A 57671-nucleotide genomic window follows, 5' to 3' on the forward strand; every position below is an offset into this window, starting at 1 on the left:
CAGCGGCGGAAGACCGATGTGTCCACCCCGTTGGTCACCGGCTCGGTGGACAGACCCGGGAGCAGGCCGTCGGCGACATCTGCGATCTCGACGCTGGTGGCGAAGGTATGGTCGGACGCGCGCAGGAGGGTGCGCAGGCCCGGCCGCCAATGCGTTTTCGCCGCCAGCCGAAGGAAGTGGGAGGTGTGCAGGGTGGTAATCACCGGTCGCGCGCGGAGCCGGCCGGCAATCCATGCCGGCGGGATGGAGGCGATGGCCTGCGCGTGCACCACGTCGACCTCCGCGCTCGCCCGGGTGGTGCGTGGTGTCGAGCACATCGAGTGCAGGAACCACCCTCCCGGGTTGCGCGCCGGCAGCCATGTTCTCCGGACGTGGATGTCCCCCATGAACTGCTCGCGCGGAAGATTGGGACGGGACCGCGAGGTGACCACATCCACGCGGTGTCCGCGGGCCACAAGCCCCCGGCACAGGTTGAAGACGTGGCTCTCCAGTCCGCCCACTTCCGGCGGGAAGTAGATGCAGTGCATCAGGATGTTCATGGCGCTTCCGGAAGCCAGTCGCGCGTCCGGCGCGGCACTCCGGTGAGCCGCTGCGCCACGATGTCGGCGATGCGCTCCGCCGCGTCGCCGTCGCCGTAGGGGTTGGCGAAACCGCCCTCCCGGTCCCCTTCCCCGTTTCCGCCGGCCAGCGCGGCCAGGGCCTCGGCGACGATGCGGGCGCGGTCGGTTCCCACCAGCCTGGCAACCCCCGCGGCCACACCTTCCGGGCGCTCCGTCACCTCCCGCAGCACGAGGACCGGCGTGCCGAAGGTGGGCGCCTCCTCCTGGATTCCCCCGGAGTCGGTGAGCACGAGGCTCGCCCGCTTGAGCGCACGCAGGAGATCCGGGTACGCCAGCGGGTCTGTCAGGTGAACCCGGGGATGGTCGGCCAGATGCTCGCGCGCCGGGCGGACGACCTGCGGATTCGGGTGCACGGGATAGATGACCTGGACATCCGGACATCGGTCCGCAATCTCGCGGACGGCTCGGAAGACCCGACACAGAGGTTCGCCGAACGACTCGCGCCGATGGGCCGTGAGCAGCACGAGTGGGCCACCTCCCGCCAGAAGTTCGGCCAGCACCCGGTCTTCGATTTCGGCTTCGCGGTGAGCCAGCCGCAGAAGAGCGTCGACCACGGTATTGCCCGTGACGTGAATCGAAGCTTCGGAGATCCCTTCATCCAGCAGGTTTTGCCGCGCCAGCGCGGTGGGCGCGAAGTGAAGTTCGGCGAGCGTGTCCGTCATCTGCCGGAACAGCTCCTCGGGATACGGAGCCCACCGATTGCGGCTGCGCAATCCGGCCTCGACGTGCCCCACCTGGATGCGTTCGAAGAATCCCACCAGCGAACCGAAGAAGACGCTGGCCGTGTCGCCCTGCACCAGCATCATGGCCGGCGCGAACTCGCGGATCATGTCCCTCAGCCCTTCCATGCAGCCCCGCCCGACGTCGTAGAGGGTCTGGCCGGACTTCATGATGTCCAGGTCGAAGTCGGGGATGATGGAGAAAGCTTCGAGCGCCTGGTCGACCATGTCGGTGTGCTGGCCGGTCAGGGCGACTGCGCTCTCCACCAGGTCGGCACGACTGCGCAGCGCCTCTGCCACCGGGGCCATCTTGATCGCCTCCGGCCGGGTGCCGATGACCACCAGGACGCGCGGACGCGTCATCCCCGGGGCCGGCTGCCGCGGAGGAGGATGGCATCGGCGCGGTCGACGCGGGGCGATCCGCTCACAGGCGCTTGCGCATGCGCGCCGGGAGGATGCCGAGCTGGTCGCGGTACTTGGCCACCGTCCGGCGCGCGATGCGGACGCCGTCGGCGCGCAGGAGCTTGACGAGTGCCATGTCGGTGAGGGGCTTGCGAACGTCCTCCCCGGAGATGAGTGCCTCCATCTTCGCCTTGACTCCGCGAGCGGAAATGTCGGTGCCGCTGGTGGTTGAGAGCCCGCTCGAAAAGAAGTACTTGAGGCTGAAGACGCCGCGCGGCGTCTGGACGAACTTCTCGTTGGTCACGCGCGACACGGTCGATTCGTGCATCTCGATGTGGTCGGCCACCTCACGCAAGGTGAGCGGCCGCAGATGCTGAACCCCGTTTTCGAAGAAACCGCGCTGACGCTCGACGATGTACTGCATCACCTTGAGCATCGTCTGGCGCCGCTGTTCGATGGCCTGGATCATCCAGCTGGCGGAATTCAGCTTGTCCTTGATGAACGTCTTGTTCTCTCCCTGGAACAGGCGCTTGTCGCGGGCGACTTCCTGGTACGAGCGCGCCAGCCTCAGCTGGGGCATGCTGGTGTCGTTGGCGAACACCATGTACTCGCCGGAGATCTTCTCCACGATCAGGTCCGGGACGATGTAGTGCTCGGGTTCGGGCGAGTACCTGAGTCCCGGCTTCGGGTCCAGGCGGGCGAGCCGATCGGCGGCATCCTGGACCAACCGGGGCGCTACTCCGAGAGCGCGGGCGATGTTGGCCCAGCGGTGACTCAGGAGGTCGTCGAAGTGCTCGTCGACCATGACCCCGATGAGTTCATTCTCCTCCCTCGATTCGCGCAGCTGGATGAGGAGGCATTCGCGCAGATCGCGCGCGCCCACACCCGGCGGATCCATGTCCTGCACGATTTCGAGCATCGCCTCCACTTCCCCCACGTCGAAGGGCGCAAGCATCGCGGCCAGCTCCTCCGGAGACTCGTCCTCGGCGGCTTCGAGGGCGAGGTCGCGCACGTCTTCGAGCCAGCCGTTGAGGTCGTCGGTGATGGTTTCCAGCGGACAGCGCAGGAGGCCGTCGTCATCGATGTTGCCGATGATCTCCTGCGCGATCCTCTGCTCGCGGCCGGAGAGCGTCAGCAGCTGAGTCTGGTTCTCGAGATGATCGCGGAGGTCGGGAGCCTTGGACGGCGTGGGGAAGTCGAAGTCACGGGCTTCGTACTGGGCGCGGCGTCCGCCGGCGTCGAATCCGTCGAGCAGGATCGACTCCCAGTCGACCTCGTCCCCGTCCTCGTCCACGCCATCCTGGTCGAGTTCCACTTCCTGCTCGGTGTCGCCCTCTACCACCTCCAGGAACGGGTTTTCCGTCATCTCCTGCTTCAGACGCTGCTGGAGGTCGAGCAGCGGAAGATGAAGCAACTCCATTGCCTGGTACAGGCGCGGGTTGATCTTCATCTCCTGCCTGAGCTCCGGGCTCTGGATGAGCCGCGCGCCGAGTCCGCTCATGCCGCCACGGGGGGATTGAAGCGCTTGCGCATGCGGTCGGTCAGGACGGGGCCGAGGTAGATCTCGGCGACTTCGTCGTTCCAGACCAGTTCGGAGACCGTGCCGACGACTCGTATGCGGCCCTCGTGCATGATGTAGGCGCGGTCGACGATCTCGAGCGTCTGTTCCACGCTGTGGTCCGTGATGATGACCCCGATGCCGCGGTGCCTCAACCCGGCCACGATCTGCTGGATGTCGTTGACGGCGATGGGATCGATTCCGGCGAAGGGCTCGTCGAGGAGCATGAACTTGGGACGCTGGACGAGCGCGCGCGTGATCTCCAGACGACGCCGTTCCCCGCCGGAGAGCGAAAACGCCTTCGAGTGGCGAAGGTGGCCGATGGAGAGCTCCGACAGCAACTCGTCGAGGCGCTGCTTGCGCTCCGCCCTCGGCAGCGGCAGCGTCTCAAGGATCGCCATTACGTTCTGTTCTACGGTCAGGCGCCGGAAGACCGAAGGCTCCTGGGCGAGATAGCCGACCCCGAGGCGCGCGCGCCTGTACATGGGAATGCCGGTCAGCATCCGGTCGTCCAGCCGCACCTGCCCGGCCTGGGGCGAAATCAGCCCGACCATCATGTAGAAGGTCGTGGTCTTGCCGGCGCCGTTCGGCCCTAGCAGCCCGACGATCTCGCCCTGCTCCACCGCGATGTCGACATCGTTCACCACCTTGCGGCCGCCGTAGCTCTTGGTCAGCCCGGTCGCGACCAGCCGGCTGGCAGGCGGCGAGGCGCCGTTGTCCGGGGACTCGCTGGCCAGGACGCCGAACTTGTGCTGCAGCACCACCGCCATCGCCTCGATATTCTCGACCAGCGGGTCGCGGTCGACGGATATCTCTTCCCACAGCTCGGCGTCGAGGGTCAGCCGTTCCCAGCCGTCTTCGCGGGGATCACGGCCGGCGATGCCGACCGCCTCCAGCCGCCCGATCACCTGTTCCTCCAGGTAGCCGCCGAGTTCGCCGCCGCGCTCGCGCCAGGATGCCTGCAGGTGGAGTTCGAGTTCCTCGTACTCGCGGCGCACCGACGACACCCAGTCGTCCCGGCCGACGGATCCCGAATCGTCCGCGCCCCGGATGAGTTCCAGAACCGCCACCGCCACCGAGACATCGTGCGGCTCGAGTTCCTGCATGAGCTCCAGAAAGCGTTCCAGCGTCATTTCATCTCCGTGTGGCAGGGGGTGCCGCGGTCGTGTCGGCCGTCGCGGTGGTGTCGGCGGGCGGGGGGGCGAGGGGCTCAAGCTGCACGCCCTGTGCGTTGCCTTCCACGATGACCGAGGTCACTTCGCCGTCCTGCATGAAGATAGTGATCAGGTCTCCCCGGACGTAGTGAAGGGCGAGCCGGATGTCCGGCTCCGGCTGCGCGGCCGCTTCTTCTCCCCCGGCCTCTCCCGTGGGTTCCCGCGCGCCGGGGTCTTCCTCCGTTGCGGCTTCCTGCGCGGGGTCCCCGGAGACTTCCTCCTCGGCGACAGCTTCCTCGGCGGCTTGCTCCTCCCCTTCCCCCGCGACCTGCTCGCCGGCCTCGGCCCCCGCCGCGTCCGGCTGCGGGGGCTCGCCTTCCCCGCCGCCCTCGGAGGGGATCAAGCGGTAGAGGCTGGCCGCTTGGCCGCGAGCCACCAGACGATCGAGCTGGTAGCCCCCGGACGACTCGTCCGTGGCCGGTTGGGCGCCGGCTGCAGCCGACGTGTCGGCGCCGACGGGCTGGAAGACCGCGGTAATGGTGTCGCCCGACACCCAGTCCGAGCGCGCGATCTCCGGCGTGTCTTCGGTGTTGAGCGAATCGCGCGCGAGCGACTCGCCGCGCGCGTCGCCTACGGCGACCACTCGCTCCAGCACCTCGTCGGGGGCCAGAACGTGGATGGAATCCCCTTCCAGTTCGAACGTCTCGGCCACGGCACGGGGCCGGGCGGGCGGAAGCACGGCAGCCGAGTCCGCGGTCTCGCCCGAAGCGTCACGCGGAGCGTCCGCGTCTCCGGGGACCGACTCGTCGGTGAGCGGAATGGCTTCGCCAAGCACCACTTCGGTGGGCTCGGCTTGGACGTCGCCGGCGGCCTGCTCTTCCGACGCAGCAGCGGTGGCCGCTGCCGAGTCCCCCGACGGGCCTTCGACTTCCTCCGGCAGCCCGGGCGGCTCCGGTTCCGGCGGCCGTTCGTTCATCGCCACGATGCGGTCGAGCACGCCGTCCACCATCAACACCCGGATTTCGGGCGCGGTCAGGTCGATCTCGCTACCGGAGAGTGCGGCGTCACCGCGCGCCGCGACCTGGTTGCCGTTCATGTCCAGGTCCACCGCGTCACCGCTCAGCACGTATTCGGCGCCGTACCCGAAAACGCGCGGCGCCGTCCCCCGCAGAAAGAGCTTGCCGGTGGTTTCCCGGTATTCGATGGAATCGGCGAGGGCGCGAAACTCATCGTTGTAGAGCTCCGCGTTGCCGGTGGCCAGCATGTAGTCCGCGCCGCTCAGGTAGATGCGCTCGGCATCGATGTCGTAGGGGACGGGCGTGGTGTCGGGGGGTGATGGTTCCGGTTCCGGAGCCATTTCCCCGCCGGTCCCGGCGGCGTCAGCCGGATCGTTCTCCGTCGCTGCGGAATCCGGCGGGGCTTCGGGCGAGTCCGCGGCCTCGGTCGAATCGCTTTCCGCTGCGGCGGAGTCCGGCGGGGGTTCGGTCGAATCCGCCGCGCCCGCCTGCGGCGTTACCAGGATCACCGCGTGCGCGCGCCGCCCGTCCAGGCCGAGGATGGTCATCTCCCCGTCCTCGCGCCGGGAGCTGGAGCCGACCAGCACGGTACTGTCGCCTTCGAAGGTGGCGCCCGAGGCCCCGTCGATGATGTGGACGTTGCCGACTCCGATCAGCCGGCCCTCGGAGGCGAAGTGGTCGGCGCGGTCGGCGGTCATGGACGCCGCCGAGTCGCTGTACTCGAAGTTGCCGATGAAGCGGGTGTAGCCCGAGACGTCATCGAGCACGGCGCTGTCGGCGCGGATGATGACGCCTCCCTCGCAGCCGAACACGGGGTCGGAGATGAAGTTGAAGAAGCCGTCCCCCGTCACCTGCACGGTGGAGGAGCGGGACTGGAGCAGGTCGCAGCTGCCCTGAGCCGCAACGCCCGTCGCCAGGCACAGGGCCGAGCCTGCGATCAGGGCCGCCAGAACCGGGGACGGGCGCAATTCAGGGCCCTCCGCCGCTCCGCGTTCGCTGGTTCTGGATGAAGATGCTCTCGAAGTTGGCGTCGGACAGGAACGCGGATCCCTCGACCACCCGGCCTCCCTCGGTCATCGTCATGACCGTGGCCGAGTCGCTCCAGATGCGGTCCCGCTGGGGCTCGTAGTGGATCTCCGCGCTCTCGATGCGCCGGTCCGCCATTACGAGAACGGCGTCGCCGCGCGCGACCATGTGCTGGGTGTCCTCGTTCATCAGTCCGGTCCGCGAGGTCACGCGCGCGCGCTCCTCTCCGCCTTCGTCGTACATGATCAGGTTCAACGTGCGGAGCGCCACGGATGTCGAGTCCTGCCAGATATAGGCGGTGTCGGCCTGGATGCGGGCCTCGCGAATGCCGTCGACCGTCACATGGGTCACGATGTCGAAAAGGACCTGGTCGGCCTGGAGCGCGCGCAGCTCTTCCGGAAGCGACGTCGTCGCCACCTGCTCCTCGCATCCCGCGGCCGCCATCGCCGCGAACGCCAGCAGTACCGCCATCTTCCTGTTTTTCAACATCATAGGACTCCCGATCTCATCAGGTCGTGAAGGTGCACGACGCCGCTCAGCCTGTCTTTTCCGTCTACCACGGGCAATGCCATGACCCCGTGCTGCTCCATCTCCCGGGCGGACGCCGAGGCCAGGGTTCCTAGGCGTGCCAGCCTGGGCTCGGGGCTCATGATGGCGCGGATCGGAATATGCAGAAAGTCCGGTTCGCGCTCCATGAGGCGCGTGAGATCGCCGGCGGTCACGACGCCCACGACCCGGTCCTGTCCGTCCACGATGGGCACGGTGCCGCGCATGTGTGCAAGCGGCACGATGCAGTCGCGTACGAGTGCGTCCTGAAGGAGGGACGGGTACCCTTCCCCGACCATCACGTCGTCGACCAGAAGGGTGAGCGTGCGCCCGAGCGCGCCCCCCGGGTGCAGGCGGGCGAAGTCCGCGGGCTCGAATCCCCGCCGCCGCAGAAGGACGATCGCCAGCGCGTCGCCCATGGCCATGGCGGCGGTGGTGGAGGTGGTGGGCGCCAGGTCCAGGGGGCAGGCCTCCTCGGCCACCGAGCAGTCGAGGAGCGCGGTCGCATGCCGGGCCAGCGGCGAGCGCGGACTGCCGGTTATCAGCACGATGGGCACTCCGAAGCGCAGCAGGTACGCGGCGAGCTCGGCGAGTTCGCCGGTATCGCCGCTCTTCGAAACCAGGATCGCGACGTCCTCGCGCGAGACGATGCCCAGGTCCCCGTGAAGCCCCTCCACCGGGTGGAGGAAGAAGGCGGGGGTGCCTGTGGACGTGAGTGTAGCCGCAATCTTGCGCCCGACGATGCCGCTCTTGCCGATCCCCGAGACGATGACCCGGCCGGAAGCGGCCAGCACGACTTCGGCCGCCTCGACGAAGGGGTGGTCGATGCGGTTGGCGAGATGGAGGAGCGCGCCGCCCTCCGCGCGAAGCACCCGGGCAGCTTCGGCCATGGCAGCGGCGGTCGCGCCGCCGTCCCTCCCTGGCAACGACGGCGCACGCGTATGGCTCCCGCCGGCGTCAGCCTCTCCGGCCGCGCGCGTCTTCGGCGGGGACGTCATCGCTCCTGGCATCGCAGTAACCCTGGACCACGTTTTCCCATTCACCGCGCGCGATCAGCAGGGCGCGCACGAATTCACGAACCGCTCCCCTGCCCCCCTGCGCGCGCGTCTGCCAGATCGCGTCCCGCACCAGCTCCGGTGTGGCGTTCCCGACCGCCACCGGCAGTCCGACACGCCGAAAGACGGGAAGGTCGGGCAGGTCGTCGCCAAGCATGGCGACTTCGTCCCATGAAACCCCGTTGCGGGCAAGCAAGTTTCGTACCACGGGCATCTTCATGGCGCCGGGCACCTGATGACACTCCTCGATGCCGAGTTCCCGGGCGCGCAGCGCAGTCGCCGCCGATACTCGGCCCGACACCAGCGCCACCTGCATCCCGGTTCCGATCAGGAGCTTGATCGCCAGGCCGTCCTGTATGTCGAAGCGCTTGAACTCCACGGCCGACCCGTCCGGCATTTCGCCCACGTAGACACCGGAGTCGGTGAGCACCCCGTCCACGTCGAAGATGACGAGTCGGACCCGGCGCGCAGCCTCGTCGGGGAATCTCCCGTCCGGCGTGTTCATGAAAGCGCCCGCCGGATGGCGAGAACATCCTCCAGGAGCGGTGCGAGCGCCGTGAGCTCGAGCATGTTGGAGGAATCCGAAGGAGCGGTGGCGGGAGCCGGATGCACCTCGAGGAACAGCCCGTCGCAACCGGCGGCGACGGCCGCCCGCACCAGGCAGCCGATGAACTCGGGGTTTCCGCCCGTGCCTCCGCCGGCCTGTCCCTGGCGCTGCACGGAGTGGGTGCCGTCGAACACCACCGGAGTGCCGCACGCGCTTCGCACCCGGGCGAAGGAGCGCATGTCGACGATCTGGTCGCCATATCCGAAGAACGTGCCCCGCTCGGTCACGGCCACCTCCCCGGCCCCGGCGGCGCGCGCCTTGTGCACGGCGTGCGCCATCTGCTCTGGAGACATCCACTGTCCCTTCTTGATGTTGATCGCCGCGCCGGTGCGGCCCGCGGCCGTGAGCAGGTCCGTCTGCCGGCAGAGGAAGGCAGGGATCTGGACTACATCCGCCACCTCGGCGGCGGGCCCCGCCTGTGCGGGCTCATGGATGTCGGTGAGCACCGGGAGGCCGCAGTGTGCCTTTACGCGGTCCAGCGCCCGCAGGCCCTCCTCAAGCCCCGGTCCCCTCGCCGAAGCCAGCTGCGAGCGGTTGGCCTTGTCGAACGAGGACTTGAAGAACACCGGAAGACGGTGCCGGGCGGAGAGGGACGCCAGGGTTTCGCCGACCGCGAGGTTCACGTCGTCGCCCTCGAGCACGCAGGGTCCGGCGATGAGGAAGAAGTTCTCAAACACCGCTGGCGTCCTTCAGCGGGCCACGCTCCCGATCACCCCGCTTTCGGGCACGGGGGCGATGCCCGCGTGGCGGATGGCCGCCTCGACGAACGAGGCGAAGAGCGGGTGGGCGTGCGTCGGGCGGCTCAGGAATTCCGGGTGGAACTGGCAGCCGACGAACCAGGGATGCCCGGGGAGCTCGATCATCTCGACCAGGGTGCGGTCGGGAGAGAGTCCCGTGAACGCCAGCCCCTCCCGGGAGAGCAGATCCCGGTAGGCGTTGTTCACCTCGTAGCGGTGCCGGTGCCGTTCCTGGACGAGCGGCTGGCCGTAGATCCGTTCCACCTGGGATCCCGGGAGCAGCCGGCACGGCCATTGCCCCAGCCGCATGGTGCCCCCCTTGCGGGTGACGTTGGCCTGGGAGTCCATAAGACAGATGACCGGATGCGGCGTCGAGCGGTCGAACTCGAATGAGTTGGCGTCGTCGAGCCCGCACACGTTGCGGGAGAACTCGATGACTGCGCACTGGAGTCCGAGGCAGATGCCGAAGTACGGCATACGGTTCTTGCGCGCCCAGCGGATGGCGTTCAGCATGCCCTGCACGCCCCGTTCTCCGAAACCGCCGGGAACCAGAACCCCGTCGTAGTCCTCGAGCTCCCGGGGATCGTGGTCGCCTTCGTAGCGTTCGCTGGAGATCCAGTCCAGCTCCACGCCGACGTCATGTTCGACTCCGCCGTGAATGAGCGCCTGCTCGATCGACTTGTACGAGTCGACGAGCTCGGTGTACTTGCCCACGATGGCGATGCGGACCTTGCCGCGGGAGGGCCGCTTGATGCGTTCCACCACGCCCCGCCACCGCTTGAGATCGGTGGTGGGAGCCTGGAGTTCGAGCCGCTCAAGAACCACTTCGTCCAGACGCTGACGGTGCAGCTCCAGGGGCACCTCGTAGATGGTTTCCTGGTCGTGGGCTTCCACCACGGCGTCCGGATGCACGTTGGTGAAGAGCGCGATCTTGCGGCGAATGCCTTCATCCAGCGAGCGCTCGGTGCGGCACATCACGATGTCCGGGGGAATGCCGATCTGCATGAGTTCGCGCACCGAGTGCTGAGTCGGTTTGGTTTTCAGCTCGCCGGCCGCCGCCAGGAACGGCACCAGGGTGAGGTGGATCACCGCGACGTACGGGCGGCCCATCTCCAGGCGGAACTGCCGGATGGCCTCCAGGAAGGGCAGGCTCTCGATGTCGCCGACCGTCCCTCCGATTTCGGTGATGATGACGTCGTTCTCGGCCGCCAGGCGGCGGATGGCGTCCTTGATCTCGTCTGTGATGTGCGGGATGACCTGCACGGTCGAGCCCAGGTAGTCGCCCCGGCGCTCCTTGTTGATCACGGACTGGTAGATGCCGCCCGTGGTGACGTTGTTAGCCTGCGACAGCGACTCGTCGATGAAGCGCTCGTAGTGGCCCAAGTCCAGGTCGGTCTCCGCGCCGTCGTCGGTCACGAACACCTCCCCGTGCTGGAATGGGGACAGGGTGCCGGGATCGACGTTGATGTAGGGGTCGAATTTCTGGATGGTCACCCTGAAGCCGCGGGCCTTCAGGATGTGTCCGAGGGACGCGGCGGCGATGCCCTTCCCCAGCGATGACACCACACCTCCGGTGACGAAGACGTAGCGTGTCCGGTCCGTCTGATTCTCGCTCATGTTCCGCTCACCAGGCTGGATGAATGCTGCTCCATTTCCCGCAGTCTCCTTTCGGTGTAGAGCACGTCGGTCGGCGTGTCGACGCCGGGGTGCGCGACCCCGACCACCGCCACGCCGATGCGGATGCCGGACTCGAGCGGGCGCAGCTGCTCGAGCTTTTCGAGGCGCTCGAGGACGGTCGGTGCCATCGCCACCCACCGCTCGAGGGCATCGCGCGCGCAGGCATAGATGCCGATATGGCGCAGATAGGGTTCGCGCAGAAGGTCGCCCGCATCCGGCTTCGCGGCCCGCTTGTAGGGTATCGCGGCGCGCGAAAAGTAGAGCGCCCGGCCCGTGGCGGCGCGCGCAACCTTCACCACGGAAGGATCCTTCCACGCTTCCAGGTGCTCCACCGGGGTCGCGCAGGTCCCGATCTCCCATCCTCCGCCGCGAACCAGCTCGACGGCCGCCGCCAGGTGGCGTTCCTCGAGCAGCGGCTCGTCCCCCTGGATGTTTGCGATCACCGGGTAGTCCCGGTAGCGCCTGCGCGCCGCCACCTCGGCGATGCGGTCGGTGCCTGAGGGATGGTCGGACGAGGTCATCTCCACCGGGGCGCCCAGGTCGCGGCAGACGCGCGCCACCCGGTCGGAGTCGGTCGCCACGACGGCGTGGTCAAGCACCTGCATGGACCGGACCCTGCGCCAGACCCACTCGATGAGGGGTCGGCCGAGGATGGGGAAGAGGGGTTTGTTGGGGAGTCGTGTAGAGGCGAGCCGGGCGGGAACGATACCCAGGACGCGAGCTTTCATGCGCACTCGGTCATGCTTGAGGGACGGCCTCCACGTTCACGTCGGTTCCATCCGGTTCGCCGGGAGTCGCTCGTTCAACGCCCGGTCCCTCCGCCAACAGGATGCAAGATAGCGCGCGGGACGGGTTAACTCCAGAAGAGAGAAGCCGGCGAGGTTGCGCCCCACGATGTCTTGATGACATCTACTGTGATCTACTGGTGACTTCTTCGGGAATCCCCACCGGGGTCGAGAATCAGGTCTCCGCTGCGGCGCGCCGGTCTGAAGGCGACCTTGCCGCGATTCGGCGAGCAACCATACTTCGACTGAGAGCAATCGATCGGTCAGACCACACCCGGACGGCCGGAGCCGGCGCCGCAGGTGCGACAATGCGAACGACCCCTCGGGAAGCGAAGCAGGCGAGAGCCGACCGGCCACCAAACCTGCGTGTGCGTTTCAGCGGGCTGGTGACCGCGGCCTCCGTCGCTCTCCTAACCGCTTGCGGACCCGATGCGCGCTCTTCCGACGCCACCCCTGACGCGGTCGTCGAAGCCATCGGCGACACTACCGTCGTCCGCACACTGTCTGGCAGCGTGTGGGGCGCGGAGGCTTCACTGGTGCCGGAGATCACGATCGGTCTGCTCGACGGTCCCGAGGAGTATCTCTTCGGCCGCATCTGGTCGCTCGCCGTGAACGATGACGGGACGGTGTACGTCCTGGACCGGCTGGAGCAGCATGTGCGCGTCTTCGACTCGCTCGGGGTCCATCTCGAAACGCTGGGACGCCGGGGTGAGGGTCCCGGCGAGTTCACCAGCCCCGAAGCCATAGCCGTACTGCCCGATGGACGGCTTGCCGTGCGCGACCCCGAGAATCAGCGCGTCACGGTATTCGGCCCCGGCCCGGGCGAGACGGCCGAATGGGGGTACACTGGCGGCGCCGGTACGCGGTCACCGCTGTACACTGATGCACGCGGCCGTACCTTTCTGCTCGCCAGCACCCCGGCCCGCGAGCGCGGGTTTGTCATGCAGATCATCGTTCTGAGCCCCGACGGGACGCCTCTCGACACGCTTCCGGAACCGTCCAGCGACTACCAACCCCCCCTTGTGAGGGCTGAAGCTCCCGGGATCCTGGTGAGCTATGGCGTCCCCTTCACTCCCCGGTATCACTGGACCGTTCACCCGAGCGGCCACTTCCTCACGGGTCTCTCCTCCGACTACCGAATCGACCTCGCCCGGGATGACGGCGTACTCCGCATCGAGCGCAGGCGGGATCCGGTCCCTGCGTCGACCGCGGAGCGGGCTTACCAGCGCGAACGCGTCGTCGGGAGCATACGCAGGTCCCTCCCCGGCTGGGACTGGGACGGTCCGGCGATTCCGAGCGGGAAACCGTTCTTCCAGGAGCTGCTGGCCGGCCGGGACGGGCGCATCTGGGTGCGGCTGTGGACCGAAGGACGACCGGTGGACAACGTGGATCACGATCCCGACGATCCCGGCTCGCTGCCGGTGATCTGGGAGGAAGAGACCCGGTACGATGTCTTTGAGCCGGACGGGACCTATCTGGGCGTCGTGGTGGCGCCGGACGAATTTGCCACTTTCCCGGCCCCGGTATTCGACGGCGACCGTGTGTGGGCCGTAACGGCGGACGAGCTGGGAGTGGAACGGGTGGTCCGCTACCGGATCTCACACGGAGCGCCCTGAACCAGGCCCACAGCCAACTGGGCCATCGCATTGCCCGAGACAGGCCCCGGCCTACCTTTGTTGCGTCCCATTGGTAGCCCCTCCTTTGGAGTTTCTCCATGACTGTCAGGCATCCCACCCGTGCGTTCGCCCGCGCGTTCATCCTGTCCCTCCTGGCAGCCGGCGTCGCGGCCCGCGGGCTCGCCGCCCAACTGACCGCTCCCGGCGAGCTTCCGGACGAGTTCTTCGCCGACGCCGACTTCCGCCACGTGGGCCCGGTGGGCAACCGGGTGAGCGCGGTGGTGGGCGAACCCGGCAACCGCAACGTCTACTACCTCGGGGCCGCGTCGGGAGGCGTTTTCAAGAGCGAGGACGGCGGGCACACCTGGCGTCCCGTCTTCGACGACCAGCCGGCGCAGTCGATCGGCGCGCTGGCAGTCGCGCCCTCCGACGCCAACGTGGTGTGGGCGGGGACGGGCGAGTCGTTCATCCGCTCCAACGTCTCCATCGGCAACGGCGTGTACCGCTCCACCGACGCGGGCCGCACCTGGCGGCACATGGGGCTCGACGAGACGGGAAGGATCGGGCGCATCGTCATCCATCCCGACGATCCGGACATGGTGTACGTTGCGGCGGCCGGCCACCTCTACGGCCCGCAGCAGGAGCGGGGGCTGTTCCGCACCACCGACGGCGGGGAGAACTGGGAGCGGGTGCTCTTCTCCGGCGAGAACTCCGGCGCGATCGACGTGGTGATGGATCCCACCAACCCGCGCATCCTCTTCGCCGCGACCTGGCAGATGCAGATCTGGACCTGGGGGCGCGAGAGCGGAGGCCCGGAAAGCGGCCTCTGGACCAGCCGCGACGGGGGCGACACCTGGACCCGGCTCGAGGGCGCCGGGCTGCCCCGCGGCACCATGGGCCGGATCGGCCTCGCCATGACCGCGGCGGACCCGGACCGCGTCTACGCGCTCATCGAAACCAACTCCAACCGGGAGTACGAGGAGCTGGAGGAGCACGAAGGCACGCTCTGGCGGTCCGACGACGGCGGGCGCTCCTGGACGATGGTGAACGCCGACCACGCGCTGGCGCAGCGGCCCCTCTACTACTCGCGCATGGCGGTCGCGCCGGACGATCCCGACGAGGTTCACTTCATGTCCACGGTGCACACGCGCTCGCTGGACGGGGGCGTGTCCTTCGAGGTCATCTCCGGGGGCGACAACCACGACATGTGGATCGACCCGCGCGACCCGGCGCGCATGATCATCGGCAACGACCAGGGGGTGCGCATCTCCACCAACCGGGGGCGCAACTGGTACCGGCCGCTCCTGCCCATCGCCCAGATGTACCACGTCCACACCGACACCCGGGTCCCCTACAACCTGTACGGCAACCGCCAGGACGGGCCCTCGACGGGCGGGCCCTCCAACACCCTCACCGGGGGCGCGATTCCGGTGGGGGCGTGGCGCTCCGTTGGCGGCTGCGAGGTCGGGTTCGCCATCCCCGACACGGTGACCAACGATGTCGTCTGGTCGGGGTGCTACGAGGGCATCCTCGAGCGGCACCAGCTCTCCACCGGGATCACCCGCACAGTAAGCGTGTGGCCCGACAACCCCGAAGGCTGGGCGGCCGCCGACGTGCGCTACCGCTTTCAGTGGACCTTTCCCGTCCACATCTCGCCGCACGACAACAACGTGGTCTACGCGGGCAGCCAGCACGTGCACCGCACCACCGACGGGGGGCACAGCTGGAGCGTGATCAGCCCCGACCTCACGCGCGCCGACACCACCCGCATGCAGAAGACGGGCGGGCTCACCACCGAGGACGTGAGCCCCACCTACGCCTCGGTGCTCTTCGCCCTCGCCGAATCCCCCATCGAGGCCGGCACCATCTGGGCGGGCTCGAACGATGGCCTCGTGCACGTGACGCGCGACGGCGGCGAGAGCTGGATCGAGGTGGCCGGCAACATCTCCGGGCTCCCCGAGTGGGGCACGGTGAGCAACATCGAGCCCTCCCGCTACAGCCCGGCGGCGGCGTACATCACCGTCGACTTCCACCAACTGGGCGGCACCGATCCCTTCGTCTACAAGACGGAGGACTACGGGGCGTCCTGGCGCTCGCTCGCCGGCGACATCCCGCGTAGCGTGTTCAGCTACGCCCACGTCGTGCGCGAGGACCCGGTGCGTCCCGGCCTGCTCTACCTCGGCACCGAAAACTCGCTCTACGTCTCCTTCGACGACGGGGTGACCTGGAGCTCGCTGCAGGGCGATCTGCCGCATGCGCCCGTGCACTGGCTGGAGATCCAGCCGCACTTCAACGACCTGGTGGTCGGCACCTACGGGCGGGGATTCTGGATCCTGGACGACATCACGCCGCTTCAGCAGTTGAGCGCGGAGACGGTGGCGGACGGCGTGCATCTGTTCGCACCGCGTCCGGCGTACCGCTTCCTCCCCCGGGAGGCGCGCAACGCCCAGCCGGACGACCCGGCCGCCGGGGAGAACCCCGACTACGGGGCCTCGATCAACTTCCATCTGGGCGAGGATCTGGCCGGACCCGTCACCATCGAGGTGGAGACGATGGACGGAGCGCCGGTCCGCACCCTGTCCGGCAGCTTCGGCCCCGGAATGAACCGTGCGATGTGGGATCTCCGCTACACGGCCTCTGCGACTCCGCGGCTCCGCACCCCGCCGCTCGAGCACTCGCATCGCGGCGTGGGCCAGGAGGGGTGGCGGCCTCCGCCGGACGGCGGCCCGGTTCGGCCCCTTGCCATCCCCGGACGCTACCGGGTGCGTCTTACCGCAGGCGCCGAAGAGCGCACCGCCGAGTTCGAGATCCTGCAGGATCCGGCCTCCATGGCGTCCGCCGAGGACATGCGCGCGCAGCTGGCCCTTCAGCTGGAACTGCGTGAGATGAGCGATTCGACGGCCGAGCTCATCAACCGCATCGAATGGACCCGCCGGGGGTTGGCGGACCTGGAGGAACGGGTGCGCGGGAATCCGCTCTACGCGGAGATCGCGGAAGTGGGAGAGGAGCTCGCGCTGGCGCTCATCGAGCTCGAAATGGAGCTCTTCGACCTGAGGCTTACGGGCGGTTCGGCCCGGCAGGACACCATCCGCTGGCCCCGCCGGCTTTGGGCGAAGATCGCGAGCCTCGCGGGGTATTCGGCCGGCTCGGACGACCCGCCCACGGAGTCGATGAGCGAGGTCGGAGGGATCTACCGGCTCCAGTTGGAGGAGTATCTGAGACGCTGGGCGGAGCTGGCCGCGGACGACATCACCGACTTCAACCGCCTTCTCGCGGAGCGGGGGCTGCCGCCGATCATCTCCTAGAGGCGCAGGAAGTTCTCCAGCAGCCGCGGGCCCGCGTCGGAGAAGTAGGACTCCGGGTGGAACTGAACCCCCCAGACGGGCATCGTCCGGTGGCGCATGGCCTGGATTTCGTCGTCCTCGCCGGGGAGATCGGTCCAGGCCACGGGTTCGAGTTCGGGGGGGAGCGCCGCGGGATCCGTGACCAGGGAGTGATAGCGGGCCACGGTCATCGGCGAGGGAAGCCCCTGGAAGACCCCGAGACCATTGTGGCGGATGGGTGCGGTCTTGCCGTGCATGACGCGCCGGGCCCGGACGGTCGCGCCCCCGAACGCCTCGCCGATGGCCTGGTGTCCCAGGCAGACCCCCAGAATCGGTGTGCTCGGACCCAGGGCCCGCACCAGCTTGGTGCTGATACCCGCTTCCCCCGGCGTGCAGGGTCCGGGAGAGATGACGACGCGTTCGGGAGCCTGCCGCTCGATCTCCTGGACGGTGCGCTCGTCGTTGCGCACGACCTCGGTTCGGGCACCCAGGGCCTCCAGCATCTGGACCAGGTTCCAGGTGAAGGAGTCGTAGTTGTCGAGAACCAGGATCATCGGGCGCGGAGGTTCGGTAGGATGAAGTCGGGTGGCGGGGCGCACGCCCGCGATGCACGCATTGTGCCCCGGCGGCTTCCAGGTGCCGGGAATGTGCCGCGCCGGAGGGCATTCGCCAAGCCCCGTCTTCCCGCCCCCGGATAACGTCGACTCCTGCCGGAGTGTCGCGCCGGTGTACACACGCTGCCTGGTCTGCCAGGCCCCCTTCCCCGAGAACGACACGCTCGAGCACCTGCCGCGCGGGCGACGCGTGGCCTTCGATGCGGAGCGAGGTCGTCTCTGGATTGTGTGCCTCCGCTGCAAACGATGGTCGCTGGTGCCGCTGATCGACCGCTGGGAGGCGCTCGAGGAGCTGGAGAAAGTTTCGGTCGACCAGGGGCGCCTGCTGTCCCGCACCGACAACATCGCCCTCCTCGCCGCCGGTCCGCTCGAGATCGTGCGCGTCGGACGCTGCGAGCGCCGGGAGGAGGCCTGGTGGCGCTACGGGCGCGAACTACGGGCGCGCAGGAAGCGGTTCAAGCAGGTGTCGCTCGCGGGCACGGCGGTGGGAGCCGCCGCCGTCGGTGGCTGGCTGACCGGCGGCATCGGCCTGCTGGGCGCGTGGGTGCTCTGGGAGCACGCGCCGCGGTGGACGACCCGGAGCGCCCGATGGCTGCGCTTCGGCGCGGCGGCGTGGCGGGGCCGGCGCGAGTGCGGCCGCTGCGGATACGTCATGCGGGTGCTCTCCTACGACGCACGCGCGGGGCTGATGATCCGTCCCACCGAGGGCGACGCGCCTCTGGTGGTGTCGCGCGCCTGTCCGGTCTGCGGGGCTGCCCCGGATGCCGACGAGGGCCTGCGCCTGACGGGCCCGGACGCGGAGCGCACCCTGCGCAGGGTCCTCGCCTATCATCACTTCGAGGGAGCCTCCGAGAGGCGGATCGCCTCCGCAACCCGCCTGATCGAGGAGGTCGGGGGCACCGGCGGCCTCTCCCGGGTGCTCGTCAAGAAGGGCGCGCGCCTCGGGAATCTGCCGCGCACGGGCACCATCGCCCTGGAGATCGCGGCCGGCGAGGACGCCGAGCGACGGCTGCTGGAGCTCGAGCTGGCCAGCTTGGAGGCGCACTGGAAGCGGGAGGAGGAACTCGCCGCCATCATCGACGGCGAGCTGACGCCGGTGCCTCTGCTGGAGACGCTGCGCCGGAAGGTCGCCGGGCTGTGAGGGGCGCGGCCCTTGGACCTGATGCCTAGTAGTCCACCGGCCTCAGGTACGATTCCCCGATCGCCGTGGACGAAAGCACCGCCACCGTTGGCAGCTCACGCTTCCAGTGGGTCGCGTTAAGGCGGCTCCAGACGATGTCAACCTGCGATTCATCGAAGCCCCGCCGCACCAGGTCGGCGGGCGAGTAGCCCCGCAGGAACCAGTGCAGGATGGGGTCGGCGTCGTGGTAGGAGATGCCCAGCTCGTCGTGATCGTGGATGCCCTGCACCAGATCGGCGCTGGCCGGCTTCTCGACGATTTCGGAGGGAACGCCGAGATGGCGCGCGAGCGCCCACACTTGGGTCTTGAACAGGTCGCCGAGCGGGTTGACCGGGGGCGAGTCGTCGGCGTGCCAGGTGTAGTAGCCGAACAGCCGTTCGCTCTTGTTGCCGGTGCCGAGAGGGAGCGCCCTCAGCAGCGCCGACTGGTCGAAGATGGTGAGGGCGCGGAAGCGGGCGGCGAGGTTGCCGCGGCGGAGCGGGCTTATGTCCGGCTCGTGGCGCGCGATGTAGCCGTCCACCGAAGCCGTGATGTCCAGGGTGCGGCCCACGGCACCGGTCGCCTCCAGCACCATCGCCGCGTGCTCCAGGCTTTCCGGTGACGAGGTGGCGTAGGGCAGCCGCAGCCCGGTGACGTTCTCCGGACCGAGCGCACGCACGGCCAGGCAGAGCGACACGGCGGAATCGACGCCTCCCGACACGCCGATCACGACCTTCTCGAAGCCGCGCCGGCGCACGATCTCTTCGCGGATGAACTCCACAAGGGCGCGTTCGATGAGCTCGAGGTTGAGGTCGAGCATCGAGGCGTCGCCGGGAATCGGACCGTGGGTCGCGGCGGCTCGGTGGCTCCGTACCCCAACTGCGCCGCCTCCTGTCCCGGAATCCTCCTCTTCTGGCGCCGCGGCCGCTGCTTCCCTGCCCCGCCCGCGGCCGGCGCGCGCCAGTGCGTGGCGCAGGTTCGGCAACTGCTGTTCGAGATCGGAGAGCAGCGGCGACTCGAAGCGGTGCCGGTCGATCGCCGTGCGGTCGAGGACGGCGGTCACCACGCCCTCCTCGAACAGCGGAGCGCGTGCCAGAGTGGTGCCGTCGGGCGCGATCGCCACCGAGCCGCCCGCGAACAGCTTGCCGCCCTCCGAGCCCACCAGCTGGCTGACCAGGACGAAGACGCCGTGTTCCATCGCCGGTCCCTCGAGGATCGGGTCCCAGCGCCGGATGCTGGCGGGACGGTCGCTTCCGGCGACGAATCCACGCGCCGGCGAGGCGCCGGGCACCAGGATGACCTCCGCGTCGTCGAGGGCCAGCACGGCCGGGGCCAGCGAGTGCCAGATGTCTTCGCAGATCAACATCCCCATTCGGCCCAGGGGCGTGTCGAAGGCGCGCAGTTCGCGCCCCGGCTTCACGAAACGGGCCTCGTCGAAGAGCCCGTAGGTCGGCAGGAACATCTTGCGGTGGACGTGCAGCGGCAGGTAGCGGCCACCGCTCGCGGAAAAATAGACGACGCTGTTGTAGATCCGGCGGCGGTGCCGCTCGTAGAAGCCGACGACCAGGTCCGGCGCCCCATCCGGCGCCCGGCCCAGCATGTCCGCCACCTCGTCCGCGCCGAAGGCGAGTTCCGCGACCGCCCCCTGCAGGAAGTACCCGGTCAGGCAGGTCTCCGGAAAGACGAGGAGGTCGTGGTCGCTCGCCGCTTCGGCCACCAGCGAGCCGATCCTGTCGAGATTCGCGCGCACGTCTCCCTTGCGCGGCTTCATCTGGACCAGTCCCGCAACGAGCGGGGACGAATGTCTCGGGCTCATGAGCGGCACGTCGTCAGGGCGATGGGTTCCGTTCGCGGTGCGGCAAGCGGGATGCCTCCCGACAAGGTATGATATCCGTGCCGTCCGCCAAACGCCGCAACGGTTGCCGGGTGGTCCATCCGGGTGCACGATAACTGGTCGCGTGACGCCAATGGGGTTTGAACCGGCTCCGGGAACGAGTCCGTGACCTCCGGGGTCTACCCTGCAGCCATCGACATCTCCTCCGACGAGTCGCCATGAGCCGCACGAGATTCATCCTTGCAGCGTTCCTGCTCTTTCTGCCGGTCCGGGCCTCGGACCTCGCGGGTCAGGATACGGGATCGACCGGCCAGCCCGATGCGGAAGCGTCGGCAACGCTGGACGGCCAGCACTTCCTGCGCGCCTTCGAGGTCATCAAGCGCTACAGCTGGAGCACTCCCTCGGACTCGACGCTCTGGAGGGGAGCTCTCGACGGGTTGCTGGGGGCGGCGGCCCTGCTGGAGCGGCGCGCCGACGCGGCCGACTCGATCGCGGATTCGGATCCGATCCCTCCGGAGACGGAAGTCCCGTCGAGCCAGGGCACGGTGGACGACCAGCGGTTCCTCAGCAACTTCGACAGCATCCGCCGGTCCGGTCTGGACGAACCCGACGATCCGATGTTGTGGAGCGGCGCGGTCGGGGGGCTGATCACGGCTTTGAACGACCCCTATGGCCAGGTGCTCAGCCCGCGCCGGGTGGACGCATTTCAGGAAGCCACCACCGGCAACTACGCGGGCATCGGGGTAGCGATCCAGTTGCTGAACGACCAGATCACGGTCACCGCGGTCTTCCGCGGGTTTCCGGCGGAGCGGGTGGGAATCCAGGTGGGCGACGTGATCGTGGGCGTGGACGGCGAGAGCGCCGCAGAGTGGACTACCGGCGAAGCCTCGCAGCGCATTCGCGGCACCCCCGGCACCAGGGTCACCGTGTCGGTTGAGCGCGACGGGTTTTCCGCTCCCATTCCCCACGAGATCGAACGCGACAACATTCACGTCTCGTCGGTCCATGCCGGATACGTGGAAGAGGGCATAGGCTACATCGAGCTGGACCGGGTGGCTCGCGGTTCCACCGCGGAGATGGACTCCGCCTTCGCTCTGCTCGCGGACGCCAGCGGGATCATACTGGATCTGCGCCGCAATCCGGGGGGCTACCTGGACGAATCCCTCACCCTGACCGACCTCTTCCTCGACCGCGGCAAGCGCGTGGTCAGCACCCGCGGCCGCAACCCGCGCCGCGGGCCCGGCGAGCACGAGGATGCGGCGTACACCCGGGACGGGGCGAGCCTCGGAGACAAGCCGCTGGTGGTGCTGGTCGACGGCTTTACCGCCTCGGCCGGGGAGATCCTTTCCGGAGCCCTGCAGGACCACGACCGCGCGCTGGTGTTGGGCGAGCGCACCTTCGGAAAGGGGGTGGTGCAGTCCGTCGTACCGCTCCCGGAGGGCTGGCAGCTGCAGCTGACCACCGGGGAGTGGTACACTCCGCTGGGCCGGTCGCTGCACCGTCAGCGGGACGCACACGGGACGCCGCTGCCCGAGGACTCCACCGCCTTTCCGGTCTTCACCACCGAAGGGGGGCGCGAACTGAGGGGCGGCGGCGGGGTCTTTCCGGATCTGGAGATCGACGGCGACACGCTGCTGGCCGTCGAGCGCCAGCTTCTGGAGGAAGCAGCGGCTGCCGAATTCCCCCTTGGGCTCAGACTGGCCGAGATCGGGTTCGATCGCGCGCAGGCCGTCGGCAATGACGGCGCCGAGGCGACGATCACCGAGGAGAGGCTTGAGGCGTTCATCGCCGAACTGCGCGAGGCGGGTGTCCCCGACGCCACCCTCGACGATCCGGCGGCCCGGCGCTACCTGCTCTGGCGGCTCGAGATCAACCTGTCTCAACGCATGGCAGACGACGGGCGCCTGTTGCGGTTCCGCATCCAGCGCGATCCTGTCCTGGCGGAAGCCGCCCGGCTCCTGCGCGAGGCCGACGACCAGGCGGAACTTTTCAGGCTCACGGGCAGCGGAAGCTAGCGGGCTTCGCCTCCGCTCGGCATCTCCGCCGGGGCCCTCCGCCGGGCTCGCTCTGATGAGTCATCCCCTGGGGTGGTGGGTCCGGTGCATCTCGTGCACGTATTCCCGGTCCACGTGCGTGTAGATCTCGGTGGTGGCGATGTCGACGTGGCCGAGCAGTTCCTGTACCGCGGCCAGGTCCGCGCCTCCCTCCAGCAGATGGGTCGCGCAGCTGTGTCGGAGCGTGTGCGGGGACACGGGTCTTTCGATCCCCGCACGGTCGCGCGCCTTGCGCACGACGGTCCACACCGCCATGCGGGTGAGCGGGCGGCCTCTGGCGCTGAGGAAGAACATCCCTTCGCCCCTGCCCCGCTCCAGCTCCGGCCGCACATCCCGCAGATAGCGCATCAGCGCGCGCCGGGCGGCGCGGCCGAAGGGCACCATGCGCTCCTTCGCGCCCTTCCCGTACACCAGGCAGGTGCGATCCTCGAGGTCGACGCCCTGCAGGGGAAGCCCCGTCAGCTCGGAGACGCGCATGCCGGTCGCGTACAGCAGCTCCAGGACGGCCCGGTTGCGCCAGCACAGCGGATCGGATAGATCCGGCGCCTCCAGCAGGCGTTCGGCCTCCCGCATGCTCAGCACTCCGGGGAGAGTTCTCCAGACGCGCGGTGACTCGATCTGCTCGGTAGGATCCGTCTCTATGACCTCTTCTTCCAGAAGGAAGGCGAAGTACGCCCGCATCGACGACAGGGCGCGCCGGATGGAGGTCGGCGCCAGTCCCCTGTCCTTGAGCGAGTACACATAGTCCCGGAGTTCGACGCGGGTGACGTCATCCGGGCGCACGATGCCCCGATCCGACAGGTACCCGATAAGCCGCGCGACATCGCGCCCGTAGGCTTCCATGGTCCTCGCCGAGAGCCCCCGCTCGAAGGCCAGGTAGTCCGCGAAGAGCTCCTCCCTGAAGGTCCTCGCGACCGAATCGTCCCGTTCCCCGGTCATTCCCCGGAACCGGATGCCTGCCTGCGGGTGCGCAGCCACGCCAGCAGAATCACCACGACGATCGCGGCCGCGATGGCCAGCAGGAGGCGGTTGGCGGTCGCGTACCAGTCGAGCATGGTGTCGACGTTCTCTCCGGCAATCGACCCCAGCCAGACCAGCCCGCCGTACCAGATGGCGGAGGCCACGGCTACCGGCACGGCGACGGAGGCAAACGACAGCCGGGCGACCCCCGCGAAGGCGGGCACCACCGCGCGCAGCCCGGGGAGAAAGCGGGCGAAGAAGATGGCGGGCGTTCCCCGTCGCCGATAGAAGCGCCGCAGGCGCGAAAGCTGCTCCGGCTGAAGCAGCAGTCGGCCGAACCGGGTGTCGAAGAAGGGCGGACCGAAGCGGCGCCCTGCTCCGTAGACCAGCAGGGCCCCCGAGGTGTTGGCCAGCCAGGTCACCAGGAAGACCACCGCCACATCCGCCGGGCCGCGCACGGCCAGGAAGCCTCCCAGCAGGATGAACGTGTCGGCGGGAACCGGGGGCACGATGTTCTCGAGGGCCGCCCCCGCCCCCAGCACCAGGTAGGTCAGCCCGGCGGGGAGCGATGCGAGGAAGTCGAGCGCCGCGTCCATGGTTTCTCCTCCCCGATGAGCGCCACGGCGTGCACGGCGATCCCTTCGCCGGCCCCGATCCAGCCCATTCCCTCGTTCGTCTTCCCCTTGATCGATACCGCGTCGGAGCCGATCCCGAGCACATCGGCGATGCGCGCGCGCATTCCTGCCGCGTGCGGTCCGATGCGGGGTGCTTCGCAGATCACGGTCACGTCCACGTTGATCGTCCGCAGCCCGCGCTCCCGGAGGAGAGCGACCACCCCTCCGAGCAGATCCATGGAGTCGGCGTCGCGCCAGCGCGGATCGCCCGGGGGAAAGTGGCTTCCGATGTCGCCTTCGGCCGCGGCTCCGAGCAGGGCGTCGGTGACGGCGTGGGCCACCGCATCGCCATCGGAATGGCCGGTCAGGCCCGGAACCCCGGGGATCTCGACGCCCCCCAGCATCAGTTTCCGCTCCGGGTCGAAGCGGTGCGAGTCGTATCCGGTGCCCACCCTCATGGCGGGGGGAGTTCATTCACGGACTGCTACCCCCGGGAGGCGCGAAAGGGCTCGCTCAGGCGTGCCAGCGCCGGAAGGCGAGACATACGTTGTGCCCTCCGAAACCAAACGAGTTGGAGAGGGCCGCCTCGACAGGTCTTTCGACCATGCCGTCGGTGGCGTAGTCGAGGTCGCATTCGGGGTCGGGGTGCTCGTAGTTGGTCGTGGGCGGGATCCGGCCCTCCATCAGCACCATCACCGAGATGACCGACTCGATGGCGCCCGCCGCGCCCAGCGTGTGCCCCGTCATCGACTTGGTGCTGCCAACGATGGCCGCCCGGGCCGCTTCTTCCCCCAGCACCGCCTTAATGGCGGCCGTCTCGACCTCGTCGTTGTAGGGGGTCGACGTGCCGTGCGCGTTGATGTAGCCGACCTCCTCCGGCGCGATTCCCCCGTCCTCCAGCGCCAGCCGCATGGCCTGCTGGGCTCCTGCGCCTCCCGGAACCGGCGCGGTGATGTGGTAGGCGTCCGCGGTGGCCCCGCAGCCCGCGACTTCCCCCAGAATGCGCGCCCCCCGCGCCTCGGCGGTGTCGAGCGACTCGAGCACCAGGCAGCCCGCGCCCTCTCCGATGACGAAGCCGTCACGGGTGGCGTCGAAGGGGCGGCTCGCGGTCTCCGGGGTGTCGTTGCGTCTGGACATCGCCTTCATGGAGGCGAAGCCGGCGATGGAGATGGGCACGATGGCGGCTTCCGCCCCCCCGGCCACCATCACGTCAGCGTCGCCTCGCTGGATGACGCGAAGGGCGTCGCCGATGGCGTGCGCCCCGGAGGAACACGCCGACACGGTGGAGTGGTTCGGACCCTGGGCGCCGTAACGAATCGAAACCAGCCCGGACCCGATGTTGGGAATGAACATCGGAACGAAGAAGGGGCTGATCCGGCGCGGCCCGAACTTCACCAGCTTGCGGACCTGGCTCTCATAGGTGTCGACGCCGCCGATCCCGCTGCCGATGATCACGCCGAAACGTTGGGGGGAGACACCGGGCGGGCAGCCATCCAGCCCCGCGGAAGCCATGGCCTCCGCGGCGGCCACCACGGCAAACTGCGCGAAGCGGTCGTAGCGCCGGATCTCCCGCTTGTTCAGGTGCCCGGAGGGATCGAAATCCCTGACCTCGCACGCAATCCGGGTGGCAAAGCGGTCGTCGGCGTCGAAATGGGTGATCGGGCCGCCGCCGTTCGTGCCGGCCAGCAGGGCCGCCCAGGAAGACGGGACGTCGCTGCCGAGCGGAGTGATCATCCCGATCCCGGTAACGACAACCCGCCGGCTTGCCCCGGCGGTACCATTCTCCGAAGGGCCGCTCATGTGTGCTCGCGCCGTGCGGCGCCTCTCCCGCGCAGAGGGGTCAGGATGCGGTGGCCTTGCGAATGTAGCCGATCGCGTCGCCCACGGTGCGCATCTGCTCGGCATCGGAGTCGGGAATGTCGATTCCGAACTCCTCTTCAAAGGCCATCACCAGCTCCACGGTGTCGAGCGAATCGGCTCCGAGATCCTCCATGAACGAAGCCTCGGCCGTGACCTGGTCCTCCTCGACGCCGAGTTCCGTGACGATGATGTCCTTTACCCGGCCTTCGATGCTGTCCGCCATCTGCCTGTTCCTCCTTGTGTTGCGGTTTTCCGCCGCTGGTGAGTGATCATCGGGCTACATCGCCATGCCGCCGTCCACGGCCAGGACCTGACCGGTAACGTATCCGGCTTCCGGTCCGGCGAGAAACCGCGCAACGTCGGCGACGTCGGAGGGCTCTCCCAGCCGGCCCATCGGGATGCGCGACCCGAGCTCCCCGGTGGTGCGTTCGTCCAGCCCGGCGGTCATGTCCGTCGCAATGTAGCCGGGAGCGATCGCGTTGCAGCGCACTCCTCGCCTGGCAAACTCCCGGGCGACGCTCTTGGTGAGCCCCACGAGCCCCGCCTTGGAGGCGCCATAGTTGGTCTGACCGGCATTGCCCATCAGGCCGATCACGGAGCTGATGTTGACGATGGAGCCGGATCGGCGCTTCATCATGCCCCTGCACGCGGCGCGCGTCATGTTGAAGGCGCCCGTGAGGTTGACCCTGATCACCGCATTCCAGTCGTCGTCCTTCATGCGCACGAGAAGACTGTCCCGGGTGATCCCCGCGTTGTTGATCAGAATCGTCACGATGCCCTGCGCCCTGGTCACCGCAGCGACCGTGGCGCGGCACTGCCCGGGATCTCCGACATCGCAGAAATAGCCGGCGTGACCGTCGCCCTCGAGTCGAGCGGCGGCGGCGACGGCCCCTTCCTCGTCGATGTCCACGATGGCTACCCGGGCCCCGTCCTGCGCCAGAACCTGCGATATCGCAAACCCTATGCCCCGTGATCCGCCGGTCACCAGGGCGATCTGTCCGGCCAGCGCGCCGCTCATGGGGTGCTCCCGGCCGCGACGGGATCGGGGAACAGCTTTCGGACGCCGTTTGAGGTGCCCACGGAGACGGCCTTGATGCCCCTGGCGTTGCGCCGGCTCAATCCGCACAGCACCGACCCGGGGCCGATTTCGACGAATCGCTCCACACCGCTTTCGACCATGGACCTGACCGATTGGGACCACAATACCGGAGAAGTGAGCTGCCGGACCAGCAGCCGACGCGCGAGGCCGGGATCCTGGACGGCCCCGGCGGTCACGTTCGAAAAGACCGGAAACTCGGGCGGTCCGAAAGATAGGCTGCGAAAACACTTCCGCAAACCCTTCTCCGCCACGGCCATCAGAGGCGAATGAAAGGCGCCGGACACGGCCAGCCGCACGGCCCGCCTGGCACCGGCTTCCCTGGCGCGCGCCAGGACCCGGTCGATCGCGTCCGCGTCGCCGCTGACCACGATCTGCGTGGGGGCGTTGAAGTTGGCCGGAACACATACCAGCCCCTTCCCGGAGACGGCCCGGCACACTTCGCGCACTTCGGGTTCTCCCAGGCCCAGGATGGCCGCCATGGACCCCGGGCGGGCGCGCCCCGCTTCACGCATGAGCTCGCCCCGGCGCCGGACCGCGTACACGGCATCGTCGAATCGGAGCGTGCCCGCGGCCGCGTGGGCGGAGATTTCGCCCAGGGAGTGCCCGGCGGCGCAGGCGATGGGTCCCAGTCGCGGCTTGAGCACCGCGAGCGCGGCGAGGGAATGGACCAGGATCGCGGGCTGTGCGTTGTGCGTCTGCACCAACTGGTCCTCCGGTCCTTCCCAGGCGAGGCGTGAAAGGGAGAACCCGAGGATGTCGTCCGCGCGCTCGAAGGCCCGCGCAGCCTCCGGATAGGCGGCTGCCAGGTCGCGTCCCATCCCGGGAAACTGCGATCCCTGTCCGGGGAAGAGGAGAGCCAGAGACACCTGACGACGATCGACGGTGGAGGCCGCTACACGCGGAGGGCCGTGGCGCCCCACGTGAGGCCCGCGCCGAAGGCAACCAGCAGGACGTTGGATCCGGGTCCGATGCGGCCCTGCTCCAGCGCTTCGTCGAGCGCGACCGGGACCGTCGCCGAGCTGATGTTCCCGTAGCGGTGGACGTTGACGTACACCTTCGCCATGGGAACGCGCGCGTAGCGGGCGGTCGCCTCGATGATGCGGATGTTGGCCTGGTGGGGGATGAGGAGGTCGACTTCGTCCGCCGTCCAGCCGGCCTGCCTGATCGCGAGACGGGAGGACCTGGACATGGCCCGCACCGCGTTCTTGAACACCTCCCGGCCTTCCATGAGCAGCAGGTGGGACCGGTCCGCGAGCACGGAATCGTCAAAGGGCCGGAGGGCGCCTCCGCCCGGCCTCTGAAGCAGGTCCGCGAGCTTTCCGTCGGACCGGATGTCGTTGGCGAGGATCCCCCGGTCGCCGGTCGCGCGGCGGATCACGCTGGCGCCCGCCCCGTCCCCGAACAGCACCGCGGTGGACCGGTCTTCCCAGTCCATGATCGACGTCATCTTCTCGGTGGACACCACCAGGACCACCTCGCCCATGCCGCTCGCGATGTAGCCCTCGGCCAGGGCCAGGATGTAGAGGTATCCGGTGCAGGCCGCGGAGATGTCCATCGCCGCCGCCTTGTTCGCGCCCAGCCGGGCCTGGATGTCGCACGCGGTGGAGGGCAGCAGCCTGTCCGGCGTCGCGGTGGAAACCAGCAGCAGGTCCACGTCCCCGGCGCCCACCCCGGCCCGCTCGAGAGCCTGCTCCGCCGCGGCGACGCCCATGTCGCACACGGAGGTGCACGAGCTCGCGACGCGGCGCTCTTGGATGCCGGTGCGCTCCACGATCCACTGCTCGGTCGTGTCCACCATGCGCGTCCAGTCCTCGTTGGTGAGGACGCGATCCGGGAGGAACCGTCCGGTGCTGGCGACTTCGCTGATGGGTCGGGTCATGGAATGCGGGCCGCGGTTTCGGCCAGGTAGCGGGCGATATGCCCGATCATGGAAGTCCTTACGGCCTTGGCCGCCACGCCGATGGCCTTGCCGATGGCCTTGGGCGGCGATCTGCCGTGGCAGATGACGGACACGCCGTTCACTCCCAGGAGCGGAGCGCCCCCGTATTCGGCGTAGTCGAGGATCTCGATGGTGGAGCGGTCCAGCGGCGTGCGAATGCGCTCCTGCTCGCGGTCCATCACCCGGATCACGAAGCCTGCCACAGACTCGTAGAACTTGAGCAGCACGTTGCCGGCGAATCCGTCGGTAACCAGTACGTCGCAACGGCCGTGGATGATGTCGCGGCCTTCGACATTGCCGACGAAGTTGAGCCCGCTCTGGCTGAGCAGGCGGTACGCCTCCACCGTGCGTTCGTTCCCCTTCTCGGGCTCGGAACCGATGTTCAGCAGCCCGATGCGGGGCTCGGGTCTCCCCATCAGGTCCTGTGCGTAGACGTGGCCGAGAAACGCAAACTGCAGGAGGTGCGGGGGCCGGCAGTCCACGTTGGCTCCGGCGTCCAGCATCAGCATGTGGGCCCGGCTGGTGGTGGGCATGAGGGTCCCGACGGCGGGCCGGTCCACTCCCGGCAGCCGCTTGAGCAGGAACACCGATGCCGCCATTACCGCTCCCGTGGGTCCGGCGCTCACGAAGGCGTCCACCTGGCCTCTGCGATGCAGCCCGACTCCGGTAACGAGGGACGAGCCGGGCTTGCGCCGCACGACGGCCGCGGGGGACTCGTTGGGGGAGACCCGCTCCGCGGCATGGACGATCTCCAGCCGGCCGCCCTCGGAGGCGCCATGCCGGTCCAGTTGCGCCGCGATCCTCGCGCGGTCTCCCACCAGGACGATGGTCACATCGCCGGCTTCGTGCGAAAGGGCGTGCAGCGCGCCGGCGATTTCGGTCGCGGGGGCGCCGTCGCTGCCCATGGCGTCGAGCGCGATTCTCATCGTGGACCGGTCGCCGCCGGCGTCGTCAGTCCAGCTCGACTTCGATGACCGGACGATTCCGGTAGTAGCCGCAGGTGGGACACACACGGTGCGGGACCTGCGGATCGTCGCAACGCGGGCAGTTCCACACCGCGACGGGTTGGGCTCGCTGGTGCGTGCGGCGCTTGCGCTGCCGCTGCTTGGATATACGACGCTTCGGTACGGCCATGGCTTCTTCGTTCTAGTGATTCGTGAGAGCCCGCAGCTTCTCCCATCGGGCATCGACATCCGCCGACGAGCAATCGCACCGGGCCGTGTTTCGGTTTGAGCCGCACGCCGGACACAGGCCGCGACAGTCGGGCCGGCATTCCGCGTACAGGGGTGCCGCCAGCGCGAACTCCTCCCGCAGCGGACCGGCGATGTCGAGTTCGGCCAGGTGTGCGGGGAAGGTGTGCACCTCCCCGTCATCCTGGCATTCGCATTCGTCGTCGGGGATGAAAACGAACCGGATCGGCAGCGCAAACGCCTTCGCGACGGGTTCCAGACAGCGCCGGCACACCTGCGCCAGGGTGGTCGACATCCTTCCCTGGACCATCACCTGGCCCGCGGCCATGGACCTCGCCGTCAGAGTCACGCTGACGGGTTCGGACAGCTCCGGACCCCGTCCCCCGAGGACGAAATCGGCGGCCGGGCACGCCGCTCGCAACTGGAGCGTACCCGTGCGTTCGAGCGCGTTCAAGTTCAAGTGCAGCATAGCATAAAAAGCTAGCGTAGCGCACGGTCCCGCGTCAACGCGCCCCGATGCCCGGCAGCCCCTGCACTACCTTTCGCCGGCACTCGCGCGGTTTCAGCCACGGAGGGCAAGCCGCTCGTGGCGAGAAAAGAAGAAGTCGATTTCGAGCGCGGCGTTGGCGTCCGAATCGGAGCCGTGGACGGCGTTGCGCTCCTTCGACTCCGCGTAGCGCGCGCGGACGGTTCCGGGAGCGGCTTCGGCGGGGTCCGTGGCTCCGATGGTCTCGCGAAACCGGGCCACGGCGTCTTCGGCTTCGAGCACCAGGGGCACGATGGGTCCGGAGGTCATGAAGGCCACCAGGGAGTCGAAGAAGGGCCGCTCCCGATGCACCGCGTAGAAGGCCGCGGCCTGAGTCCGGGAGAGCTGCGTCATGCGCAGGCAGCGAATGCGGAAACCCGCCCCTTCCAGATGAGCGAGGATGGCCCCCGTCTTTCCCGAAGCGACCGCGTCGGGCTTGATGATCGCGAGTGTCAGGCTCATCGCAGGGCTTCCCGGGTGAGGTGTACGATGTCGATGGGCCGCCGCGCGACGCCGATCCCGTTCTCGCGGAAGGCCCTGATCTTCTCTTCCGCGGTTCCGGAGGAGCCACTGATGATGGCCCCCGCGTGTCCCATGCGGCGGCCCGGAGGGGCCGTCTGACCCGCAATGAAGCCCACGACCGGCAAGTCGAGGCTGTGGCCGGCGTATTCGGCGGCCTCCTGCTCGTCCGTGCCCCCGATCTCGCCGATCATCACGACCGCCCTCGTCTCCCCGTCTTCGGCGAAGGCCTTCAGGCAGTCGATGAAGGTGGTGCCGATGATGGGGTCTCCCCCGATGCCGACGCAGGTGGTCTGACCGATGCCCGCTCCGGTGAGCTGCCCGACCGCCTCGTAGGTGAGCGTGCCCGAGCGCGACACGACGCCCACCGGACCGGTTGTCACGATGTCGCCGGAGATGATGCCCACGGTGGCCTTGCCCGGCGAGATCACCCCGGGGCAGTTGGGTCCCAGCAGGCGGACGCCGTGGTCGGCGACGAAGGCGTAGGCGCGCGTCATGTCGAGCACCGGGACGCCCTCGGTGATGCAGACGATGAACTCGACGCCCGATTCCGCGGCCTCCATGATGGCGCTCGCGGCGAAGGGCGGCGGCACATAGATCGCGGAGGCGTTCGCCCCCGACGCCGCAACCGCCTCGTTCATCGTGTCGAAGACGGGCACGCGCGCGCCTCCGGGGCCTTCGACTACGCGGCCGCCCTTGCCCGGCGTCACTCCCGCGACCACGCGGGTGCCGTATTCGATCATCCTGGCGGTGTGGAAGGATCCGTCGCGGCCGGTGATGCCCTGGACCACCACGCGCGTGGATTCGTCAACGAAGATCGACATGGGGCGGGACCGCGTGCTGTGGGAAGGAGTCGGGCGACGGCCGCTGCGGAATGAAGGGTGTCACGCGGCGGCCCTCGCCACCGCCGCCCGCACGACGTCGTCCATCGAAGTGAAGGCGGAGAAGCCCTCGGCCGCGAGGATTTCCCTGGCCTCGGCTTCGTTGGTGCCCGTAAGGCGAATGAGGATGGGTGCGCGGATTTCGGCGCGCTTCGTGGCCTCGACGATCCCGCGCGCCACGTCGTCGCAACGCGTGATGCCGCCGAAGATGTTGAACAGGATCACCTGCACGTTCGGATCGGCCGTGATGATCTCGAGCGCGGCCACGACCTTGTCGGGGCTGGACGATCCGCCGATGTCGAGGAAGTTGGCCGGATCGCCTCCGTAGTACTTGACCAGGTCCATGGTGGCCATCGCCAGCCCGGCTCCGTTGACGCAGCACCCCACGTTGCCGTCGAGCTTGACGAAGCTGAGGCCGGCTGCGCGCGCGTGCGTTTCCGCAGCGGGCTCGGCGTCCAGATCGCGCAGCGACTCGAGTGCCGACCGGCGGAAGAGTTCATTTGCGTCGATGGTGACCTTGGCGTCGATGGCCTTCACCTCTCCCGCCTCCGTCGCGATGAGCGGATTCACTTCGCAGAGGGATGCGCCGTTCTTCATGAAGACCTGGTAAAGCTGCGAAAGCACCGTCGCGCACTGGCGCGCCAGAGACGGTGCATCGAAGAGCGCGCTCCCCAGCCGGTACGCCTGATGCGGCAGAAGTCCGAAGCGCGGGTCGACTCGCAGCCTGGTGATGGCGGCGGGATTGGTGGCCGCGACTTCCTCGATGTCCACGCCCCCTTCCCGCGACACCATGAAGAGCGGCGCCTGCACGGCGCGGTCGACCAGGATGCCCACGTAGCGCTCGCTGGCGATGTTCTCGACAGGGACCAGCAGGACCTTGTGCACTGTGAGCCCCCGGATCGTCATCCCCAGAATGGCGCGCGCGTGGGCCTCGGCTTCCTCCGGGGTGCCGGCCAGCTTGACGCCCCCCGCCTTGCCCCGGCCGCCGGAATGCACCTGGGCCTTGACTACCGCCGCGCCGCCCATGTCGGCGGCGATCGCCCCGGCCTCCCCGGGCGTGGTGGCGACACGGCCCCGCGGTACCGGCATGCCCGCGTCACGGAAGAGTTCCCTTGCCTGGAACTCGTGCAGGTTCATTCGGTCTGCTCCGCGAGGAAGAAGGAAGTCGGCGCGGCGCTGTGGCCGTGGAGGACGCTGCGGGAGAGTCGCCGGAAGAGGCGACCGGCCAAGTTACCCGGTCATCCGCTCACGATCAAGAATCCGGCGCGGCTCATGAACCGGCCTGGTCCTCGAAGCGCTCCAGCAGGTCGCGCAACTCGCGCAGACGCGCGCCGAAACCGGCGAAATCGCCGGCCCGGAGCGCTTCCTCCGCGCGGTCGAGCAGATCCAGGGCGTCGCCCGGCCAGGCCGACGTGTCGGTGGCCAGTTCCCGCAGTTCCACCAGGTCCCGGGTGTCGACCACTTCCTCGGGCGCGTCGGGCGCGGCCATGGCTGCGAGCGCCGCCACGGTGGCGTCCAGGGTCGGCTGCATCGCCACCCGGCGGCCATCGCTGACGACGAACTGGCGGAGCTCGGGAATCGCGTCCGACTCGGCTGCCAGGAAGATCGGTTCCATGTACATGAGCGTGCCGTCCACGGGCACGATGTGCAGGTGACCGGTCCAGACGTCGCTTCCCCCCTGCCGCCAGAGCGAGAGCTGCTGGGAGATGAAGGGATCCTGTTCCACGAGCGCCTCCACCAGGCGGGGGCCGGGGACCTGATCCTCGACCGGAATGTCGTAGAGCAGGAGCTCGCCGTAGTTGTCCCCGTCGCTGCGCGCGACCAGCAGGGCGGTCAGGTTCTGTCGGCCGGCCGGTACGAAGGCGGTGCTCAGCAGGTACTCGGGCTCCCGCACGCCGGGCAGCCGGTAGATGGCGTACTCGGGCCTGTAGGGGACCGGATTGGTGCCCTGGGCGAGCTCCGTGGCGGGCGCCCACACGTCTTCCTGGCCGTGGAAGGAAGGGGCGGTTTCCAGATGATACTGAAACAGCACCCGGCCCTGCAGGCTGAGAAGCGCGCGCGGATAGCGAATGTGTTCGCGGAGCCCGGGAGGCATCTCGTCCATGGGTTGAAAGAGGCCGGGAAGGACGCGCCGGTAGGCTTCAAGCAACGGATCGCTCTCGTCAGCCACATAGAAGGCGACACGCCCGGTCACCCCGTCCACGGTGACCTTCACGCTGTTGCGCACATAGGTCACCGCAGAACGCGCTTCCAGGTCGTAGGCGCTCGCCAGCGGGAAATGGCGGGTGGCGGTGAAGGCGTCGAGCATCCAGACCACGCGGCCCTCGTGCACCACCGGATAGGGCGATTCGGCAAAGCGCAGGAAGGGGGCGATATCGCGCGCCCGCGCCGTCACCTGGCGCCGAAAGACGAAACGGCTGCGGGGCGAGACCTCGGAGGCGAACAGCAGGTTGGTATCGCGGAAGCGGAACGCGAGCAGAACCTTGCGCAGCCAGGAATCCAGCAGGATGCCTTCCGGATAGTCCACTCCGGCCTGGCCGGGCCGGCCCTCGGGGTCGAGAAAGGCTTCGGTGGTCGGATTGATGATCGCGTAGGCCTGTGGGCGAATGCCGAAGAACACGGAAGGCCGTACCAGGCGCAGCCTCTCGGGCGCCGCCGTGCCTTCCGCGAACTCGGGCGGGATCGCGGACAGGATCGTCGACGGCCGCCCCTCCGGGGTGTGCTCCCCCGCCGCGCTGGCAACCGCGCCCATTCCCGCGATGTAGCGCTCGCGGATGTGGAGGTTCTGCCAGTTGCGGTCCTCGATGCCGCCGGGCTCGATCTCGCGCACCGCCAGCGCGACCGGCACCAGGCCGTCCGGGCCCCGGTAGCGATCGATGGCGACATCGCTGAACTCGTAGTAGCGGAAGCGGGCCTCCAGCTGCCGATACGTGGTCAGGAGCGCGCCCGGAGTCCAGACCGGCAGCCCGCCGAATTGGCTGGCGACGGCCATCGCGCGCGGTTCTTCGGTCGTCCCGCGGTAGTCGAAGCGCTCACGCCGCAACTCGTCGAGCCCGAACCCGATGCGCGTGAACTCCAGGTTGTGCTCGATAAAGGGGGTTTCGCTCTCGAGCTCGTTGGGCTCGACGCGAAAGCGCTGCACGGTCGCCGGGTAGAGCTGAGCCAGCACGAGCGTGCCCACGACCGTCGCGCCGAGCCCGATTGCGGTCGGGACGACCTTGCGCCGCGAGCCTCCCCATGCCACCAGGGCCGCCGAACCCAGTGCGACCACGGCGAGCGCCGTCAACGCGGGCAGGCGGGCGACGGCGTCGGTGAAGCCGAACAGCCCCTGCACGCCGGAGTTGCCGTCGAGCAGGAGGATGTAGCGGGCGACCTGGAAGCGTACGGCCAGCAGGACCAGAAACGTCGTGACCAGGAGGGTGAGGTGGCGGCGCGCCAGATCTTCCAGCCCGAGTCCCTTGCGCGTCAGGCGGAGGGCGCCGGTGGCCGCGTAGATTGCGATGGAGAGGCTGAAGAGGAAGAAGATCAGCAGGAGCGCGAAGGCGAGAATCCCGCTCATCACCGGCAGGGCGAATATGTAGAAGGACACATCGTGCCCGAGGACCGGGTCGCTCAGCCCCCACGCGGGGGCCCGCAGCAGGAGCAGCAGAGCCAGTCCCGCTTCGGGGGGAACCACGGCGCTGAACCAGAGCGCCGCCAGCACCGAGATCACGAGCGTGCCGCGCGAGATCCAGACGCCGGGGATTCTCTCCGATATCTCCAGGTTGGCGAAACGCCTGCGGATCCTGAGCGCGCGCACCGCGACCGCGAACAGGCGCACGTTCGCGTAGACCATCGCGCCGACGGCCAGCATGACCAGGATGCGCACCCCCCAGCGCGCCAGCGTGCGGGTCCAGAAGACGTCGAGATACCCGTTGGCCCCGAACCAGAGAACTTCGACGTAGAGGTCGATGGCTTCGCGCACGACCAGAAGCACCGCGGCCCCGGCCACGATCGAGGCGACCAGAACGCGGCCGCCGCGCCACGGGCGAGGGCGCGCCTCAGACACCGACGCCTCGGGCCCGGAGCCAGTCCTCGACCTCGCGCTGGATCTCCCCGAGGCGGATATCGGTGTCGGCTTCGTAGCGCGCCGCGAGGACGGGCTGGGTATTGGATGCTCTCAACAGGCCCCAGCCTCCGTCGAAGAGGATGCGTGCACCGTCCACCGCGATCACCTCGTGGCTCCGGGAGAAATGTTCGCGGGCGGCTTCGGCGATGTCGTGCTTGATGTGCTCGGCCACCTCGATACGGTACTCCGGGGTCGATGCGTAGCGAGGCAGATCCGCCACCAGCGCCGAGAGCGAGCGTCCGGACGCGGCGAGCAGGCGCAGAAGCCGGCACGCGGCGTAGACGGCGTCGTCCACCCCGATGTACTCGTCGGCGAAGCAGATGTGCCCGGAGAGTTCACCACCGATGACCGCTCCGGTGGCATGCATCTTCTCCTTGATGAGGGAGTGTCCGGTCGCCCACATGACGGGGACGCCCCCCGCCGACTCGAAAACGCGCGGCAGCACCTGGGAGCACTTCACGTCGAAGACCAGCTTCTCGCCCGGACCCCGGCGTTCGAGCACCTCCAGGCCGAAGAGGAGAAGCAGGATGTCGCCCCGGACCACCGCGCCGGTCTCGTCCACGACCCCGATGCGGTCGGCGTCGCCGTCGAAGCCGACGCCCAGGGCCGCGCCGGTCCGGCGAACCCTCGCCGCCAGGTCCACGATGTTCTCGTCGACCGTGGGATCGGGGTGATGGTTCGGGAAGGTCCCGTCGAGCTCGCAGTAGAGGGGGATCACCTCGGCTCCGATCGCCTCCAGCACAGGCACCGCGGTGAGCGCCCCGGAAGCGTTGGCGCAGTCCACGACCACCTTCAGCGGCACGGTTTCCTCGAACCGGCCCGCGATGTCCGCGACGTACCGGTCGAGAACGTCGACGCGTTCCAGGGTGCCCGGTCCACGACGCGCCACTCCTTCATCGATCCGCCGCCGCAGCTCCTGAATCCCTTCGCCGTACAGCGGGCGGCCACCCACGGTCATCTTGATTCCGTTCCATTCGGGGGGGTTGTGGCTGCCGGTGATCTGAGCGCCCCCTGCCGCCGCCAGCTCGCGCTCGGCCCAGTAGGTCACCGGGGTCGGTACCGTGCCGAGGCTGACGACGTGTCCGCCCGCCGAGCGGATGCCCTCCGAGAGCGCGTCGGCCAGGCCGTCCGAGCTGGGACGGTTGTCGCTCCCGACCACGATGCGGGGACGGGCATCGCCGCCCCGTGCGCTCACCGCAGTGACCAGGGCGCTCCCGGTGGCGCGGGCCACCTCGCTGTCGATGGTTTCGCCAACGATGCCCCGGATGTCGTATTGCCGGAAGATCTCGGGAGAAAAGCTCAAAACCGGTACAGCCCGGAAGTGGTTGCGTGCCGTGTGATGTCTCGCGGATGCCTGGCGATCCGCTGTCGCGCACTAGTGCGGATGCGCTGAACTCATCCCGCTAGGGAGCGGCGCCCAGGAGCAGTGCTCCTGCCGTCAGCAGTCCTTCCGCACCCGCGCGGGCGAATCCCACGCCCCCGCCCGGGAAGACGCCCAGACCGATTACGACCGCCACCGCCGCGCCCATCGCGAAGCGCATGGTCAGGGGCACGGTCACGGGGTCCGGCTCGTCGGATTCCGCCGCTTCCCGCATCCACATGTACCATGCGATCCGCAGGTAGTAATAGTACGACACCACGGTCGTGAGGACGAAAATCACGGAAAGGGTCCAGAGTCCGGCCTCGGCCGCTCCCTGCAGAATGAAGATCTTGCCCATGAACCCGCCCGTGCCGGGGAAGCCGGCAAGGGAGAGGAGAAAGATGGTCAGGCAGACGGCCAGAGCGGGATGCCTGGCCCCGAGCCCCGCGTACCGGTGGAGACCGAGCCGCTCCTCGCCGTGCCCTGAAACGCACAGGATCACTGCGAACGCGCCGATGTTCATCGCGGTGTAGACCAGCAGGTAGAACAGCAGTCCCGCGGTGGCGTTCTGATTCAGGGCCACGATGGCCACCAGCAGGTAGCCGGCGTGAGCGATGCTGGAATAGGCCAGCAGCCGCTTGACGTTGGTCTGGGCCAGGGCGATGACGTTGGCGATCACCATGGTGAGCGCCGCGAGCCACCACCCGATCGCGTACCAGCTCTCGGGGATGCCCCCGAATCCGACCAGGAAGACGCGGGCGAAGGCGACGAACGCCGCTGCCTTCACGCTCGCCGACATGAAGGCCGTCACCGGCGAAGGGGCGCCCTCGTAGACGTCGGGCGTCCACATGTGGAACGGGATCGCCGAGACCTTGAAGGCGAAGCCGATGGCCAGCAGCGCGATGCCGACGTGGAGCAGCCCCGCCACCGCCGCACCCGAGCCGATGGCCAGAGCGATGAGCCCCAGGTTGGTGCTGCCCGTGGCTCCGTATACCAGCGCGATTCCGTAGAGAAGAAAGCCGGTGGAGAAGGCGCCCAGCAGGAAGTACTTGAGCCCCGATTCCGCCGACTTCGGATCGCGCCGATTGAAGCCCGACAGCACGTAGGCGCTGATCGACATCACCTCCAGGGCCAGGAAGATCACGATCAGGTCGCGCGTGCCGCCCATGAGCATCATGCCCACCGTGGCGAAGAGCACCAGAGCGTGGAACTCCCCCTCCTGCAAGCGCTGGCGGCGCACGTAGGCGGGCGAGATGGCCAGCGCGAGCATGGCCGCGAGCAGGAAGATCCAGTTGGCGAAGAGGTGGAAGCGGTCGACGGCGATCATCGTGCTTCCCTGCCCCGGTGTCAGCCCGTACAGCCACCCGTTGGCGACGGCCGCCGCGAGCACGCCCACCATCGCCAGAACCGCCAGATTCCCCGAGCCGGCGCGCGGCGCCGAGGTCGCGCCGCCCTTCCAGACGCCGGCCAGCAGCACCCCGGTCCCCCAGACCGAGAGCACGATCTCGGGAAGCAGCGCCAGCAGGTAGTGCGCGGGGGTGGAGAAGTCGAGCGTCATGAGTCGGCCGGCTCCTCGGCGGGCGGGGTCGTGTGGACGCGCTCCAGGATGGCTTCCACGCTCGGCTCCATGCGCTCGAGAATCGGCGTGGGCGCGACTCCGATCACGATCATGAGCGCGACCATGGGCGAGAGGATGAAGATCTCCCGGCGGGAGAGGTCGGGCATCGACCGGTTCTCCTCGCGGTCCAGCTCGTTGAAGAGCACCCGCTGCACCATGGGCAGCATGTAGTAGGCGGCGAAGATGACGCCGCTGGTGGCGATGACGGCGGTGACGGGGTGTGTCTCGAAGGTGCCCAGAAGCGCCAGGAACTCGCCGACGAAGCCGCTTGTGCCGGGGAGGCCGATCGAAGCCAGGGCCGTGATCACGAGGGCCAGGGCGAGCATGGGCGCGACGCGTGCGAGGCCGCCGAACTCCCCGGTCAGCCGGGTGTGGCGGCGCTCGTACAGCATGCCCAGGATGAGGAAGAGCGCCCCGGTGGAGATGCCGTGCGAGATCATCACCACGAGCCCTCCCTGAATTCCGTTCAGCGTCAGGGCGAAAATGCCGATCACCACGAAGCCCATGTGCGCCACCGAGGTGTAGGCCACCAGCTTCTTGGCGTCCGGCTGCACTGCCGCCACCCAGGCGGCGTACACGATGCCCGCCGTGCCGAGCACCAGCATCACGGTCACCACCGAGGGGTGCTGGGAGGCGGCGGGGAAGAACGGCAGCAGGAAGCGCAGGAACCCGTAGGTGCCCATCTTGAGCAGGATCGCGGCCAGCACCACCGAGCCCGGCGTGGGAGCCTCCACGTGCGCGTCCGGCAGCCAGGTGTGGAAGGGGAACAGCGGCACCTTGATGGAGAACGCGAGCGCGAAGGCGGCGAACAGCCAGAGCTGCTCGCGCATCGAGAGCGACACGCCGAGGATGTCCAGATAGGCGAACGATCCGTCTCCGGCGCCCGCGGTCGCGGCGTAGAGGTAGAGGATCCCGACCAGCATCAGCAGCGACCCCACCGCCGTGTACAGGAAGAACTTCACCGCGGCGTAGATGCGGCGCTTGCCCCCCCAGACCCCGACGATGAAGTACATCGGCACCAGGGTGAGCTCGAAGAAGACGTAGAACAGCATCAGATCGAGCGCCGTGAAGACGCCGATGATACCGGTCTGCAGCAGAAGCATCAGGGCGTAGAAGGACTTCCGGCGGCGGGTGATGTAGCGGAACGAGCCGAGAATGGTGATCGGGGCCGTGAAGCAGGACAGCAGCACCATGAACAGCGAGATGCCGTCGATGCCGAGCGCGTAGTGCACGCCCCACGCTTCGATCCAGGGCACGCTCGACGCCATCTGAAAGCCCGGATCCCCGACCGTGAAGGACCACCAGAGGCCGAGGCTCACCACGAAGAGCGCGAGCGTCCAGCCGAAGGCGATGTGCCCGGATCGCTCATCGTCCTCGAGCAGCACGTGCAGCATCGCAGCCATCGGACCCCACACCAGCACGTGCAGGATCCAGGAGTCGAACGCGACCGCTTGCAGCAGGCTCGTCATGACCGGCTCCCTAGAAGACCACGAAGCCCAGGATCGCGAGGACCCCGAGCGTGAGGACGAGGGCGTAGGTGTTGACCTGCCCGGTCTGGAACAGGCTCACGAAGGCGCCTCCGGCGCGCGTCACCAGCCCGAGCCCGTTGACCGCGCCGTCGATCAGGACGGCGTCGATGACGCGCCAGGCGAAGCGCGAGGCCGCGAGGACCGGCTGGACCACGAAGCGGTCGTAGAACTCGTCGACGTACCACTTGTTGAAGAGCAGGCTCCCCAATCCCGTGGGTGCGGCGGCCCGGGCGGCGGGCACCACCTTCCAGCGGGCCGCGGCGCGCGCGGTGAACAGGACCAGCGCCAGCGCGGCCAGCGTGGACAGTCCCGCCCATAGCACCTCGCCGCCGCCGAAGGGGGCGGCGTGGGCGGGCTCTCCCAGATGCTCGTAGCGGATTTCCGTCGCGCTGGCTGTAATCGGCTCAAGCCAGTGGTGCAGCCATTCCGAGGTGGGCAGCGCCCCGGCCAAGCCGAGCACCGACGCGGCTACCTCCTCCGGGACGTTTACCCACCCGCCCACGACGGAGAGGATCGCCAGCAGGATGAGCGGGATGGTCATGACCCGGGGCGCCTCGTGCAGGTGCCGCGCCTCCTCGCGCCCCGTGCGGTTGGCGCCGTGGAAGGTCATCACCATGAGGCGGGTCATGTAGATGGCGGTGAGCAGCGCCGTCGCCAGCGCGAGCACCCAGAGCACCGTGAAGAGCGCCGGGTAGCTGCTCGAGGCGGCCAGGCCGGCGTACCAGATGATCTCGTCCTTGGAGAAGAACCCGGCCAGCGGCCAGACGCCCGCGATGGCCAGGGTCGCGATCCACATGGTGATCCAGGTGACCGGCATCGATGCGCGCAGCCCGCCCATGTTGCGCATGTCCTGGGGGTCGGCGTGGCTGTGGGTGCGGTGCAGCGCGTGATGCATGGCGTGGATCACCGCCCCCGACCCCAGGAAGAGGAGCGCCTTGAAGAAGGCGTGGGTCATGAGGTGGAAGATGCCGACGTAGTACGCCCCCACCCCGACGGCCAGGAACATGTAGCCGAGCTGGGAAATGGTGGAGTAGGCGAGCACCTTCTTGATGTCGTACTGCGCGAGCGCGATGGTCGCGGCGAGGAGCGCGGTGAGCACGCCCACCGCGGCCACGACGGCGCTGCTCACGGGAGCCAGGGCGAAGAGGACCGACGTCCGCGCCACCATGTAGACGCCCGCCGTCACCATGGTCGCGGCATGGATCAGCGCGGAGACCGGCGTGGGACCGGCCATCGCGTCCGGCAGCCAGACGTACAGCGGGATCTGGGCGCTCTTGCCCGCCGCTCCCAGGAACAGGAACAGCGTGATCGCGGTGACGGTGACGCCTCCGTACTCGAGCAGCGCCGGGGCTTCGCCGAAGACTTCCGGGAACGCGAGGGTGCCGAAGCTGGTGAACACCAGGAACATCGCCACCAGGAACCCGAAGTCGCCGATGCGGTTGACGATGAAGGCCTTCTTGCCGGCGTCGGCCTTCTCGCGGTCCTGGAACCAGAAGCCGATCAGCAGGTAGCTGCACAGCCCCACGCCCTCCCAGCCCACGAACATGACCGGGAAGCTCGCCCCCAGCACGAGCACCAGCATGAAGAAGACGAAGAGGTTGAGGTAGGAGAAGTAGCGCGCGTAGCCGGGGTCGTCGTGCATGTAGCCGACGCTGAACACGTGGATCAGGAAGCCGACGCCGGTCACGACCAGCATCATGATCATGCTGAGCTGGTCCAGTTGGAGCGCCGCGTCGACTTCCAGCGTCCCGGTGACCATCCAGCTCCAGTAGCTGACCACCACGGGATCGTGCGGATCCGCGTGGAACATCCCCGCGAAGTTGAGCAGCACGAGCACGAACGAGAGCCCGACCACCCCCGGCCCCACCAGCGTGACCCAGCGCTTGTGCCCGTCGTCCGGATGCTCGGGTCCGTCGCCGCCCGCGCGCACCGCCGCCGCAGCGCGCGCGCCCACCCGCATCGCGAGGATGCCGTTGACCACGAAGCCCAGCAGGGGCAGCAGGACGATGAGCCCGGGCAGAACCGGCTCGTATGCGGCCGGCTGGGCGCCTTCCTGGAGGAGTCCGGAGAGCGGCGCGAGCGTCATCCAGCTACCACTTGAGCAGGTTGAAGTTGTCCACGTTGACGGTCCGGTAGTGCCGGAATATGGAGATGATGATCGCGAGTCCGACCGCGGCTTCCGCGGCCGCCACCGTCATGACGAAGAAGACGAAGACCTGTCCCTCCACGCCCACGTACCGGGAAAAGGCCACCAGAGCCAGGTTCACCGCGTTCAGCTGGAGCTCGATGCAGAGGAACATGATGATGGCGTTCCGGCGCACGAGCACCCCGAAGGTGCCGATCACGAACAGCAGGGCGCTGGTGGTCAGGGCTTCGGTCAGCACGCGGCGCTCCTCACACCCGCTTCTTCGCCAGCGCGACGGCGCCGACCACCGCGACCAGCAGCAGGATTCCGGTGATCTCGAATGGAACCACGTATTCCTGGAAGAGCGGCCGTGCGATCAGCGACACCGCACCCCGCTCGGCCAGCTCCAGGTCCATCGCCGCCGCGCCCGGGAAGCTCTCGTAAAGGGGGCTCGTCTCCGCGCCGCCGAACCGGGTGGCGAGGATACCGCAGATCGCCCCCGAGACGACGAAGGCGCACACGGCATAGAGCCCGCGCACCAGGTCGTCCCGGTAGTCGTGCCCCAGGTTCAGGAGCATGATCACGAACAGGAAAAGCACCATGATGGCGCCGGCGTAGACCATGACCTGAATGGCGGCCAGGAAGTGCGCTTCCAGGAGCACGTAGATCCCGGCCACGCTCGCCAGCGACACCACCATGAACATGAGGCTGGCCACCGGATTCCGGCTCGCCACCACCCCGATGCCTCCGCCCACCACGGTCACGGCGAAGACGTAGAAGAGGATCAGCTCCATCCCCTCACTCCGATGCGGGGTCGGAGGGGTCCCAGAGCGCGGTGACCGGGTGCTCCTGCTCCATCAGCCGGTCGAGGTCGTAGACGAAGCGCTCGCGCGTGTACTCGGCGTTCTCGAAGTGCTGGCCCACGTGGATCGCCTCCACCGGGCACACCTCCTGGCACATGCCGCAGAAGATGCAGCGGAACTCGTCGATCTCGTAGACGATGGGGTAGCGGTTGCCCTGATCGTCCTCGCCGCCCACCAGGCGGATGCAGTTGGCCGGGCAGACCGTGGGGCAGAGACCGCAGGCGACGCACTTGGGACGCCCGTCGGCGTGCACCTCCATGCGGTGGGTGCCGCGCCAGCGGGGATGGAGTTCCGTGGGTTCCTCGGGATAGCTGCGCGTCACCTTGCGCGGGTTGACCATGTGCCGGAAGGTCAGCGACATCCCCTTGAGGGCGGCTCTCAGGTACGAACTCCGGGCCGCTTCGGGCCGGCGTATCACTTTCACCGATATGGCCATTGCGACTCCCGCGGGATCATGGGTGGGCGGCCGGCGCCGGGCGCGCAGCCCGTCCGGCTGGCGCGGCCCCGGTGATGATGCGGCCGCGGTCGAGGTAGAGGGCGAACATGGCGGTGGCGACGAGGCTCACTCCGGTCAGCGCCAGGGCGAAGCCCGGGCCGCCGGACACCCCCAGCTGATCCAGCACCAGGATGGTGGCGCCCACGAGCATGACGTAGGCGAGCGCGGTGGGCAGCATCACCTTCCAGCCCAGGTGCATGACCTGGTCGTAGCGGAAGCGCGGAAGGGTCCAGCGCACCCAGATGTAGAGGACCACGAAGAAGGTGGTCTTGAGCATGAAGGCGCCCAGGGTGAGCAGCGTGGTCCAGATCGACAGCTGCGCCGGGATGGGGTCGCCCGCCGCGGTAAATCCGGAGATGAGCCCGCCCTCGTACGGGATGAAGTTGTCCCCCGACCAGAAGGGGATGTCCCAGCCGCCCAGGAAGAGCGTGGCCATGAGCGCCGAAGCCGTGATCACGTGCGCATACTCGGCGATGAAGAACATGCTGAACTTCATGGACGAATACTCGGTGTGGTATCCGGTCACGAGCTCGGACTCGGCCTCCGGCATGTCGAAGGGCAGCCGGTTGGTCTCCGCGAATGCCGAGATGAGGAAGAGCAGGAAGCCGAGCGACAGGGGGAGGATGTACCACAGCCCCAGCTGCTGATCGGCGACCATCCGGGTGAGGGTGACGTTGCCCGCGAGCATCATGACCGGGATCAGCGAGAGCCCCAGCCCGACCTCGTAGCTCACCATCTGGGCGGAGGCGCGCAGGCCGCCCAGAAGCGCGTACTTGTTGTTGGACGACCAGCCGCCCAGGAAGATCCCGTACACCCCGAGCGAGCCGATGGCGAGGATGTAGAGCACCCCTACCGGCAGGTCTGCGACGATCATGTCCACCGTCCCCCACGGCGTGGGCAGCGGGGCGGCGAAGGGAATCACGGCGAATGTGACCAGCGCCGGCATGATCGACAGCATCGGGCCCAGAACGAAGAAGAAGCGCGATGCAGTGGCCGGGTCGGTCTCCTCCTTGATGATGTTCTTGAGGCCGTCGGCGATGGGCTGCAGGAGCCCGAACGGGCCCACCCGGTTCGGCCCCAGGCGATCCTGGATGAAGGCCGACAGGCGCCGCTCGGCCCAGGTGGCGTACATGATCGCCACCATCAGCGCCGTGAACACGGCCAGCACCTTGACGGCGGCGGCGATCAGGAAGGCCGTGGACGAGAGTTCGTTCATCGTTCTCCCGCGAGGGAGGCGGTCAGTGCGCCGAGCACCTGCCACGCGGGCTGGGCGCTCCCGGGGGCCCTGAGCGCGGGCTCGAAGCGCTGCACACGGGTCTGCACGTTGGTGAAGGTCCCCTCCTGCTCCGCGAAGGTGGTGACCGGGAGCACGAAGTGCGCGCTGCGGGCGGCCGGCGCCGGGTGGGCTCCGAGATACACGAAGAGCTCCGCACGCGAGCCGAAGTCCTCCGGCTGGTCGGCCAGTTCATCGCCCAGCACGATCAGCGTGCCGGTGCTCGCCGCCACCTCGTCCAGCCCTCCGCCGGCGTCGTCGCCTCCGACCCGGCGCATCCCCAGCAGTTCTGCGCCGCGTGTGTTGGGCGCCAGGTCGCGGCGGCGGGCCAGCACGGGGAAGCCGGGCAGCGGGACCTCGTCCGGGGCTCTCGCCGAGCGGTACACGATGTCGCCTCCGTCGATTCGCTCCACCAGCTCCCGCAGGGCGGCCAGATCCTCGTTGGATGCGTGCGCGGAAGCGACGGCGTGGACGGGAGCGCGGCAATCCTGGAGCCGCTCCCGCAACGAGGCGAGAGCTCCGTGCCATCCGGGCGCCGACCAGCCGCCGTCCCCTCGCGCAAAGGGCTCCTCGATCCGGTCGATCCGGTTCATCCACTCGTAGTGGCCGCGGCCGTAGTCGCACATCCAGTGGCCGTTGACTTCCGGGTTCTCCCGGGGCTTGAGCCGATGCACCACGTTGTCGCGGGTGTGGATGTCGACGTTGCATCCCTGAGAGCAGTTGGGGCACACGGACGGGGTGTGGTCGAGATCCCAGGCGCGCGCCTTGTGCAGGAAGTCCTTGGAGACCAGTGCCCCCACCGGGCAGATGTCGACGATGTTGCCCGACCAGGAGGAGTCCTTCAGTCCCTGCTCGAAGAAGGTGTCGATGACCGCCCGGTCGCCCCGCTCGACCACCGTCAGCACCGGGTCCTGCGCCATTTCTTCCATGAAGCGCACGCAGCGGGTGCACATGACGCAGCGGTCGCCGTAGAAGAGGACGTCGCCTCCGAAGTCGTCTCGGCCGAACACGCGCTTGGGCTCGACCCCGCGGCCGTGCGCGCGGCCCTCGGAGTGGACGTAGTCCTGCAGCTTGCACTCCCCGGACTGGTCGCAGATGGGACAGTCCAGCGGGTGGTTGATGAGGTAGAACTCGAGCACGCCCTTGCGCATCTCGCGCGCCAGCCCCTCGTCGGTGCGCACCACCTGGCCGTCCTGGGCCTGGGTGACGCAGGAGGGCATGGGCTTGGGTGCGCCTTCCACGTCCACCAGGCAGAGGCGGCACTGGGCGGGCGCGGACAGCGCGGCATGATAGCAGTAGTGCGGCACCTCCACGCCGATCTCCTCGGCCGCATGCAGCAGCGAAGTGCCCTCGGGGACCGTGACCCGCTGGCCGTCGATGGTCAGGGTGACGGTGCTCACGCGACCTCCGCTCTCTCGGCGCCGTGGATCAGGGCCAGGTACTCGTCCCGGAACTTCTCGATGGAGGAGACCACCGGGGCCGCCGCCGAATCGGAGAGCACGCAGATGGTGGTGCCGGTCATCTGGGCGCTCATGTCGAGCAGGGTGTCCAGGTCGGCCTCGGTGCCCCCGCCCGCTTCGATGCGGCGAAGCACCTGCGTCATCCAGGGAGTGCCCTCGCGGCAGGGGGTGCACTGCCCGCAGGACTCGTGCGCATAGAACTGGACCATGCGCCGCACCTCCCGCACGATGTTGGTGCGGTCGTCCATCACGATGACCGAGGCGCAGCCGAGCATCGAGCCCGCGGCCTCCACCCCCTCATAGCACAGCGTGCATTCCCGGCAATCCTCGACATCCATGAGCGGAACGGAACTGCCGCCCGGGATCACGGACTTGAGCGCCCGTCCTCCGGCCATGCCGCCGCACACATCCTCGATCAGCTCCATCATCGGAAAGCCCAGCGGCAGCTCGTAGTTGCCGGGCTTCTCCACGTGGCCGCTCACGCAAAAGAGCTTGGTGCCGGGGGACTTGTCGGTGCCCCACTGCCGGTACCACTCGCCCCCGTGCTCCACGATGTGGGGCACGGCCGCCAGCGTCTCGACGTTGTTGATGGTCGTGGGCATCGAATACACGCCCACGGCGGCCGGGAAGGGCGGCTTGACCCGCGGCTCCCCGCGACGGCCCTCGAGGGAGTTCATGAGGCCGGTCTCTTCACCGCAGATGTATGCCCCGGCACCCACGTGCACGGTCACCTCGATGTCGTTTTCCGAGCCCAGGATGCGGCGCCCGGCAAACCCTCGCTCGTACGCCTCCTCGACCGCCCGCGCCATGACCTGGCTGGCTTCGAAGAACTCGCCGCGGAGATAGATGTAGGCGTGCCGCGAACCCATCGCATAGGCTGCAATAAGGCACCCTTCGATCAACTGATGGGGATCCCAGCGAATCAGCTCGCGGTCCTTGAAGGTGCCGGGCTCCGATTCGTCGGCGTTGCACAGCAGGTAATGCGGCTTGACCCCCGCCTTCGGCATGAAGCTCCACTTGAGCCCGGTGGGGAACCCGGCTCCTCCCCTGCCCCGCAGTCCCGATGCCTTCACTTCGTCGATCACCGCGGCCGGCCCGATCTCGAAGGCTCGCTCGAGCCCGTTGTATCCGCCCCGCTCCCGGTATCCGTCGAGCGTGCGCGCCGCGGGATCCCCGAAGTTGCGCGAGATCATGCGCACCTCGCGCTCGTGCACGTAGGGGTAGGCCATCTACTCGCCGTGCTCCCTGAGGCGCTGCAGGAGGGCGGGCACGTCGTCCGGCAGCACGTTCTCGTAGTAGCGGGAATTGATCTGCACGGCCACCGGGAAGCCGCACGCGGCCAGGCACTCCACCTCGATGACGGTGAAGTCGCCGTCCCCGGAGGTTTCACCCAGCTCGGTGCCCGTGTGCCGCAGGAAGGCGTCGAGCACCTCCTCGCCCTTGCACAGGCTGCAGCTGATGTTGGTGCAGACCTGGATGAGGAAACGCCCCACCGGCTGCTTGTTGTACATCGTGTAGAAGGTGACCGTCCCGCGCACCTCGGCGGACGCCAGGCCGAGCAGCGCCGCCACCTCGTCCATCGTCTCGGGGGAGACGTGGCCGCGCAGCTCCTGGGCCAGGTTCAGCGTCGGAATGAGGGCGGCGCGCGCGGTCGGGTAGCGCGTGCGAATCTTCTCGAAGCGCTCCCGATAGGGACCCTCGAAGAGGACCGCGTCCGGATCCTTGTCGGGGAGCATGTAGGGATACGAGGGAGCCGCCGATTCGTGGCCTCCGTCGAGAGGCCGCTCGCCCACGAAATCGGTGCCGCGCACATCCGCTTCGGTAAGGTCGAACTCGCCCGTGTTGCCGGCCCAGCCGGGGTTGCGGAACGGCACGCGGGCGGGAGCGCTCATCGGTCGATCTCGCCCAGGACGATGTCGAGGCTCGCGTTGATCATGATGAGGTCGGCCACCAGGTGCCCCTCGGCCAGCTTCGCGATCGCGGACAGGTTGACGAAGGAGGGCGGGCGGATGCGCCAGCGCACCGGCTTGGGGCCCCCGTCGCCCACCAGGTACATGCCGAGCTCCCCCTTCGACCCCTCGACGGAGAAGTAGCAGTCCTCGGCGGGCGCGTCGATGCCGTCCATGATCAGCTTGAAGTGGTGGATCATCGACTCCATGTCGCTCATGCAGTCGGTCTTGCTCGGTAGGCTGATGCGCGGGTCCTGCACGTTGATGGGGCCATCGGGAAGACGGTCCAGCGCCTGGTGCAGGATGGCGACGCTCTGGCGCATCTCCTCCATGCGCACGAGGTAGCGGTCGTAGCAGTCCCCGTTCTCGCCGACCGGGACTTCGAAGTCGTAAGTCTCGTAGTCGTAGTAGGGCCGGTCCTTGCGCACGTCGTAGTCCACCCCGCTGGCGCGCAGGTTGGGGCCGGTAAGGCCACAGTCGATCGCGTCTTCGGGGCCGATCGCGCCGATATTCATGGTGCGGCCCTGGTGGATCGCGTTGGTGGTGAGCAGCGCGTCGATCTCGTTCAGGGTGCGGGGGAAGGTGTCGATGAACTCGCGCACGCCCTCCGCCCAGCCGGGCGGCAGGTCCGACATCATGCCCCCCACGCGGGTGGCGGAGGTCGTGATGCGCGCGCCCGTCAGCTCCTCGTGCAGCTGGTAGATGCGCTCGCGCTCCTGGAATGCGTACAGGAAGGGCGTGAAGGCCCCCACGTCGATGGCGGTGGTGCCCAGCCAGAGCAGGTGCGAGAAGATGCGGTCCAACTCCAGGCAGATCACGCGCACCACCTTGCAGCGCTCGGTGACCTCGATGCCCATCAGCTTCTCGACCGCCATGGCGTAGGCGCAGTTGTAGATCAGCGGCGCCAGGTAGTCCATGCGGTCGGTCAGCGGCACGATCTGGTTATACGTGCGGTACTCGCCCAGCTTCTCGAAGGAGGAGTGCAGGTAGCCGATGTGCGGCGTGACCGACAGCACGGTCTCCCCGTCCAGTTCGCAGATGAGCCTCAGCACGCCGTGCGTGGCGGGGTGCTGGGGCCCGATGTTGATGAGCATCTCCTCGGACCCGATGTCGGGCTCGGCGACATCGACGGGCGCCAGCGGTCCCATGGCGGGCCGGGCGTCCATCCCCATCTCCGCTCCCCGTCCCACCGGGATCTCCACCGTCCGCCGCGTCATCGGCCCGTGCTCCCCGGGGCGGAGGCCGGCGAGTCGTCCGCGGGGACGATCTGGGGCGCGCCACGTCCCTCCAGTTCCTCCGGCATGTAGTACTGCTCCATGTCCTGCGAGAGGGCGCGCCGGGTCTGCTCGGCGCGGGAGAAGCGGCCCCGCAGCGGGAAGTCCTTCCGCAGGGGATGGCCTTCGGCATAGTTCTCGGGCATGAGAATGCGGCGTAGGTCCGGATGCCCCCGGAACTCGACCCCGAACAGATCGTAGACCTCGCGCTCGAGCCAGTCGGCCGCGCTCCAGAGAGCGGTCACCGAGGCGATCGCGAGGCGGGAAAGCGGCAGCTCGCACTTCACCCGCAGCGCCTTGCGGTGCGGGATGGACCAGAGCTGGTAGACGACCTCGAGCGGGCGCCCGTCGCCGTAATCGACCGCGGTAACGTCCACCAGCAGGTTGAAGCGCTCGCCGGGATCGGTGCGCAGCCAGTCCAGCACCTCCGCGTTGCGGCCGGGGTCGATGTAGACCACCTGCTGGTCCCCGGATTGCACCAGGTCGCGCACGACGGCGTCGGGGAATGCGGCGCGCAGAGCTTCAACGGTGGCGGAAGCCGACATGCCGTGGCGGTCGGGTCGGGTCACGGAATCCGGTCGTCGGGCCGGTCGGAGGCGTCGGATCCGGTGGGGCCGCTCACCCGGTTCTGCCGGGTCGAATTGCCGAAAGGTCCGGAGAGCGCCAGCACTTCGTCGGCGTCGGCGCGCGCGCGGGCCACCTCTGCCGGATCCTCGGCGCGCAGCGCGCCGTGCTCGTTCAGGCTCTCCTGCCGGATCTTCTCCTGAATCATCATCAGCCCGTAGATGAGCCCTTCCGGTCTTGGCGGACAGCCCGGCACGTAGACGTCCACGGGGATGATGGTGTCGATCCCCTGCACCATCGAATACACGTCGAATACGCCCCCGGAAGAAGCGCAGGCGCCCATCGAGACGGCCCACTTCGGCTGGGGCATCTGGTCCCAGATGCGGCGCAGGACGGGCGCGAGCTTGTAGGGCACCCGCCCCGCACAGATCAGGACGTCGGCCTGGCGGGGGCTGAATGACATGCGCTCCATCCCGAAGCGGGCCAAGTCGAAGTTGCTTGCGGCCGCGGCCATCATCTCGATGGCGCAGCAGGCGGTGCCGAAGGGCATGGGCCAGAGCGAGTTGCGACGGGCCCAGTTGACGACGAAATCGAGGCGCGTGGTCAGAAACGTCGGGGTTCCCGCGCCCAATACCCCGCCCGGCGGCGAGGAGGCCACGGGAAGGCTCTCAGCAGGCTTTTCGCTCAGTCCCAATCGAGACCTCCTTTCTTCCATTCGTACACCAACCCCGCGGTGAGCACCGCCACGAAGATGGAAGCAGCCACGAATCCGCTCCACCCCAGCGCGCGCATCTCGACCGCCCAGGGGATGAGGAAGACCGCTTCCAGGTCGAAGACGATGAAGCTGATGGCGACGAGATAGAACTTCACGGAAAAGCGGGCCCGGGTGTCGCCCAGCGGGATCATGCCGGACTCGTAAGGCATTGCCTTTTGAGGAGTTGGCCGGCGAGGATTGAGGATGTGAGACAACGCCACCATGAACACTGCGTTGAGGGCGGAGACCCCGAAGATGAGCAGGATCGGCAGGTAGGCGTCCGACATCGAGTCGCCCGCATGTGGAGGGGTTTCGCAGGAGTTCGGGTGGCAGAAAGCTACCCATGCGCCCCCACCCGGTCAAGCCGGAACGGAGCGCCCGCGGGCCGATTCCGGGGGTGCGCCACAGGCCGGCGAAACCTTCCGGAGGCGGCCCGCAAACCCTGTCGCGGAGCGAGATCTCCGACGCGGGAGACCGCTGGAGGCACTGCCTCGAAGGCGGGCGATTCCGGTGTCCGCCGAAGGTCCGGGCACCGGAGGTACGGCACGGGGTATGGCAGAAGGCGCTCGGAGTCGCGGGCGGCGTGGCCGATCCGGAATCCGGCACGGCGTTTGCACGAGCCGCGTGCAGGAGTCCGTTACCCGAGGTACTTGGCCGACTGTACGGTCACTTTCTGCCGCACGTCGATGGTTCGGATCCGGAATATGAGCCCGAGACTTGGGACGCAAACCCACAAGCTGACAGGAGGACAATTCTCCGGAGCTGGCCCGGCCAGCAGATGATGACAATGAGTTCGACAATTGAGAATAGTGAGCCTGAAATACGGCTCGCGGGCAACCTTTGAACCACGAGGAGTGAACTGTGATGCGCCGCATTACGCGTCTTCGCACTCTCAACCAGGTTCGGCGCTTCCTGAACGTCGCCGACGCCCCGGGGTTGGGGACCGAAAACCGTGAATCCATATACGATTTCATCCGCAAGACACTGGACAAATTCAAATACCACGACCTCAGGAAGCGCGACAAGAGCTTGCTGAAGACGTTCCTCTCCAGGGTGACCGGGCTTTCGCGTGCTCAGCTGACCCGTTTGGTTGCCCAGCATCGCGAGACCGGCACCATTCGAGACCGTCGCAGCTCGCCGCCGGAATCAAGAGCCGCGTAACCGACACCGAACCCGGTGTAGCGTCCGGTCGGCGGAGGCGGAACGCGGGAAGAGCCTTGCCGCCATTCGGACCCGTTTCCATCATGCAACCGGCAGCGCGTTATCCGCACGCGTTCACGCGCCTCATGTTGGAGGACACCATGGCCGGTTTGTCAGTGCGGCTCCCCTCCCGTCGGCCTCGCGCGAAGCACTGCCGCCTCCATCGGACGTCGGCGCGCGGCGGCTCGGTGCTGATGGTGGTCGTCTGCAGCTTCCCGGCACTGATGGCATCGCCGGCGGTGGGACAGGAACTCCCGGACACGGTTCTGGCCGTGGACTCCCTGCTGGTCGTGGTCGGTTCGCGGGCACAGATACGGGATCCGGTGCTTCTCCCCGTCCCGGTGGACATCTACGGCTCCGAGGAGCTATCCCGCCTGGGTGACATCGATCTCGGCGAAGCGCTGGGGAGGATGGCGCCGTCGTTCAACTCGACGCGCTTGACGGTAGGCGACGGTGCGGCGTTCCACGTGGCCACGCTGCGCGGGATGAACCCGGATCAGGTGCTGGTGCTGATCAACGGCAAGCGCCGGCACGGGATAGCCTTTGCCAAGGTGCTCACCATGCTGGGCATGGGCACCACCGGCACCGACCTGCGCGCCATCCCGATTCATGCCATCGAACGCATCGAAGTTCTACGCGAGGGTGCAGCCTCGCAGTACGGGTCGGACGCCATTGCCGGGGTCATCAACGTCGTCCTGAGGGATGCGGCCGCCGGCTCCAGGTGGTCCACGTACCTGGGCCGCACCTCTTTCGGAGACGGCGAACGGCTCCTGACCTCCGGGAATGTCGGGCTGGGGCTGGGGGAGCGCGGCGGATTCCTGAACTTCACGGGGGAATACTCGCGGCAGACGCCCAGCCAGAGGGGTGGCGAAGCACCTGCCTGCTTCGGTCCGAATCCGGCCTATCCGCCGTGTGCGGACGGGGGCAAGGTGATGTACCTGTCGCGCAACGGTGAACCGGACTACGAGGGGGGCGCGGTGATGGCGAATGCCGCACTGCCCATCGGCGAGACGGCGGAGCTCTTCGCCTTCGGCAGCTTTTCGCGCCGCAGCGCGGTGTCGGACGGCCTGTACCGGAAGGCCGACTGGGTGCCTCGCAACGTCTCCTACGTGTACCCCGACGGCTTTTTTCCTACCGAGGAGTCCGACCTCGTGGATGCTTCGCTGGTCGCGGGGCTCCGGGGAGAGCTGGATGCGTGGTCGGCCGAACTGAGTGCCGGCTTCGGCCAGGGTCGCTTCGCGTTCGACGTGGCCAACTCCATCAACCCGTCATACGCCGCGGCGCACCTCGCCGGCAATCCAGCGGCGTCGGCTGCGGAAATCGGCGCCGCCGCGGGGCCCCGCTCGGCCCACAGCGGGACGCTGACCCTTCGCCAATTGCACCTGAACGCCGACGCCCAGCGCGACCTGGAACTGGGTTCGAGTCCGGGGCTGCTGGCCGTGGGCGCGGCATTGCGCGGCGAAAGCTACTGGATGGACGCGGGTGATCCCGTGAGCTATGGCTGCGGGCCCGGCAATACCGCCGGCAGCTTTCCCGCCGCGCACGACTTGAACGTGGATGGATCCGAGGTGGCGAGTTGCGGCATGCAGGGCTACCCGGGCTACAGCCCGCAGTCCGCGGTCGAGAGCGAACGGGACCGGCTCAGCGTGGGCGTCTATGCGGACTCGGAGATCAGGCCCCGGGACGAGGCGCTCACGCTGGGAGGAGCGCTGCGCTTCGAGAACTACAGCGACGCCGGCAGATCGCTCACGGCCAGGCTGGCGACCCGGCTTGAGCTGGGGGAGTCGGGAATCGCCCTGCGGGCCGCGGTCTCGACCGGATTTCGGGCACCGGGCCTGCCCCAGCGCGGCTTCAACACGTTGGGTTTCGTAGGCAGCAGCGCCGGGCTGCGCACGAACGGGTTTCTCCCCGAAGGCGATCCCATCGCCTGCGCGGACTTCGAGGCCTGCTCGCTTGGCCACGAGACGTCTCTCAGCCTCACGGGAGGCCTGGTCTTCGCGCACCAGAGCGGATTCCGTTTGACCGCAGACTACTATCGCGTGGCAGTCGAAGACGCGATCGCTCTCACGGAGGCGCTCGGCGCCGAGCACGGCCTGCGCGCCAACGCGCAGTTCCAGGGCCGACCGGTGGATGCGGTGGCGTTCTGGACGAACGCGATCGACACGCGCACCCGGGGATTGGACATCGTGGCCGGCTGGCGCTTCCGCGAAATGGAGTGGGGCGCCGCGGATCTCTCGGCCAGTCTGCACCGGAACGAGACGGCGATCACCGCAAACCGGAACCCCCATTTCATCCGCGATACGCAGACGATGCTCATCACCCGGGCTCAACCCGGGACGCGCATCGCCTTCAGCGGCGACGTGAGATGGGCGTCGGGCCTCGGCGCCCGCGTTCGCATGCGACGCATGGGGTCGATCATGGTGCCCACCGTGTTCGAAGATCCGACCGAAATCAGCGGCGCGGCCATCGCGGACGTCGAAGTCACGTTCACGATCGACGGCCGGATCCGGGTAGGGCTGGGTGCGAACAACCTGTTCGACAAGCTGCCGGCCCAGCTCCCGGACGACCATGTCGCGCAGCTTTGGTCCCTGAACTACGCCCCCGAGTCGCCCTACGGGATCGCGGGACGGATCACGTATCTGAAACTGGACGTATTCGCGAACTGACCCGCGGGACGCCGGGCCTGCCGGCCGGTGCCGTCGCAGCGGCTCCGATGGCCGTTCGAGGTCGGCCGGCGGGAAAACCGCCTCCCGTCAGTGCCGGAAGAGCCGCCTTCCCGTGAAGACCATCGCGACCTCGTGCTCGTCCGCTGCGGCGATGACCTCTTCGTCGCGGATCGAACCGCCTGGTTGCACGATGGCGCGAACACCGGCCGCCGCTGCTGCGTCGACACCGTCCCGGAAGGGGAAGAAGGCATCGGAGGCGAGGGCGCACCCGGAAAGGTCGAGCCCGGCGGCGGCGGCCTTTCTGACCGCGAGCTCGGAGGCGTCCACCCGGCTCACCTGTCCCATGCCGATGCCCAGAGTGGCGCCATCGCGCGCGAGCAGGATTGCGTTCGACTTCACCCCCGCGACCGCCGACCAGGCGAAGTCCAGGTCGTCGAGTTCACGCGCGGAGGGCGTGCGGCGGGTCACGACCTTCCACTCCGCGCTCTCAAGCCCGTAGAAAGGCGGCGATGGAACCGACTGCGCCAGCAGGCCGCCGGAGACGGTGCGCAGCGTGCGCGGTTCGGGGAGGCGGCCGTGCGCCGCGAGGAACGCTGCCGAAGCGCGGTGTTCGGACGGGGCTTCCCGCCACCAGTCGACGCGGTCCGGGTCGAGCGGCAAGTCGGCGGCCGCAACCGGGTCACCGGACATGGCCAGCAGGCGCAGGCCGGACTTGCGGGCCAGGATCTCCATGGCCTCGTCGTCAAAGGCGGGCGCGACCAGGCACTCGATAAAGAGTTCCGACATGTGCGCGGCCGTGGCGCCGTCAATGCGCCGGTTGACCGCGATCACGGACCCGAAGGCGCTCACCGGGTCGGTTCGCAGGGCACGCAGATAGGCCTCTTCCAGCGTCTCCGCGAGCGCCATCCCCGCGGGCGTGGTGTGCTTGACGATGCACACGGCGGGGCGCGCCGAGAAAGCGAACGGAGCGAGGCACTGGAGAGCGCCGTCGAGGTCGAGATAGTTGTTGTAGGAGAGCGCCTTGCCGTGGAGCTGCTCGAGGCCGGCCAGGCCGGCGACTCCGTGTCCGCGCCAGCGGTAGAACGCGGCCTCCTGGTCCGGGTTCTCGCCGTAGCGCAGCGTGCCTTGCAGTTCGGCGGACAACGCGAGGCGGGCCGGGAACATGCCGCCTCCGCTCCCGCCGGCCTTCCCCAACCATCCCGCCACGGCATCGTCGTATCCGCTCGTGTGCGCGAACACCTTCACCGCCAGCTCCCGGCGCAGCGCCGGGCTGTCTTTCTCCCGGTCCAGGGCCGCGAGCACGCGCGGGTAGTCGGCGGGATCCACCGCGGCCCAGACATCGGCGTGGTTCTTCGCCGCCGCGCGGATCATGGTGGGTCCGCCTATGTCCACCTGCTCCATCGCATCACCCACCGACACGCCGCCTCTCGCCACCGTCTCCCGGAACGGGTACAGGTTGACCGCCACCAGGCCCACGGGCGCGTAGCCCTGTCCGGCGAGCGCGGCCGTGTCGTCCCTGTTCCCGCTCCGGGCTAGGATTCCCGCATGGATAGCGGGGTGCAGGGTCTTGACCCGCCCGTCCATCATTTCCGGGTGTGAGGTGACTTCCGCCACCTGCCTGACAGGGAGCCCCGCGTCGGCGAGCGCGCGCGCCGTGCCCCCGGTCGAGACGATCTCCCATCCGCGGCGGACGAGACCGCGGGCGAACTTTTCGATGCCGCTCTTGTCCGAGACGCTCAGCAGCGCCCGTCGTCGAGTCATGTTCGCTCCTGTGTCGTGCGGAGCCGACCCCCAACCTCCGTGAAGCCGGCGGAAATCGCGCGCTCAAGGTCGACGGTGCCCCGTGAATGCGCCAGGAAGGCAGTTCCAGGCGGCGAAAACGGCGCCGGCCGGCACCCTCGGGCGAGCGCTCGGCCCAGTTGGTCCACCACCCGGGGATAGAGGAGATGCTCGACGCGAAGCACGCGGGCGGCGAGCGTGTGTGGGTCATCGTCCGCCCGCACCGGCACCGGCCACTGGGCGATGATCGGGCCCCGATCGTACTCCTCGTCCACGAAGTGCACGGTGGGCCCGGTTACCGTCGCACCGGCAGCCAGCACCGCCTCGTGCACGCGCATCCCGTACATCCCCTTCCCTCCGAACGCCGGGAGAAGGGCGGGATGGATGTTGACCATCCGCTCGCGGAACGCCGCGACGACAGGCGCGGGAATCAGCCGGAGGTAACCCGCCAGCGCGACGAACCCGATTTCGCTGGAGCGGAGGAGGTCGAGCGTTTCGCCCGCGACATCGCCGGACGATCGCCCGGCGACCGGGAGAAAGCGAGCCCGAATCCCGGCATGGCG

The 57671-nt window shown here is 68.4% G+C and carries 51 protein-coding genes and 1 pseudogene (2 of these 52 cut by a window edge); 6 read left to right on the forward strand and 46 right to left on the reverse strand.

Features of this window, described 5'->3' with window-relative positions:
• The 11 genes from OXU32_17065 to kdsB all read right to left on the reverse strand — a co-directional run.
• Window positions 1–539, reverse strand: partial view of a glycosyltransferase family 4 protein gene (locus OXU32_17065; protein ID MDE0075664.1) — the 5' portion only. It extends 586 nt beyond the left edge of the window; the window shows 539 of its 1125 coding nt (coding positions 1–539); it begins with the start codon at window positions 537–539; its stop codon lies off the left edge, out of view.
• Window positions 536–1702, reverse strand: coding sequence for a UDP-N-acetylglucosamine 2-epimerase (non-hydrolyzing) (gene wecB, locus OXU32_17070; protein ID MDE0075665.1), 1167 nt, complete (start codon window positions 1700–1702; stop codon window positions 536–538). The genes OXU32_17065 and wecB overlap by 4 nt, the downstream gene beginning before the upstream one ends.
• Before the next feature lie 61 nt (window positions 1703–1763).
• Window positions 1764–3242 carry an RNA polymerase factor sigma-54 gene (rpoN, locus tag OXU32_17075; protein MDE0075666.1) on the reverse strand — a complete coding sequence of 493 codons (1479 nt, stop codon included), beginning with the start codon at window positions 3240–3242 and terminating at the stop codon, window positions 1764–1766.
• The gene (gene lptB / locus OXU32_17080; protein ID MDE0075667.1) at window positions 3239–4069 is read right to left on the reverse strand and encodes an LPS export ABC transporter ATP-binding protein; all 831 of its coding nucleotides are present in this window, start codon (window positions 4067–4069) and stop codon (window positions 3239–3241) included. Before lptB ends, rpoN begins: the two co-directional genes overlap by 4 nt.
• Before the next feature lie 364 nt (window positions 4070–4433).
• Window positions 4434–6437 carry a hypothetical protein gene (locus tag OXU32_17085; protein ID MDE0075668.1) on the reverse strand — a complete coding sequence of 668 codons (2004 nt, stop codon included), beginning with the start codon at window positions 6435–6437 and terminating at the stop codon, window positions 4434–4436.
• Between the two features lies 1 nt (window position 6438).
• The gene (gene lptC, locus OXU32_17090; protein MDE0075669.1) at window positions 6439–6966 is read right to left on the reverse strand and encodes an LPS export ABC transporter periplasmic protein LptC; all 528 of its coding nucleotides are present in this window, start codon (window positions 6964–6966) and stop codon (window positions 6439–6441) included.
• Between the two features lie 17 nt (window positions 6967–6983).
• A complete protein-coding gene (locus OXU32_17095) occupies window positions 6984–7931 on the reverse strand; it encodes a KpsF/GutQ family sugar-phosphate isomerase (GenBank protein MDE0075670.1) in 948 nt (315 codons plus the stop codon).
• 67 nt (window positions 7932–7998) lie between these two features.
• A complete protein-coding gene (locus OXU32_17100) occupies window positions 7999–8601 on the reverse strand; it encodes an HAD hydrolase family protein (protein ID MDE0075671.1) in 603 nt (200 codons plus the stop codon).
• Complete coding sequence (kdsA, locus tag OXU32_17105) at window positions 8598–9380, reverse strand: 3-deoxy-8-phosphooctulonate synthase (protein MDE0075672.1); 783 nt, start codon at window positions 9378–9380, stop codon at window positions 8598–8600. Before kdsA ends, OXU32_17100 begins: the two co-directional genes overlap by 4 nt.
• A 12-nt stretch (window positions 9381–9392) precedes the next feature.
• Window positions 9393–11057 carry a CTP synthase gene (locus OXU32_17110; protein MDE0075673.1) on the reverse strand — a complete coding sequence of 555 codons (1665 nt, stop codon included), beginning with the start codon at window positions 11055–11057 and terminating at the stop codon, window positions 9393–9395.
• Window positions 11054–11845, reverse strand: a complete 792-nt coding sequence (gene kdsB, locus OXU32_17115) for a 3-deoxy-manno-octulosonate cytidylyltransferase (GenBank protein ID MDE0075674.1) — start codon at window positions 11843–11845, stop codon at window positions 11054–11056. The genes OXU32_17110 and kdsB overlap by 4 nt, the downstream gene beginning before the upstream one ends.
• Window positions 11846–12210: 365 nt before the next feature.
• Between kdsB and OXU32_17120 the strand changes: the two genes are divergently transcribed.
• Window positions 12211–13518: a 6-bladed beta-propeller gene (locus OXU32_17120; GenBank protein MDE0075675.1), complete on the forward strand. Its 1308-nt coding sequence runs from the start codon at window positions 12211–12213 to the stop codon at window positions 13516–13518.
• 98 nt (window positions 13519–13616) lie between these two features.
• Entirely contained in the window at window positions 13617–16823 is a 3207-nt protein-coding gene (locus OXU32_17125) for a sialidase (protein ID MDE0075676.1), read from the forward strand.
• Here OXU32_17125 and OXU32_17130 read toward each other — a convergent pair.
• Window positions 16820–17395, reverse strand: a complete 576-nt coding sequence (locus OXU32_17130; GenBank protein ID MDE0075677.1) for an aminodeoxychorismate/anthranilate synthase component II — start codon at window positions 17393–17395, stop codon at window positions 16820–16822. The two genes, OXU32_17125 and OXU32_17130, sit on opposite strands and share 4 nt — an antisense overlap.
• A 172-nt stretch (window positions 17396–17567) precedes the next feature.
• On the opposite strand from OXU32_17130, the gene OXU32_17135 reads away from it, so the two are divergent.
• Entirely contained in the window at window positions 17568–18596 is a 1029-nt protein-coding gene (locus tag OXU32_17135; GenBank protein MDE0075678.1) for a hypothetical protein, read from the forward strand.
• Window positions 18597–18621: 25 nt separating this feature from the next.
• Here the strand turns inward: OXU32_17135 and nadE are convergent, their stop codons facing one another.
• Window positions 18622–19434, reverse strand: a complete 813-nt coding sequence (nadE, locus tag OXU32_17140; protein MDE0075679.1) for an NAD(+) synthase — start codon at window positions 19432–19434, stop codon at window positions 18622–18624.
• A 222-nt stretch (window positions 19435–19656) separates the two neighbouring features.
• Window positions 19657–20430 (reverse strand): annotated as a pseudogene (locus OXU32_17145) (hypothetical protein).
• A gap of 236 nt (window positions 20431–20666) precedes the next feature.
• Between OXU32_17145 and OXU32_17150 the strand changes: the two are divergent.
• On the forward strand, window positions 20667–22463 hold the full coding sequence (locus OXU32_17150) for a S41 family peptidase (GenBank protein ID MDE0075680.1): 1797 nt from the start codon (window positions 20667–20669) through the stop codon (window positions 22461–22463).
• A 60-nt stretch (window positions 22464–22523) separates the two neighbouring features.
• Here the strand turns inward: OXU32_17150 and xerD are convergent, their stop codons facing one another.
• The 30 genes from xerD to ndhC form a co-directional block, all read right to left on the reverse strand.
• Window positions 22524–23441 carry a site-specific tyrosine recombinase XerD gene (gene xerD, locus OXU32_17155; GenBank protein MDE0075681.1) on the reverse strand — a complete coding sequence of 306 codons (918 nt, stop codon included), beginning with the start codon at window positions 23439–23441 and terminating at the stop codon, window positions 22524–22526.
• Window positions 23438–24058: a DedA family protein gene (locus OXU32_17160; GenBank protein ID MDE0075682.1), complete on the reverse strand. Its 621-nt coding sequence runs from the start codon at window positions 24056–24058 to the stop codon at window positions 23438–23440. The genes xerD and OXU32_17160 overlap by 4 nt, the downstream gene beginning before the upstream one ends.
• Window positions 24013–24534 carry a 2-C-methyl-D-erythritol 2,4-cyclodiphosphate synthase gene (gene ispF, locus OXU32_17165; GenBank protein MDE0075683.1) on the reverse strand — a complete coding sequence of 174 codons (522 nt, stop codon included), beginning with the start codon at window positions 24532–24534 and terminating at the stop codon, window positions 24013–24015. Before ispF ends, OXU32_17160 begins: the two co-directional genes overlap by 46 nt.
• A 55-nt stretch (window positions 24535–24589) precedes the next feature.
• Window positions 24590–25876, reverse strand: a complete 1287-nt coding sequence (gene fabF / locus OXU32_17170; GenBank protein MDE0075684.1) for a beta-ketoacyl-ACP synthase II — start codon at window positions 25874–25876, stop codon at window positions 24590–24592.
• A 40-nt stretch (window positions 25877–25916) separates the two neighbouring features.
• A complete protein-coding gene (locus OXU32_17175; protein MDE0075685.1) occupies window positions 25917–26159 on the reverse strand; it encodes an acyl carrier protein in 243 nt (80 codons plus the stop codon).
• A gap of 54 nt (window positions 26160–26213) precedes the next feature.
• Window positions 26214–26954 (reverse strand): 3-oxoacyl-[acyl-carrier-protein] reductase, encoded by a 741-nt coding sequence (fabG, locus tag OXU32_17180; GenBank protein ID MDE0075686.1) that lies wholly within the window; start codon window positions 26952–26954, stop codon window positions 26214–26216.
• Window positions 26951–27901, reverse strand: a complete 951-nt coding sequence (fabD, locus tag OXU32_17185) for an ACP S-malonyltransferase (GenBank protein ID MDE0075687.1) — start codon at window positions 27899–27901, stop codon at window positions 26951–26953. The genes fabG and fabD overlap by 4 nt, the downstream gene beginning before the upstream one ends.
• 26 nt (window positions 27902–27927) lie before the next feature.
• A complete protein-coding gene (locus tag OXU32_17190; GenBank protein ID MDE0075688.1) occupies window positions 27928–28914 on the reverse strand; it encodes a ketoacyl-ACP synthase III in 987 nt (328 codons plus the stop codon).
• On the reverse strand, window positions 28911–29900 hold the full coding sequence (gene plsX, locus OXU32_17195; protein MDE0075689.1) for a phosphate acyltransferase PlsX: 990 nt from the start codon (window positions 29898–29900) through the stop codon (window positions 28911–28913). Before plsX ends, OXU32_17190 begins: the two co-directional genes overlap by 4 nt.
• A 25-nt stretch (window positions 29901–29925) precedes the next feature.
• Window positions 29926–30108, reverse strand: coding sequence for a 50S ribosomal protein L32 (gene rpmF, locus OXU32_17200; GenBank protein ID MDE0075690.1), 183 nt, complete (start codon window positions 30106–30108; stop codon window positions 29926–29928).
• 12 nt (window positions 30109–30120) lie between these two features.
• A complete protein-coding gene (locus tag OXU32_17205) occupies window positions 30121–30618 on the reverse strand; it encodes a DUF177 domain-containing protein (GenBank protein MDE0075691.1) in 498 nt (165 codons plus the stop codon).
• Between the two features lie 108 nt (window positions 30619–30726).
• Window positions 30727–31152, reverse strand: coding sequence for a nucleoside-diphosphate kinase (gene ndk / locus OXU32_17210; protein MDE0075692.1), 426 nt, complete (start codon window positions 31150–31152; stop codon window positions 30727–30729).
• On the reverse strand, window positions 31149–32033 hold the full coding sequence (sucD, locus tag OXU32_17215; protein MDE0075693.1) for a succinate--CoA ligase subunit alpha: 885 nt from the start codon (window positions 32031–32033) through the stop codon (window positions 31149–31151). Before sucD ends, ndk begins: the two co-directional genes overlap by 4 nt.
• 60 nt (window positions 32034–32093) lie before the next feature.
• A complete protein-coding gene (sucC, locus tag OXU32_17220; GenBank protein ID MDE0075694.1) occupies window positions 32094–33227 on the reverse strand; it encodes an ADP-forming succinate--CoA ligase subunit beta in 1134 nt (377 codons plus the stop codon).
• Between the two features lie 133 nt (window positions 33228–33360).
• Complete coding sequence (locus OXU32_17225; protein ID MDE0075695.1) at window positions 33361–36138, reverse strand: UPF0182 family protein; 2778 nt, start codon at window positions 36136–36138, stop codon at window positions 33361–33363.
• Window positions 36131–37501 (reverse strand): phosphomannomutase/phosphoglucomutase, encoded by a 1371-nt coding sequence (locus OXU32_17230; protein MDE0075696.1) that lies wholly within the window; start codon window positions 37499–37501, stop codon window positions 36131–36133. The genes OXU32_17225 and OXU32_17230 overlap by 8 nt, the downstream gene beginning before the upstream one ends.
• Before the next feature lie 100 nt (window positions 37502–37601).
• Window positions 37602–39116 (reverse strand): NADH-quinone oxidoreductase subunit N, encoded by a 1515-nt coding sequence (locus OXU32_17235; protein ID MDE0075697.1) that lies wholly within the window; start codon window positions 39114–39116, stop codon window positions 37602–37604.
• Window positions 39113–40645: an NADH-quinone oxidoreductase subunit M gene (locus tag OXU32_17240; GenBank protein ID MDE0075698.1), complete on the reverse strand. Its 1533-nt coding sequence runs from the start codon at window positions 40643–40645 to the stop codon at window positions 39113–39115. Before OXU32_17240 ends, OXU32_17235 begins: the two co-directional genes overlap by 4 nt.
• Before the next feature lie 10 nt (window positions 40646–40655).
• On the reverse strand, window positions 40656–42791 hold the full coding sequence (gene nuoL, locus OXU32_17245) for an NADH-quinone oxidoreductase subunit L (GenBank protein MDE0075699.1): 2136 nt from the start codon (window positions 42789–42791) through the stop codon (window positions 40656–40658).
• A 4-nt stretch (window positions 42792–42795) separates the two neighbouring features.
• The gene (gene nuoK, locus OXU32_17250; protein MDE0075700.1) at window positions 42796–43089 is read right to left on the reverse strand and encodes an NADH-quinone oxidoreductase subunit NuoK; all 294 of its coding nucleotides are present in this window, start codon (window positions 43087–43089) and stop codon (window positions 42796–42798) included.
• A gap of 10 nt (window positions 43090–43099) precedes the next feature.
• Window positions 43100–43624 (reverse strand): NADH-quinone oxidoreductase subunit J, encoded by a 525-nt coding sequence (locus OXU32_17255; protein ID MDE0075701.1) that lies wholly within the window; start codon window positions 43622–43624, stop codon window positions 43100–43102.
• Between the two features lie 4 nt (window positions 43625–43628).
• On the reverse strand, window positions 43629–44117 hold the full coding sequence (locus OXU32_17260; GenBank protein MDE0075702.1) for an NADH-quinone oxidoreductase subunit I: 489 nt from the start codon (window positions 44115–44117) through the stop codon (window positions 43629–43631).
• Window positions 44118–44145: 28 nt separating this feature from the next.
• Window positions 44146–45405 (reverse strand): NADH-quinone oxidoreductase subunit NuoH, encoded by a 1260-nt coding sequence (gene nuoH / locus OXU32_17265; GenBank protein MDE0075703.1) that lies wholly within the window; start codon window positions 45403–45405, stop codon window positions 44146–44148.
• A complete protein-coding gene (locus OXU32_17270; protein MDE0075704.1) occupies window positions 45402–46862 on the reverse strand; it encodes a 2Fe-2S iron-sulfur cluster-binding protein in 1461 nt (486 codons plus the stop codon). Before OXU32_17270 ends, nuoH begins: the two co-directional genes overlap by 4 nt.
• Window positions 46859–48151: an NADH-quinone oxidoreductase subunit NuoF gene (nuoF, locus tag OXU32_17275; protein MDE0075705.1), complete on the reverse strand. Its 1293-nt coding sequence runs from the start codon at window positions 48149–48151 to the stop codon at window positions 46859–46861. The genes OXU32_17270 and nuoF overlap by 4 nt, the downstream gene beginning before the upstream one ends.
• Entirely contained in the window at window positions 48152–48814 is a 663-nt protein-coding gene (locus tag OXU32_17280) for an NAD(P)H-dependent oxidoreductase subunit E (protein ID MDE0075706.1), read from the reverse strand.
• Window positions 48811–50019 carry an NADH dehydrogenase (quinone) subunit D gene (gene nuoD, locus OXU32_17285; protein ID MDE0075707.1) on the reverse strand — a complete coding sequence of 403 codons (1209 nt, stop codon included), beginning with the start codon at window positions 50017–50019 and terminating at the stop codon, window positions 48811–48813. The genes OXU32_17280 and nuoD overlap by 4 nt, the downstream gene beginning before the upstream one ends.
• Before the next feature lie 65 nt (window positions 50020–50084).
• The gene (locus OXU32_17290; protein ID MDE0075708.1) at window positions 50085–50714 is read right to left on the reverse strand and encodes an NADH-quinone oxidoreductase subunit C; all 630 of its coding nucleotides are present in this window, start codon (window positions 50712–50714) and stop codon (window positions 50085–50087) included.
• Window positions 50711–51367: an NADH-quinone oxidoreductase subunit NuoB gene (gene nuoB, locus OXU32_17295; protein MDE0075709.1), complete on the reverse strand. Its 657-nt coding sequence runs from the start codon at window positions 51365–51367 to the stop codon at window positions 50711–50713. Before nuoB ends, OXU32_17290 begins: the two co-directional genes overlap by 4 nt.
• 26 nt (window positions 51368–51393) lie before the next feature.
• The gene (gene ndhC / locus OXU32_17300; GenBank protein MDE0075710.1) at window positions 51394–51750 is read right to left on the reverse strand and encodes an NADH-quinone oxidoreductase subunit A; all 357 of its coding nucleotides are present in this window, start codon (window positions 51748–51750) and stop codon (window positions 51394–51396) included.
• Between the two features lie 577 nt (window positions 51751–52327).
• Between ndhC and OXU32_17305 the strand changes: the two genes are divergently transcribed.
• A complete protein-coding gene (locus OXU32_17305; protein MDE0075711.1) occupies window positions 52328–52624 on the forward strand; it encodes a hypothetical protein in 297 nt (98 codons plus the stop codon).
• 140 nt (window positions 52625–52764) lie between these two features.
• A complete protein-coding gene (locus tag OXU32_17310) occupies window positions 52765–55329 on the forward strand; it encodes a TonB-dependent receptor (protein ID MDE0075712.1) in 2565 nt (854 codons plus the stop codon).
• An 87-nt stretch (window positions 55330–55416) separates the two neighbouring features.
• Here OXU32_17310 and purH read toward each other — a convergent pair whose 3' ends face one another.
• Together purH and OXU32_17320 are read right to left on the reverse strand one after the other, a co-directional pair.
• A complete protein-coding gene (purH, locus tag OXU32_17315; protein MDE0075713.1) occupies window positions 55417–57090 on the reverse strand; it encodes a bifunctional phosphoribosylaminoimidazolecarboxamide formyltransferase/IMP cyclohydrolase in 1674 nt (557 codons plus the stop codon).
• A protein-coding gene (locus OXU32_17320) for a phosphoribosylglycinamide formyltransferase (protein MDE0075714.1) crosses the window boundary here: on the reverse strand, window positions 57087–57671 show its 3' portion. Its footprint extends 147 nt past the window's final position; 585 of the gene's 732 nt are visible here — the last part of the coding sequence; the start codon falls outside the window, past its right edge; the stop codon is at window positions 57087–57089. Before OXU32_17320 ends, purH begins: the two co-directional genes overlap by 4 nt.

The sequence above is a fragment of the Gammaproteobacteria bacterium genome (assembly GCA_028819075.1).
Classification (GTDB): domain Bacteria; phylum Gemmatimonadota; class Gemmatimonadetes; order Longimicrobiales; family Gaopeijiaceae; genus BD2-11.

Excerpts from the sequence above, each read along its gene's own strand:
- nuoH (MDE0075703.1), bottom strand. The coding sequence starts at position 45,405 with ATGAACGAACTCTCGTCCACGGCCTTCCTGATCGCCGCCGCCGTCAAG.
- ispF (MDE0075683.1), bottom strand. The coding sequence starts at position 24,534 with ATGAGGGTGGGCACCGGATACGACTCGCACCGCTTCGACCCGGAGCGG.
- lptC (MDE0075669.1), bottom strand. The coding sequence starts at position 6,966 with ATGGCGGTACTGCTGGCGTTCGCGGCGATGGCGGCCGCGGGATGCGAG.
- fabF (MDE0075684.1), bottom strand. The coding sequence starts at position 25,876 with ATGAGCGGCCCTTCGGAGAATGGTACCGCCGGGGCAAGCCGGCGGGTT.
- OXU32_17095 (MDE0075670.1), bottom strand. The coding sequence starts at position 7,931 with ATGGCCGAAGCTGCCCGGGTGCTTCGCGCGGAGGGCGGCGCGCTCCTC.
- purH (MDE0075713.1), bottom strand. The coding sequence starts at position 57,090 with ATGACTCGACGACGGGCGCTGCTGAGCGTCTCGGACAAGAGCGGCATC.
- wecB (MDE0075665.1), bottom strand. The coding sequence starts at position 1,702 with ATGACGCGTCCGCGCGTCCTGGTGGTCATCGGCACCCGGCCGGAGGCG.
- OXU32_17280 (MDE0075706.1), bottom strand. The coding sequence starts at position 48,814 with ATGAGCGCTCCCGCCCGCGTGCCGTTCCGCAACCCCGGCTGGGCCGGC.
- OXU32_17310 (MDE0075712.1), top strand. The coding sequence starts at position 52,765 with ATGGCCGGTTTGTCAGTGCGGCTCCCCTCCCGTCGGCCTCGCGCGAAG.
- OXU32_17175 (MDE0075685.1), bottom strand. The coding sequence starts at position 26,159 with ATGGCGGACAGCATCGAAGGCCGGGTAAAGGACATCATCGTCACGGAA.
- xerD (MDE0075681.1), bottom strand. The coding sequence starts at position 23,441 with ATGACCGGGGAACGGGACGATTCGGTCGCGAGGACCTTCAGGGAGGAG.
- OXU32_17235 (MDE0075697.1), bottom strand. The coding sequence starts at position 39,116 with ATGACGCTCGACTTCTCCACCCCCGCGCACTACCTGCTGGCGCTGCTT.
- rpoN (MDE0075666.1), bottom strand. The coding sequence starts at position 3,242 with ATGAGCGGACTCGGCGCGCGGCTCATCCAGAGCCCGGAGCTCAGGCAG.
- OXU32_17110 (MDE0075673.1), bottom strand. The coding sequence starts at position 11,057 with ATGAGCGAGAATCAGACGGACCGGACACGCTACGTCTTCGTCACCGGA.
- OXU32_17190 (MDE0075688.1), bottom strand. The coding sequence starts at position 28,914 with ATGACCCGACCCATCAGCGAAGTCGCCAGCACCGGACGGTTCCTCCCG.
- OXU32_17305 (MDE0075711.1), top strand. The coding sequence starts at position 52,328 with ATGCGCCGCATTACGCGTCTTCGCACTCTCAACCAGGTTCGGCGCTTC.
- OXU32_17120 (MDE0075675.1), top strand. The coding sequence starts at position 12,211 with ATGCGAACGACCCCTCGGGAAGCGAAGCAGGCGAGAGCCGACCGGCCA.
- kdsB (MDE0075674.1), bottom strand. The coding sequence starts at position 11,845 with ATGAAAGCTCGCGTCCTGGGTATCGTTCCCGCCCGGCTCGCCTCTACA.
- nadE (MDE0075679.1), bottom strand. The coding sequence starts at position 19,434 with ATGCTCGACCTCAACCTCGAGCTCATCGAACGCGCCCTTGTGGAGTTC.
- nuoF (MDE0075705.1), bottom strand. The coding sequence starts at position 48,151 with ATGGCCTACCCCTACGTGCACGAGCGCGAGGTGCGCATGATCTCGCGC.
- nuoL (MDE0075699.1), bottom strand. The coding sequence starts at position 42,791 with ATGACGCTCGCGCCGCTCTCCGGACTCCTCCAGGAAGGCGCCCAGCCG.
- sucD (MDE0075693.1), bottom strand. The coding sequence starts at position 32,033 with ATGTCGATCTTCGTTGACGAATCCACGCGCGTGGTGGTCCAGGGCATC.
- OXU32_17255 (MDE0075701.1), bottom strand. The coding sequence starts at position 43,624 with ATGGAGCTGATCCTCTTCTACGTCTTCGCCGTGACCGTGGTGGGCGGA.
- OXU32_17150 (MDE0075680.1), top strand. The coding sequence starts at position 20,667 with ATGAGCCGCACGAGATTCATCCTTGCAGCGTTCCTGCTCTTTCTGCCG.
- OXU32_17125 (MDE0075676.1), top strand. The coding sequence starts at position 13,617 with ATGACTGTCAGGCATCCCACCCGTGCGTTCGCCCGCGCGTTCATCCTG.
- ndk (MDE0075692.1), bottom strand. The coding sequence starts at position 31,152 with ATGAGCCTGACACTCGCGATCATCAAGCCCGACGCGGTCGCTTCGGGA.
- rpmF (MDE0075690.1), bottom strand. The coding sequence starts at position 30,108 with ATGGCCGTACCGAAGCGTCGTATATCCAAGCAGCGGCAGCGCAAGCGC.
- OXU32_17100 (MDE0075671.1), bottom strand. The coding sequence starts at position 8,601 with ATGAACACGCCGGACGGGAGATTCCCCGACGAGGCTGCGCGCCGGGTC.
- OXU32_17160 (MDE0075682.1), bottom strand. The coding sequence starts at position 24,058 with ATGGACGCGGCGCTCGACTTCCTCGCATCGCTCCCCGCCGGGCTGACC.
- lptB (MDE0075667.1), bottom strand. The coding sequence starts at position 4,069 with ATGGCGGTGGTGCTGCAGCACAAGTTCGGCGTCCTGGCCAGCGAGTCC.
- OXU32_17240 (MDE0075698.1), bottom strand. The coding sequence starts at position 40,645 with ATGACGAGCCTGCTGCAAGCGGTCGCGTTCGACTCCTGGATCCTGCAC.
- plsX (MDE0075689.1), bottom strand. The coding sequence starts at position 29,900 with ATGAGAATCGCGCTCGACGCCATGGGCAGCGACGGCGCCCCCGCGACC.
- ndhC (MDE0075710.1), bottom strand. The coding sequence starts at position 51,750 with ATGTCGGACGCCTACCTGCCGATCCTGCTCATCTTCGGGGTCTCCGCC.
- fabG (MDE0075686.1), bottom strand. The coding sequence starts at position 26,954 with ATGAGCGGCGCGCTGGCCGGACAGATCGCCCTGGTGACCGGCGGATCA.
- OXU32_17130 (MDE0075677.1), bottom strand. The coding sequence starts at position 17,395 with ATGATCCTGGTTCTCGACAACTACGACTCCTTCACCTGGAACCTGGTC.
- nuoD (MDE0075707.1), bottom strand. The coding sequence starts at position 50,019 with ATGGGACCGCTGGCGCCCGTCGATGTCGCCGAGCCCGACATCGGGTCC.
- sucC (MDE0075694.1), bottom strand. The coding sequence starts at position 33,227 with ATGAACCTGCACGAGTTCCAGGCAAGGGAACTCTTCCGTGACGCGGGC.